The 50,471-nt window shown below is 39.1% G+C and carries 53 protein-coding genes; 3 read left to right on the top strand and 50 right to left on the bottom strand.

The window, feature by feature from the left end; genetic code table 11:
* Positions 1–510 precede the first annotated feature (510 nt).
* Positions 511–1,587, bottom strand: a complete 1,077-nt coding sequence (locus tag QTN47_RS21660) for a hypothetical protein (RefSeq protein WP_369331518.1) — start codon at positions 1,585–1,587, stop codon at positions 511–513.
* 497 nt (positions 1,588–2,084) lie between these two features.
* Here QTN47_RS21660 and thrS point away from each other — a divergent pair, with 497 nt between their 5' ends.
* Positions 2,085–4,019: a threonine--tRNA ligase gene (thrS, locus tag QTN47_RS21655; RefSeq protein WP_369331517.1), complete on the top strand. Its 1,935-nt coding sequence runs from the start codon at positions 2,085–2,087 to the stop codon at positions 4,017–4,019.
* A gap of 57 nt (positions 4,020–4,076) precedes the next feature.
* Positions 4,077–4,661, top strand: coding sequence for a translation initiation factor IF-3 (infC, locus tag QTN47_RS21650; protein ID WP_369331516.1), 585 nt, complete (start codon positions 4,077–4,079; stop codon positions 4,659–4,661).
* 235 nt (positions 4,662–4,896) lie between these two features.
* Here infC and QTN47_RS21645 read toward each other — a convergent pair whose 3' ends face one another.
* The 21 genes from QTN47_RS21645 to QTN47_RS21545 all read right to left on the bottom strand — a co-directional run bounded on the left by QTN47_RS21645 (position 4,897) and on the right by QTN47_RS21545 (position 21,951).
* On the bottom strand, positions 4,897–5,253 hold the full coding sequence (locus tag QTN47_RS21645) for a bleomycin resistance protein (RefSeq protein WP_369331515.1): 357 nt from the start codon (positions 5,251–5,253) through the stop codon (positions 4,897–4,899).
* Positions 5,254–5,627: 374 nt separating this feature from the next.
* Positions 5,628–6,044, bottom strand: a complete 417-nt coding sequence (locus tag QTN47_RS21640) for a VOC family protein (protein ID WP_369331514.1) — start codon at positions 6,042–6,044, stop codon at positions 5,628–5,630.
* Positions 6,045–6,079: 35 nt separating this feature from the next.
* On the bottom strand, positions 6,080–6,937 hold the full coding sequence (locus QTN47_RS21635; protein ID WP_369331513.1) for a DUF6438 domain-containing protein: 858 nt from the start codon (positions 6,935–6,937) through the stop codon (positions 6,080–6,082).
* A gap of 58 nt (positions 6,938–6,995) precedes the next feature.
* Complete coding sequence (locus QTN47_RS21630) at positions 6,996–7,352, bottom strand: hypothetical protein (RefSeq protein WP_369331512.1); 357 nt, start codon at positions 7,350–7,352, stop codon at positions 6,996–6,998.
* A gap of 564 nt (positions 7,353–7,916) precedes the next feature.
* Complete coding sequence (locus QTN47_RS21625) at positions 7,917–8,360, bottom strand: hypothetical protein (RefSeq protein WP_369331511.1); 444 nt, start codon at positions 8,358–8,360, stop codon at positions 7,917–7,919.
* Positions 8,361–8,543: 183 nt separating this feature from the next.
* Positions 8,544–9,362, bottom strand: coding sequence for a hypothetical protein (locus QTN47_RS21620; RefSeq protein WP_369331510.1), 819 nt, complete (start codon positions 9,360–9,362; stop codon positions 8,544–8,546).
* The gene (locus QTN47_RS21615; RefSeq protein WP_369331509.1) at positions 9,299–9,823 is read right to left on the bottom strand and encodes a hypothetical protein; all 525 of its coding nucleotides are present in this window, start codon (positions 9,821–9,823) and stop codon (positions 9,299–9,301) included. The genes QTN47_RS21620 and QTN47_RS21615 overlap by 64 nt, the downstream gene beginning before the upstream one ends.
* A gap of 164 nt (positions 9,824–9,987) precedes the next feature.
* Positions 9,988–10,497: a hypothetical protein gene (locus tag QTN47_RS21610; RefSeq protein ID WP_369331508.1), complete on the bottom strand. Its 510-nt coding sequence runs from the start codon at positions 10,495–10,497 to the stop codon at positions 9,988–9,990.
* A gap of 55 nt (positions 10,498–10,552) precedes the next feature.
* Entirely contained in the window at positions 10,553–10,918 is a 366-nt protein-coding gene (locus QTN47_RS21605) for a cupin domain-containing protein (protein WP_369331507.1), read from the bottom strand.
* A 53-nt stretch (positions 10,919–10,971) separates the two neighbouring features.
* Positions 10,972–11,367, bottom strand: a complete 396-nt coding sequence (locus tag QTN47_RS21600) for a c-type cytochrome (RefSeq protein WP_369331506.1) — start codon at positions 11,365–11,367, stop codon at positions 10,972–10,974.
* 185 nt (positions 11,368–11,552) lie between these two features.
* Positions 11,553–12,344: an NADPH-dependent F420 reductase gene (locus QTN47_RS21595; protein ID WP_369331522.1), complete on the bottom strand. Its 792-nt coding sequence runs from the start codon at positions 12,342–12,344 to the stop codon at positions 11,553–11,555.
* Positions 12,345–12,745: 401 nt separating this feature from the next.
* Positions 12,746–13,051, bottom strand: coding sequence for a hypothetical protein (locus tag QTN47_RS21590; RefSeq protein WP_369331505.1), 306 nt, complete (start codon positions 13,049–13,051; stop codon positions 12,746–12,748).
* A gap of 20 nt (positions 13,052–13,071) precedes the next feature.
* Positions 13,072–13,608 carry a hypothetical protein gene (locus QTN47_RS21585; RefSeq protein ID WP_369331504.1) on the bottom strand — a complete coding sequence of 179 codons (537 nt, stop codon included), beginning with the start codon at positions 13,606–13,608 and terminating at the stop codon, positions 13,072–13,074.
* Between the two features lie 162 nt (positions 13,609–13,770).
* Positions 13,771–14,364: a dihydrofolate reductase family protein gene (locus QTN47_RS21580; protein WP_369331503.1), complete on the bottom strand. Its 594-nt coding sequence runs from the start codon at positions 14,362–14,364 to the stop codon at positions 13,771–13,773.
* A 594-nt stretch (positions 14,365–14,958) separates the two neighbouring features.
* Positions 14,959–16,275 carry an IS4 family transposase gene (locus QTN47_RS21575; protein WP_369331521.1) on the bottom strand — a complete coding sequence of 439 codons (1,317 nt, stop codon included), beginning with the start codon at positions 16,273–16,275 and terminating at the stop codon, positions 14,959–14,961.
* Positions 16,276–16,601: 326 nt separating this feature from the next.
* A complete protein-coding gene (locus tag QTN47_RS21570; protein WP_369331502.1) occupies positions 16,602–16,988 on the bottom strand; it encodes a VOC family protein in 387 nt (128 codons plus the stop codon).
* Between the two features lie 342 nt (positions 16,989–17,330).
* On the bottom strand, positions 17,331–17,927 hold the full coding sequence (locus tag QTN47_RS21565; RefSeq protein ID WP_369331501.1) for a hypothetical protein: 597 nt from the start codon (positions 17,925–17,927) through the stop codon (positions 17,331–17,333).
* Positions 17,928–18,847: 920 nt separating this feature from the next.
* Positions 18,848–19,339, bottom strand: coding sequence for a hypothetical protein (locus QTN47_RS21560; RefSeq protein ID WP_369331500.1), 492 nt, complete (start codon positions 19,337–19,339; stop codon positions 18,848–18,850).
* A 171-nt stretch (positions 19,340–19,510) separates the two neighbouring features.
* Positions 19,511–20,149 carry a hypothetical protein gene (locus QTN47_RS21555; protein WP_369331499.1) on the bottom strand — a complete coding sequence of 213 codons (639 nt, stop codon included), beginning with the start codon at positions 20,147–20,149 and terminating at the stop codon, positions 19,511–19,513.
* 41 nt (positions 20,150–20,190) lie between these two features.
* Positions 20,191–20,670, bottom strand: coding sequence for a hypothetical protein (locus QTN47_RS21550; RefSeq protein ID WP_369331498.1), 480 nt, complete (start codon positions 20,668–20,670; stop codon positions 20,191–20,193).
* Between the two features lie 333 nt (positions 20,671–21,003).
* Complete coding sequence (locus QTN47_RS21545) at positions 21,004–21,951, bottom strand: hypothetical protein (RefSeq protein ID WP_369331497.1); 948 nt, start codon at positions 21,949–21,951, stop codon at positions 21,004–21,006.
* 290 nt (positions 21,952–22,241) lie between these two features.
* Between QTN47_RS21545 and QTN47_RS21540 the strand changes: the two genes are divergently transcribed.
* A complete protein-coding gene (locus QTN47_RS21540) occupies positions 22,242–22,694 on the top strand; it encodes a helix-turn-helix domain-containing protein (protein WP_369331496.1) in 453 nt (150 codons plus the stop codon).
* A 296-nt stretch (positions 22,695–22,990) separates the two neighbouring features.
* Here QTN47_RS21540 and QTN47_RS21535 read toward each other — a convergent pair whose 3' ends face one another.
* The 28 genes from QTN47_RS21535 to QTN47_RS21400 form a co-directional block, all read right to left on the bottom strand.
* Positions 22,991–23,416 (bottom strand): VOC family protein, encoded by a 426-nt coding sequence (locus QTN47_RS21535; RefSeq protein ID WP_369331495.1) that lies wholly within the window; start codon positions 23,414–23,416, stop codon positions 22,991–22,993.
* A 61-nt stretch (positions 23,417–23,477) separates the two neighbouring features.
* Complete coding sequence (locus QTN47_RS21530; protein ID WP_369331494.1) at positions 23,478–24,392, bottom strand: helix-turn-helix domain-containing protein; 915 nt, start codon at positions 24,390–24,392, stop codon at positions 23,478–23,480.
* A 16-nt stretch (positions 24,393–24,408) separates the two neighbouring features.
* Positions 24,409–25,173 carry an SDR family oxidoreductase gene (locus tag QTN47_RS21525; RefSeq protein ID WP_369331493.1) on the bottom strand — a complete coding sequence of 255 codons (765 nt, stop codon included), beginning with the start codon at positions 25,171–25,173 and terminating at the stop codon, positions 24,409–24,411.
* Positions 25,174–25,395: 222 nt separating this feature from the next.
* Complete coding sequence (locus tag QTN47_RS21520; RefSeq protein WP_369331492.1) at positions 25,396–26,394, bottom strand: TlpA disulfide reductase family protein; 999 nt, start codon at positions 26,392–26,394, stop codon at positions 25,396–25,398.
* Positions 26,395–26,579: 185 nt separating this feature from the next.
* Entirely contained in the window at positions 26,580–28,736 is a 2,157-nt protein-coding gene (locus tag QTN47_RS21515) for an ATP-dependent helicase (protein WP_369331491.1), read from the bottom strand.
* 1,114 nt (positions 28,737–29,850) lie between these two features.
* Positions 29,851–30,048: a hypothetical protein gene (locus QTN47_RS21510; protein WP_369331490.1), complete on the bottom strand. Its 198-nt coding sequence runs from the start codon at positions 30,046–30,048 to the stop codon at positions 29,851–29,853.
* 247 nt (positions 30,049–30,295) lie between these two features.
* Positions 30,296–30,841 (bottom strand): dihydrofolate reductase family protein, encoded by a 546-nt coding sequence (locus QTN47_RS21505; RefSeq protein WP_369331489.1) that lies wholly within the window; start codon positions 30,839–30,841, stop codon positions 30,296–30,298.
* A gap of 134 nt (positions 30,842–30,975) precedes the next feature.
* A complete protein-coding gene (locus tag QTN47_RS21500) occupies positions 30,976–31,548 on the bottom strand; it encodes a dihydrofolate reductase family protein (protein WP_369331488.1) in 573 nt (190 codons plus the stop codon).
* A gap of 257 nt (positions 31,549–31,805) precedes the next feature.
* On the bottom strand, positions 31,806–32,231 hold the full coding sequence (locus QTN47_RS21495; RefSeq protein ID WP_369331487.1) for a DUF1801 domain-containing protein: 426 nt from the start codon (positions 32,229–32,231) through the stop codon (positions 31,806–31,808).
* A 257-nt stretch (positions 32,232–32,488) separates the two neighbouring features.
* Positions 32,489–33,121 (bottom strand): hypothetical protein, encoded by a 633-nt coding sequence (locus QTN47_RS21490; RefSeq protein ID WP_369331486.1) that lies wholly within the window; start codon positions 33,119–33,121, stop codon positions 32,489–32,491.
* Positions 33,122–33,414: 293 nt separating this feature from the next.
* Positions 33,415–33,849 carry an EthD family reductase gene (locus QTN47_RS21485; protein WP_369331485.1) on the bottom strand — a complete coding sequence of 145 codons (435 nt, stop codon included), beginning with the start codon at positions 33,847–33,849 and terminating at the stop codon, positions 33,415–33,417.
* A 151-nt stretch (positions 33,850–34,000) separates the two neighbouring features.
* Positions 34,001–35,113 carry an acyltransferase family protein gene (locus QTN47_RS21480; protein WP_369331484.1) on the bottom strand — a complete coding sequence of 371 codons (1,113 nt, stop codon included), beginning with the start codon at positions 35,111–35,113 and terminating at the stop codon, positions 34,001–34,003.
* 406 nt (positions 35,114–35,519) lie between these two features.
* Positions 35,520–35,771, bottom strand: a complete 252-nt coding sequence (locus QTN47_RS21475) for a type II toxin-antitoxin system RelE/ParE family toxin (RefSeq protein ID WP_369331483.1) — start codon at positions 35,769–35,771, stop codon at positions 35,520–35,522.
* Between the two features lie 36 nt (positions 35,772–35,807).
* Positions 35,808–36,062: a type II toxin-antitoxin system ParD family antitoxin gene (locus QTN47_RS21470; RefSeq protein ID WP_369331482.1), complete on the bottom strand. Its 255-nt coding sequence runs from the start codon at positions 36,060–36,062 to the stop codon at positions 35,808–35,810.
* 180 nt (positions 36,063–36,242) lie between these two features.
* A complete protein-coding gene (locus QTN47_RS21465; protein ID WP_369331481.1) occupies positions 36,243–36,791 on the bottom strand; it encodes a hypothetical protein in 549 nt (182 codons plus the stop codon).
* A gap of 45 nt (positions 36,792–36,836) precedes the next feature.
* Entirely contained in the window at positions 36,837–37,064 is a 228-nt protein-coding gene (locus QTN47_RS21460; protein WP_369331480.1) for a helix-turn-helix domain-containing protein, read from the bottom strand.
* Positions 37,065–37,067: 3 nt separating this feature from the next.
* Positions 37,068–37,547, bottom strand: a complete 480-nt coding sequence (locus QTN47_RS21455; protein ID WP_369331479.1) for a DUF2975 domain-containing protein — start codon at positions 37,545–37,547, stop codon at positions 37,068–37,070.
* Positions 37,548–37,702: 155 nt separating this feature from the next.
* A complete protein-coding gene (locus QTN47_RS21450; RefSeq protein WP_369331478.1) occupies positions 37,703–38,008 on the bottom strand; it encodes a hypothetical protein in 306 nt (101 codons plus the stop codon).
* A gap of 249 nt (positions 38,009–38,257) precedes the next feature.
* Positions 38,258–39,445 carry a hypothetical protein gene (locus tag QTN47_RS21445; RefSeq protein ID WP_369331477.1) on the bottom strand — a complete coding sequence of 396 codons (1,188 nt, stop codon included), beginning with the start codon at positions 39,443–39,445 and terminating at the stop codon, positions 38,258–38,260.
* A gap of 273 nt (positions 39,446–39,718) precedes the next feature.
* Positions 39,719–40,225 (bottom strand): hypothetical protein, encoded by a 507-nt coding sequence (locus QTN47_RS21440; RefSeq protein WP_369331476.1) that lies wholly within the window; start codon positions 40,223–40,225, stop codon positions 39,719–39,721.
* A gap of 51 nt (positions 40,226–40,276) precedes the next feature.
* Positions 40,277–40,732 (bottom strand): hypothetical protein, encoded by a 456-nt coding sequence (locus QTN47_RS21435; RefSeq protein WP_369331475.1) that lies wholly within the window; start codon positions 40,730–40,732, stop codon positions 40,277–40,279.
* Positions 40,733–40,923: 191 nt separating this feature from the next.
* On the bottom strand, positions 40,924–41,535 hold the full coding sequence (locus QTN47_RS21430) for a hypothetical protein (protein ID WP_369331474.1): 612 nt from the start codon (positions 41,533–41,535) through the stop codon (positions 40,924–40,926).
* Positions 41,536–41,691: 156 nt separating this feature from the next.
* A complete protein-coding gene (locus tag QTN47_RS21425; RefSeq protein WP_369331473.1) occupies positions 41,692–42,198 on the bottom strand; it encodes a toxin-antitoxin system YwqK family antitoxin in 507 nt (168 codons plus the stop codon).
* A gap of 412 nt (positions 42,199–42,610) precedes the next feature.
* Complete coding sequence (locus QTN47_RS21420; RefSeq protein WP_369331472.1) at positions 42,611–43,129, bottom strand: hypothetical protein; 519 nt, start codon at positions 43,127–43,129, stop codon at positions 42,611–42,613.
* 136 nt (positions 43,130–43,265) lie between these two features.
* Positions 43,266–43,766 (bottom strand): hypothetical protein, encoded by a 501-nt coding sequence (locus QTN47_RS21415; RefSeq protein ID WP_369331471.1) that lies wholly within the window; start codon positions 43,764–43,766, stop codon positions 43,266–43,268.
* A gap of 577 nt (positions 43,767–44,343) precedes the next feature.
* On the bottom strand, positions 44,344–46,770 hold the full coding sequence (locus QTN47_RS21410; protein WP_369331470.1) for a bifunctional YncE family protein/alkaline phosphatase family protein: 2,427 nt from the start codon (positions 46,768–46,770) through the stop codon (positions 44,344–44,346).
* A gap of 837 nt (positions 46,771–47,607) precedes the next feature.
* Entirely contained in the window at positions 47,608–49,296 is a 1,689-nt protein-coding gene (locus tag QTN47_RS21405; protein WP_369331469.1) for an ATP-dependent DNA ligase, read from the bottom strand.
* On the bottom strand, positions 49,293–50,471 hold a 1,179-nt coding region (locus QTN47_RS21400; RefSeq protein ID WP_369331468.1), incomplete at its 5' end, for a ligase-associated DNA damage response exonuclease. The genes QTN47_RS21400 and QTN47_RS21405, both read right to left, overlap by 4 nt.

Below are 50,471 nucleotides of genomic sequence, written 5' to 3'. Positions count from 1 at the left end.
TCAAACTCTAAAGGGTAAAAAAGAGTGAGGTAATATCTCAGTGACAGTATGCTTTAGCTACTTAGGCACAATTTACTCTCACCCTTTTTCACTTTTGGGTATCAAATCTATTGGTATATTAAACAACTTTGAAAATCCTGTTTTTTGTATATGGCAAACATAGGAGGCACAGAAGCACTGAAACTAAACCAATCTCATTTTTCAGTGCTTCAGTGGCTATTGTATTTCTAACTGATCTTTAGGCCTCTGTCTGTCATTGATAAATTATGGTTACACAGAGTGAAAGGCAAGAGAAGACACGGAGGTCCACAGAGACGCTGAAACACAGAATTTTTTTAAATGATCTAAACCACAGAGTTAAAGGAGTTTTTTTCACAGAGTTAAAGGGGCTTTTTAAAATATAGACCATTATGGGATATCGTCTGTGGCTATCTGTGAAAACAACTCAGTGGCATCTGTGGTTAAATTACTTCCGCCTCAATCATTGTCAATTAGTCCTAAGCTCTAAGCTTAAATATCCTTTCCCTCAATCTTATACTTAATAATCACTTTCGCGTTTTTCTGTTCAGTAGAAGTTATGAACAGTTCATATCTTTTTCCGCCGGTGGTTATTACCATTAAAGCCGTATTCGGTGGAATTCTTCCAAGGTTATCTGCAACCATAATAAACTCATGCATTGAGTCATCTAAGGACGCTTTTATATTCAATGTAATCGGTTCATATGACAAACGCTTCTTAAATGCGATAATTTCATTGTTATGATAAACTGTTATGGTGTCGTCATCAATTTCACCATTGTCATATAACTGAATCTTTATGTCGGGAGATGTTGTGGTAATGGTTTTTACCAGCGCATTTTCACGCTCCTTTATTACATCAGGTATTGGTAGCTGCTTTGGCTGCGGTATGTTCTTAGGAACCTCGGATGGAGGCGTTTTTACTACAACATCAGTTGAATCTGTTTTGCGCGTGGCCGGCGGTATTGTCGTCTCCGGTTTTGGCTGAGTTTTAGGTTTGCTCCTTACAACAGGCGGAGCTTGCGGAGTTGTTTTTGGAGCCGCAGGTTTTGACTGTAGTTTAGCTTTTGGCGGCTGTTTGCTTTTTTCTCTTTTTACAAGAAAATCCTCTTTCTGAAAATCAGATTCAGGGACTTTTTCAAGATAAACGGTCCCAGCGCCACAATCCGCTTTATTGTTCACATTTACGCTGGTGAAATTGCCTTCCAAAACTTCCTGGTCACCATTTTTTGAATAATCGAGATAACAGGTCATAATGCAGGGGATAGACTGATCCGCAATCTTGACATCCAGCATTTTTGTCTCCTGTAAGATCACGTTCTGTGCCTTGCTCATGTAAATGCCGCGCATGGCAGCTTTGCCGTAAAAAACGGTTGTACGGTAGGAGTATGTAACGCCGTTCAGCGCACTATTTGGTAGCTGTTCAATTTGAATTTCATATTTATATCGCTGCCTGTAGAAACCCGTTCCCGACATAAAATATCCGCGCCAAATACCGGTTATATCCTGAGCCGTAACAGAGAATCCCGTCAAAATAATTAGGGCAAACGAAATCAGCAGCTTCATCATGTTACAAAAGTAGTTCTTGTAAATTCTTTTTGGAAATAGAAAAAACGTTAAGGTTTTTGGAAGACCGGAGGACCGTAAGATCGTAAGACCGTAAGACATGTAAGACCGTAAGAAAGATAGTAAGAGAGTAAGAGAGTAAGATAGTAAGAGGGCTGCTTCATTGAACCATCGCAATAAACGCGATGAATGCAAACTGATTACAAAACCTTATATGTCCTTATATGTCTTATATGGTTTAAATTAGCCGCTTTGAGGCGCCGCAGGCTTATTTTTTAAAAAAATCGCCGTTAGCGACCGGCCTGAATTTGCAACCCGGAAATTTCATAAAATGTTCGTTAAAACCGCTCACCTCATGCCTTAAACCTTAAAACTAAGGCTTGAAACCCTGCAACTTGTGTCTGCTCTAAGCTAATTGCTGAAAGCTGGTAGCTCATCGCTGAAAGCTGACAGCTTTTCGTTACTTTTGCAACCCAAATAGAAAGCCAGGGAAAGATTTTATGATTAACATTACATTTCCAGACGGAGCAGTAAGGCAATATGAACCGGGCGTTACTGCGTTAGACATCGCCAAATCAATAAGTGAGGGCCTTGCCAGGAAGGTATTGGCCGCCAGTGTTAACAACGAAGTGTGGGACGCTACCCGTCCTATAACGACGGATGCTAACCTGAAACTGTTGACGTGGGATGATACGGATGGAAAAAGCACTTTCTGGCACTCTTCTGCTCACCTGATGGCTGAGGCGGTTGAGAGCATTTTCCCCGGAGTGAAATTCTGGGTTGGACCGGCTATTGACAAGGGTTTTTATTACGATATGGACCTGGGCGACAGAAAGATCTCTGAAGAAGATCTGGTTGCGCTGGAAAAGAAGATGAATGAACTGGCTAAGCAGGGCAACATTTACATTCGTAAGGAAATCCCGAAATCTGAAGCTGTATCATACTTTGCAGAAAAAGGCGACGAGTATAAACTTGATTTATTACAGAATCTTGAAGACGGTAAGATCACTTTCTATACACAGGGCAATTTTACCGATCTGTGCCGTGGACCACATATTCCGAACACTGGCTTTATCAAGGCCATCAAACTGACCAATATTGCTGGTGCCTACTGGAAAGGTGATGAAAAGAATAAACAACTGACCCGTATATACGGTGTTACTTTCCCTAACCAGAAAGAGCTGGACGAATACCTCACCATGCTGGAGGAAGCGAAGAAAAGGGATCACCGCAAATTGGGTAAGGAATTAGGAATTTTCACTATGGATGATGATATCGGTCCGGGTTTGCCTTTGTGGATGCCTAACGGTACTATCATTATTGAAGAGTTGGAAAAACTGGCCAAGGAAACTGAGGAAGATGCTGGCTACAAGCGTGTTGTAACACCTCATATCGCAAAAGAGAACCTGTATTTAACCAGTGGTCACCTGCCTTATTACCAGGATAGTATGTATCCGCCAATGGAGTTGGACGGAACAAAATATTACCTGAAAGCAATGAACTGCCCGCACCACCATAAAATCTTCTCCGCAGAGCCGAAGAGCTATAAAGATCTTCCGCTGCGTTTGGCTGAATATGGTACCTGCTACCGTTACGAGCAGAGCGGTGAGTTATTCGGCTTAATGCGTGTGCGTTGTCTGCACATGAACGATGCCCACATCTATTGCAGCAAAGAACAATTTGCACAGGAGTTTAAGGCTGTGAATGATATGTATCTGAAATATTTCAAGATCTTCGGTATTGACAAATATGTGATGCGTTTGTCTTTGCACGATCCCGAAAAATTAGGTCAGAAATACATCAACGAGCCTGAGCTTTGGATAGAGACAGAAGAAATGGTGAGAAGCGTGCTGAAAGAAACAGGTACGCCGTTCGTAGAAGTTTCAGGTGAAGGTGCTTTCTATGGTCCGAAGATCGACGTACAGATCTGGAGTGCTATCGGACGTGAATTTACATTGGCAACCAACCAGGTGGATTTCGCCCAGGGCCGCAGATTCAATCTCGAATACACTACTAAAGACAATCAGTCTGACGTTCCTCTGATCATTCACAGAGCTCCTTTAGGAACACACGAACGCTTTATTGGTTTCTTGTTGGAACACTATGCTGGTAAATTCCCTGCATGGTTGGCTCCTTTACAGGTAAAAATTCTGCCAATAAGTGATAAATTTGCACCTTATGCCACTGAAGTAGCACAGAAACTTCGTAAAGCAAAGGTGAGAGTGGAAATAGACGAGCGCAATGAAAAGATCGGGAAGAAGATCCGCGAAGCAGAACTGAGCAAGGTTCCTTATATGTTGGTGATAGGCGAGAAGGAGGTAAACGAAGGGAAGGTTTCTATCCGCAGACAAGGTAAGGGCGATGCCGGAACCCAGCTGGTGGATGAGTTCATAAATAATTTAACAGACGAAATAACAAACAGGAAGGCTGAATAAAACATTTTTTTATCTTTATAAGCCTAAATAAAAAATCAATTAACCAAAAAACAATTAATGGCATTACCAAACAGAACAGGTGGGCGTTTTAACCCCAGGTTTAACAGACAACCCGAACCAGAACATCGCATAAATGAGAAAATACGTGTACCGCAGGTGCGATTGGTAGGGGAGAATGTAACAGTTGGTATTTATCCTACACAGGAAGCATTACGTATAGCACAGGACCAGGAGATGGATCTGGTGGAAATTTCTCCAAATGCAGATCCTCCGGTTTGTAAAGTGATCGATTATAAAAAATTCCTATACGAGAAAAAACGTAAGGAAAAAGAAATGAAAGCCAATGCCAAGCAAAGCGAGGTTAAAGAGATCCGCTTTACGCCGGGCACTGATGATCATGACTTTGATTTCAAAGCCAAGCACGCTGAGAAGTTTTTGAAAGACGGCAACAAAGTGAAAGCATATGTTCAGTTTAAAGGACGTGCGATCATGTTCCAGGACAGGGGCCAGCTTTTATTATTGAAATTTGCTGAGCGCCTGGCTGACGTAGGTGTGTTGGAAGGATTACCTAAAATGGAAGGCAAGAGAATGCTGGTTATGTTTGCGCCTAAGGGCTCGAAAAAAGCAGCAACAGCTAAGTAAGATTATTCTATCTTAATAGAAAAAGGTCGACGGTGAGTCGGCCTTTTTTGCGTCAATAGTGAATGGTGAATCGTGAAAATGGCAACAGGCTGCGTGTTGTGTTGCAGGCCTGTTACTTCAGATCTCTGTGAAGCTCAGTGTCTTCTCCGTGGATCTCCGTGTAACTGTATTTTTATTTTCAAAACGTGGCCTTGACTTTCCTCCTCATTTTCAATTGTCAATTTTCAACTGTCAATTAAATCGCTTGTCCAAAAGTCAACAAATTATTATCCGGATCAAGCATCGAAAATTCTCTTTGGCCCCATGGCTTTGTTTGCAAATGCCCGTTTGGATGGATGCTTAATTGCTTGTCAAGCATCCTCTGATATAACTGATCAATTTGATCTGTGCGGATGTAAACCTGTCCATAATTCTCTTTCGGATCGAGTTCTTTAAACTCAAAGAAGTGGAGCTGGATATTGTCTTTCTCGACCATTAAATAGCCATCATAATCTGCGCTCCCAAATTCACGGAACTCGAGCTTGTTTACATAAAAATCTCTTGTCGCAGCCTTGTCACGCATTGGCAGTTTGGGATTGATGTCTGTAAGCATGGTATTGATTTGAGATTTGAAATTTGGGATTTGAAATTATTCAATTTAATCCGGGTAACAAATCCCTGTTATTATGCTTAAGCCAAAGGGTAATACCATTTATCAGATCGTATCGCCCGCGCCGGATGTATAAGGAGTACACCATCAAAAATGAGACGACAGATTCAATTTGCCAGCCTCTGTGAAGCGCCGTGTTTACTTCGGCTTTTCCTCTGTGAAACAGAAAATATGGTCACACGGAGACCCACAGAGAAAATACTGAGCTTCACAGAGAATATATTCAAATCTTGCAAAACAAATTACGATCTGCTAATAACGTAATCCATAGATCTGTTATTGGCGGGGAACATTAACTAAAAAAATTGCCGCTAAACTTACGCACCCGGCGCTCCATCCACAAATGGCATATCATTATTCGGGTCAGTTCCAAATCGAAGAACATGTCCATCCGGATCTTCTACATGCATTTCCATTGCCCAGGAGAAATTGGTAGGCTTCATTCTGATTGTTACTCCTTTGGACTTAAGTGTTTCATAAAACGTGGAGATATCTCCATCAAAGCCAATCCAAATCCAGGTTCCCGGATTGCCTTGTGCTCCCTTGCATAGATAGATTCCCGCATTTTCGCGATTCATACTTGTAAAATCATCTGTTCCCCATTCTGCCTCTTCGAAACCAAGAATACCTTTGTAGAATGACCGGCTTGCGCTCATGTCTTTGACAGAAAGAATGGGTTGGATACCTTCGATTCGAATACCTGATTCGTCACGAACGTCTTTGATGGATTTCATGATTTGTTGATTTAGCAGGTGATGTGAATGCCAGGCTATTCTTCAAACATAAATTTCTTATTTGTTTTTGTGCCTCTGTTTTGTTTGCAAATTTCGTAAAGTGTATTAATTAGATTATTTGCCACTATTGGTGGTGACATAGATTTGAAATATTTCCGTTGACCGTTAAAATAAATAATCATCGTAATAATTGGTGCGTCACAACAAAATTCATTTTTCATTCTTAGCGTTTTAAGGTTAGATGTTTGTAAAGCTGCAATTAATTTATGGTAGAGTGTATCTGTAACTTTTCCCGTAAAATAACCTTGATCTAAGCTATCTGTTCTAAAAGAATCTTGATCGTAAACTGTCTCGGCATACAGTTTAAAATGCCTGGAATTGTTTAATTCCATATGATAGGCATTACACGTGCCATGACAGGTTGTTGTGTGAAATACAAGTTTTTGAAATTGAATGCTTTTGTCAACGGTTGTTTCCTGCTTCTTAAATGTAAGCACTTCCTTCCCCAAAAAGAAGTTCTTTGATGGTTCCGAAACGGGCCTTAGCACAAGGATTGAGTCAGACTGTTGATCAACTTTAAAATCATACCTATCCACATACTTAACTTTGAAATTCGTTTTAGATGACGTGTATCGTTGCTGAAAACTTAGCGTATCTTTTATGATAACAAGCTTAAAAGGTTCTTCCCGGAAATCAGCATTTGTAAGATAGTTTTCGTCCCTAACACTATCTATAAATATCGCCTCCATGTCATCGTTTATCCATGTTCCGACTGGCTTGTTGAGTTGCGCGAAAGCGCTCGTGCAAAATAGTATAGTGATAGCTGTGCCAAATAATTTTATGGAATGGCGCCAGCTGGCTTGCGCTTGCAAATGAAAAACAATAGTAAGCATGAGTAAGATGTAATTTATAAAGGTTAAACCAGTGCTCTAAGATCTTTAAAAATAAAAGCTAAGGTTCTTGTTTACGACCGAATGCACGGTCAGATATTCGAGCTACACGATCCATATCAGCCTTAGTAAATTCGAACGCGCCAATCCACGCGTTGTTCGTTGAAATGTTAAAGAGCATTGCCTGGATGACAGGTAGCGTTGTTATTATGCATCCCGATTGAAGGGATACTTCAGCCGTATCGTGAATGTGTTCTTCAAGAATGTCCACAAATTTGGGATATCCTGAATCCAATAAGAAATTAAATGCTGTTACCCTTATAAGAGCGTTCGGGTGATTGACCATTTCCTCTAATTCCGCTGTACTAACCTGCTTTTGCAAAAGCTTAAAATCATTATACAATTCGGATTGGTCCATAGTATGTCTTGGGTCGTTAACTATCCGGGAGATAGTGTTTCTGGCACATGTATTTAATTTAGTGGAGTCATAAGATTTTTGTGAAAACAATGGAAGGGTCAATGAAAAATAAATCAGTAGTAGTAAAAGCCCCATAAGTTTAAAGGTTGTCAACAAATGTAAATTATTTTGCCAAACGAACTTGTTTGCGTTGCGTTTCTGACAATTAAAAATTATTGCTAATCTATTTCAAACATGTCCCACTCGTTTCCCATCAATTCTGAACACATCAGCCAAAAGTAAATCACAAAGGAAATGCACACTACACGCAATGCTGCATCCAAATTCATACTTGAAATTTTTATTACAGAAATCTTTTCCCATCTGTAACTATAAAGTGACTTGATTAATACACTGGAACTGTGTTGGCGCTGGTACTGTTTATTATGACCCATAGAGGTTACAGGCCGCCTATGCACCGGTCTTTGGGTTGTCGAAAAGCAAGGCTGACAAAGGCTAAAAATGTGCTTAATTATGCCCAGTAGAAACTTAGCTTCTAGCGCATTTTTTTTGCTTGGTCTTAAATTATTTGGGGCAGGAACAACAGGTTTGCATGGCTTTTTCAGCCGCGTCTTTTATTTGATTAATTTTTCTAATGGTGATGGCCAGATCTGCAAAGCCATCAACTGCTAATACTATGGTTACTCCACCCGCAGTACTAATAGCGGCCTGTGCCGCATTTTTCGCAATCAACTTTTTCAAGATAAGACCTACAATCGCAGCCAACGTAAGACTTACAACTCCACCGGCATATTGATCAACAATGCCTCCGCCACAAAAATCAGCGATGTATTGCAGCATTTGCATCTTGATATTATCCTGGCATTTTTTTATTGTAACCGCTTCAAATTCAGTTCCACATGCAGTCTTGTCCATAGTACAGGTATAGTCTGCAACATTTCTCCCTTTAGGATCAGCCAACGCATGTTTAATTGTCGCAACGATCGGTATCCAGTCAGATAGTGCCATGACGAATTAAATTCAGGCTTTTGCCTCTATACAAATTAATAAAAAGAGAACAATATTGCAACATCTATTTATGTAAAGTAGCTAACAACTGTCAAGTTATTCAATGTGCATCGCGATTGAGTCATCATGTTAACATTCCTGATTCAGCATTGCATTTATACAGAAAGGTATCCTTTCATATTGCTAATACGCTTTCATCAAACTATAATAACAGCTCAGTCTGTGCAGCAGCTGAAGTACAGACAACCATACAATAATTTCTATTACGGCCGCAGGTTCCATATGCGCCAATGTTAATTCGATAACAGCATCGTTAATTTGTGCGGGACTATGTGATGCTGCTACGGCCAAAAGGAGCGTGGCGGCCTCTTTCTCAGTCAGTGAAAGCTGTTGCTGAAGCGACTGAATTGCAGTTTTACAAGCGGCAATATCAGCCGGAATTTCCATTTGAGCGATTTTATCCAGCAGCGTAAACTTTTCATCATTCAGCTCCGGAGTCCAATAGGCAGATAAACTTCTGATTTCTGCGGAAAGGATCTCGTTTCGTACCAGGGCGCTAAAAATATGCCCGGCGTACATTTTCATTTTCAGTCTGGTTACGGTTGCCTCCTTATCTAAATTATCACGCAGCGTAACGGTTAATGTGCGTATTACTCTCTTTTCTTTTACCGGTTTAAGAATGGGAAATGAATAACCTGTATGTTGTTTGAGGTATTCACCAGCTGCAGCGTAATCTGAAGGAACATTCCGGGTCCACTTTTTCTCCCAGCGCACAGCGCCCGGCGCATGCCTGACCACCCGCAGATAAGTAAACAGGTTATCCTTTGGAGGAAGGCTGGCATTAGTTACGGCATAACCGTTTGCTGCATGCAGTCCGGGTTTCCAGCCTGTTCCGGATAATAGATTAGCTGTATCATTTATGGCTTCCTGTTCCAGCTCTATCCCATTGCATTCATGAACTTGTTTAAGAAACCCATCATGCTTATGGAATACACCAACCATTCAGTTTCTGACGGAGAAAAATATTGCCGTACTGCTTCAACATCAGCTATTGTTAAGGAGGAAGGTATCTGAGCTAACTTTTCAGCCAGTGTTACCACGGCCTGCTCTTTTGCCGTTCTCAAACCTGCTATGGCTTCAGCGCGGGCTCCCCTGCGTAGTGCAAAGGAACAGGTATGCGCTGTACAGTAAGCGCACGCGGCTTTGCTGGATGCATACATGGCCAGGCCCATTGATGCCTTGAATGACTTGCTGCCAAAAAGCGTATTGGGCAGGTTAAACATGTTCGGCACAAGTAAATTATATGTTCGGAAGCCGGGTTGCCATATTTCCAGGATGGGGTCGCAGTTGGGAATAATTCCTATCAGTTCCCGTACGAGATTGAGTAACGGATTATATTTCGTGTGTAAGGTAGTCCAATCTACTGATGCAGATTTTAGACCCTCAGCCAGTGTTTTTGCCATAGTTAATTTTGGTTATTAGTGAGTTCCAACGGTACGGCATTTGTGCCAGCGTGACAATGGTGCAATATCAGTCAATGTTGCAAATGCTTAATGAAGACTCGCAATGAAAATACATACAAATCCTGAATAGGATAATGATGATTTGAATAAAAGATGATAAAGATTTATTGCCGGCCTGCTTCCTTGCTAAGGTTGAATCCTGTCTTTCTTTGCTTGAAAAAGACAAAAGCAAGCAAACAACCTGTTATCAATCCGGCTAGCATATAATAGATAAAATTTATCGGGTCGATTGGATATATGATGCTTGCCTTTCCATGGGTAAGTAAAGCTGGTTTCACCACAGTTGTAAAATAAGTTTTTACTTGTTGGTGTCTTGCGAAAATAGCCAAAACAATAAATGTCAGCATCAATAAGACCGAGGCTACTCTTTTGTTAAATGAATTAATTCGCGCAATTTGCCATGTCAGTAATATAAAAATAGGAATAGAAAAAAGTAATAATGAAAAAGCCGTAGAGGTGGTTATTGTTGATTTGTGTTCTATAATTTGAAAAGTAATTCCATCAATTTGCGGCTCAAAAAACATAAATGTTCTTAAGAACAGAAAATGCCCTGATACGAAAAGTAAAATGGATAGTCCCAATGCACGAATGTATATAGTTTTTGAGTTGTTCATCAAATATAAAGCGTCCCAACTTTTATAAGGCTTCTGTTAATTGCAGGCTTATAATTTAAAGATTCTTTTGTTCTACACTAATAATATGGAGATCCTGGACCCCTATGTTTTGTAAAGCATGCGGAGCAAACGATTCAGTCCAACGAGCCGATCCGGATTCAGGAGTTTGGGTAAGCGTTCTTGAATCGAAAATCACATTTCCCATGTCGTCAAATCTCAAAAAATCAGACCAGCTTAAAACATATAAAGAAGCAGGGTATCTATGCGTATGAATTGGAGTTGTTTCCCCTGGTCGAATGCAGGTGTCTAACACGCGTACAAAATCATTTTCAAATAAGAGTTTGTGATACTGTGGCGCTGCAATTAAAGCATCAAGATCATCCGGCCATGCCCAATCTTTTGAAGAACCAGTTATTTGCATACACTATATATTTTTTAGTCAGTTTGCAGTTTACATTCAAAGCGTGCCTGCCGCTAATTGTTTTTTAGAGACAGCACATAGCTAACCATCGTTTTTGCATCTTCAAAAGAAAGTTTGGGATGTGCGTCCATTACAGCAGAACCCCAGCCTCCGCTTCCTCCGACGATTACCTTTTGGGCAAGCATTTCAATAAAAACTTTATTTGCAGGGTATCTTTTTGCTACGTCAGTAAAAGCCGGGCCAACGGATCTTTCGTCTTTTTTGTGACATATATAGCAGTCCAAATAGCTGATAAGCACTTCGCCTTTTTGAGCAATTTTGACGGGTATGCTGTCGCTTATGCCGGGGATGGCCTTTATATAATCAACAGGTTTCCTGGTATTGTTCTGCTTGGGCTCATTATTACATCCGGGTAAATAGCATGCGGCAAATAATAAGCAGCCGGTCAAAATTGGATTTTTAATATTAAAGACACAGGTTCTGTTCCTCATTGTTGGTGGTTCGTTGTTTTCTGTGAATGATGCCTCAATAAGCTGAGGTCACCTGGCATGCCACTGGTTACTTTGACTACTGAATATTTGAAATGCATTTCACTGAAGGTCCGGATAATGGTCTTTCATGCCTGCATGAACAACTAAGTTAATTCACTTTCATAGATCACCCTGTTGTGTTCAGCGAAATCTTTCCACCAATCCATCCATTTGGCAGGATCGTGCTTCATAATGAAAGTTAATCCGAGTTCCCGTCTTTCAGGCAATAATTCCCTTTTGGCCTTTGTTATGGACTTTTCGAGTTGCGGTAAAGTCAGGTCGGTGCAATAAACAGGACTTCCCGGCTGCTGTCTCCATGAGTCTTGAAGCGATCCACAATCAAAAGGATCGAAGCCGCTGTCATTAATAAGCGTAGCTACCAAGTCTTTAGATTGTTTGCTGTCTCCCGAAACAGGAAGCGCTAAACGCGCAGGATCGCCTTTGGCACGACCAGAGCAGGCGAGAGAACCAGCAAGAATATTGTTGTAAGCTTTAATTACAGGTTGTTGAATTTGATTGGATACCCAAACACTTTCGGGCATTCCATTCTCGATATCTTCAATGCGGCCGTCCCTGATAGGGTAGTAGTTGCCAGTGTCAATTATAGCAGTGCCTGCTGAAATATTATTGAACAGTTCTTTCGATAACGTTGGAATAGCGATCAGCGGGATGGATATAACAATTACGTCAACATCAGTAACCACATCCGGCAGTGTAACTGCCGAAGCTCCTGTTTCCATTGCCAGATTTTTCAGCTTTTCGGTTCCGGTGGAGTTAGTCATTTTTACACTGTGGCCAGCCTTTGTATACTGTCGTATCAAGGTTCCACCAATCTGTCCGGCACCAATGACTCCGATTTTCATTGTTGAATTGGTTTTGTGGTAATTTTTGAGGATCTGGTTGGTCAGATGGGGTTAAGTTAATAAAAATTTTTACAACTAGTGAATAGTCAATGGTCAATGGTGAAGGTTCGATCTGGCTAAGTAAATGTATTGTCGTTTAAGTGTTATTATTATCCTGAGCAAAATTCTTATTGCTCTTATATTTCTTAAATGGTTTAAAAAAAATTGCTTCGGTCAGCTTTGGGCTAATGTCATTTAGTTAAGATGCTACCCTGGCACTGCTCCATATGAGCATCCTGTTTGTAGAAAGAACACATCGATCGCCTAAGCTCCGTTAGGAGCTACCGGTCAGGCATTACAGGAGGCTCCGCTGGAGACCGATGATAATTTGAAATCCTGATTTTCAGTTGTTTGCAAAGAGACGTTGGCGATGTCGACACTTTACTTATATGATATTAGGTTGAAGATTTTTGATAGTCAATTATTTGTTGTTTTAGTTCATCTGCAATGTTTGTCCATATGGTTTGATCGTTCAACAAAAGTTTGCAATTGCACTCCGTTTCAGCTACACCTGTAATATGTTTAAACCAGTCAAAATATGTCCATTCCCTGGGCTTGGGTGAATACAGAAAAAGATCGTTATTATCCCAGTGAACTTCCGTGGCGGTTCTATAGATGAGCGTAAAATGCTCTTTCCAGGGTTTTATGAAAAGGCGGCCACTGTTATCAATACCTATTTCTAAAATTTTGTCTGTAATCATTTGATGTCTTTGAATTGGACTTATTCTTCAAACTCAATAAATTTTTTGTCCATATAAACTGCTCCCTGAAACTCATTTTTTTTGAAAACGCTTGCTTTAATAAATATGCCTTCCGTGGAAACATACTTAATTTCCATGTCAGTCATATTGCTGGTTTGGTAATAAGAACCGAAAGGACACTTAAAAGGATTGCCTTCCACATCATTGGTAAAAATGGAAATCAAAATCATTTTTCTTGATGTTGTATCCGGCTTTTCATAGCCAAATATTCTGTGATCAAGCTTCATGTTCGCGGTTAACCAAATAGAACTATCAATTTTTGAAACTATCGCTTTCTGAATATACGCTTCGTCAAAGGCCACTGCGTTAGAACTTGTATTGTCTGTGCTGTCTGGCTTATTGGAACTGTTTGCCACTTCCTTTACAATATCACCTGTGTTGCCTTTTGATATCTTAGAAGAGTCATTGTGATTCGCTGCGTTTGTACTATCTGCACTTGAATTATTACAACCAATGAGAAACAGAAAAGCAAAATTGAAAAGATATGATCTGAGCATAATTTTACGGTGTACCAACGTGTATAGTTGCTGTTTTGAGTTGTGGATGTAGCGGTGGCATAAATGTCACCGCCTTTTTCTGACGTTTGTTAAACAAAATCTTTAAAAAGCATTTTTTCTGTCGAAGTTGGAGTGATCTATTTATTCTCATTGCATTTTTCCTTAAGCCCCTACGGTCCCGGTCTTAACTTCACCAGCCCGTTTGTAGTTGCCAATCATAACACCGCTTGGTGTAACTATACCTTCTACCAAAGTAAACGCTGCAGGAATGGTACCATCCTGGAACAATTTTTTTCCTTTCCCAAGCGTCAATGGGTGAATTTTGAGCCAGAGTTCGTCTGCAAGGTCATTCTTCAATAGTAACTGAATGAGCTTACTGCTGCCCCAAATCTGAATGTCAGAACCATTTGAATTTTTGAGCTTCTCAATATCCGCCAGGCTATTGAGGAAAACCGAGTTTTTCCACTCGGACTGCTTCCTGGTTGTAGACAGAACGTATTTCGTAACATCATTAATTCCCGGCCATCCACTTTCATGCTTGGGCCAGTAGTTCTCCCAAATGTCAAATGTCTTTCTGCCTAAAAGAACATCTGCGGGCTTCATAAGTCTTTCCATGACCTTACCATAGACTTCATCGCCATAAGGAGCAGTCCAACCGCCGTATTCGAAGCCGTCTGAGGTATCTTCTTCAGGTCCTCCCGGCGCTTGCATAACACCATCCAGTGTTATAAACGAAAGAACAATAAATCTTCTCATATTATTTTTCTCCTTTCATAATGTATGCTTTAAAAAACTTGTTCAAAAATCCGTTCCATTAAGATACAAATCTCGACAACAAAAATTGTGTTATCACGGTGTAAACGCGACAATCTTAGAGCCGGATGCGAAAAGCAATGATGATCCCTGTGTAGACGAGTAAGTTTGAAGGCACAGCATAAGAATAACATTCGGCGTATTGCTTGCAGCAATACTCATGTTGTGCTGTTTTTTTATTAAACACGAATTTTCATCATTATTGTCCGACAAAATCTCATCAAGTTGAGTTGCAGTCCTTATTGGATCATAGTTTCTGATGAACATCCGTCAAGCTAATCCCGAAGGGATGGAATTACTATAGCAAAGGCCAAAACAATGCCTTTAAACCCCGACGGGGTGACATAATAGAATGTCACCCCGTTGGGGCATAGCCGTCAGGTTAAGACATTATTGGTGTAAATAAAATACCATACCAGTTGAGGTATGGCTCAATTTTTTTATTCATCTTTATATCTCTTTTTTTAGTTGCCGGATGTTTTTTTATTTGTATTAGATGCATCCGGCTTCTTTTAATATTTTCTGGACTCAAAGTTATCATAATACTTCGCTTGTTTCAGGTATTAGCAACAATATTTCTTCAAATGAAAGATGATTTTTCCGTTTCTCCAGTACAAGGTTATTCCTGCACAGGTCATAAAGTGATTGCAGGTAGTTATGAAGATATTTTTTCATATTAAACAATGCTTCTCTTAGCTTGCCTGCCGATAACATGATTGCTTTAAAACACTTATAGATACTTAACAATCTTCCATTTTCTTTGAACCACAGGTTATTTAGGGATACTGCTATTTTCCAATTTATCAGTATATACAATAAGCGGGCATATAGATATGTTTCAAATCTGTCCTTCTTCATTTTCTTTATCTTTTGTATTTCGCACAAGCTCTTCCAGCATTTGAAACGCAATTCTATTTGCCAGCGTAATTGATATAACAAGTGCACCTGCTGCGTATTTAATATTTGTTCCGATACATTTGTTATAAACAGATTGAAAGAGGCATACATTATATATTCCTTGCTTAATTGACGACCTTTCTTTGTTGTTTCCCTGCTAGCTTTGCGGATCCTGTTTTCCACAACCGCTTCCGGCAACAATTCGATCACTATCCGGGTAAATAGTTTTGTCTTTCCGCCTATATATACCATTTTCTCCTGCCTTGGTATTTTACAGCGCTTCATTTTCCGATATTCCTTTTTTAAATCCAGCTCATGATACTCTGTGCCTTTCAATTCAAACATCTTTACTTTCGGTTGTAACCGACTTATATAATGAGCGTCTTTTTCTTCTATTGCCTGGAGTACCGCTGTTGAAAAATACCCGAGATCTCTTATTATTAACGAACCTCCCTGTATCTGTTCTATTGTTTGTTGCCCATTGGTTACATCTTGCTGTAATGCGTCGCCTACCTTTACTTCACTCACCTGGCCACTTTTTACATCAAATTCAAACTGTATATGCATGCCCGCCTCTGAAGCTCCGCCACCACATCCGGGATAGTCTTCTTTTAAATTAGGAGGTAATTGAAAACGTGTGGAATCCTTAATTTTTACACTTGTAAAGAGCTTAAGTATATCTACATCTATTGTTTCGTTCATTTGCATCTTTATCTGCTCGCTCAGCAGTGTCTTTATGAACTCTACTGAATTTGTATTGAACCTTTCATTGAGACTTTGTTTTCTTATAGATATCTTGTGCTCAAGATTCAATTTAATGCTATGGTCGTTTAGGCTTACCTCTGCATTATTAAAATCACTAAATAAGAGCATGTCTATGTATTGCCTTGGATTTATCTTCCTGGGCATTCGCTTCACAAACCCTGTTTGCTTGGCGACTGACATCAAATGGCTAATGTCAAATACTTCTCCTATTGTTTGTTCTTCTCCTGTTAGAATGTTTTGAATTAATCTGCTTTTTACCGCCGCAAGTTTCTTATTCCTTTGTACTGATTATCAATACAATAAACCTTAACCTGACGGCTATGCCCGTTGGGGTTTAAATATTCCCGTTTTTAGTCGGACAATAATGAATTTTCATCATTTCGTTCCAGGCCTTTAACAGGATTTGTAATGATATTCGTTCGCTGTATAATGGTGTAAGCTGAAGACGTTTCAACGTCCGGCCTCAATTGCACAATACGCTTTTTATGCGTTCTTGCATCGCCATCCGCCTGAAGCTGCTACATGTAAAATACATTGAACTTATGTCCGTCCGGGTCCGCGAAAATAAAACCGTAGTATCCTTTTCCAAATTCTTCAGGTTGGGAAATAATTTTTCCTCCGGCACGCTCAACCTCTTTGGCCCAGTTGTCCACCTCTTCTTTAGTTTCCGCAGAAAGTGTAAAAATGATTTCATTGCCCTTTTCCGGATCAACGAATTCTCCACCAACATTTGATTTAAGCACTTCCTTTAAAAAAAAGTGTATTATAAAATCGTCTTCGCCAACAAAAAAGCTTGTCAATTCATTATTTCTACCGTTAGGCTTAAACCCTAGTTCAGTATAAAATTTAGTTGTTCGCTCTAGATCGCTTACAGCTAAATTTGACCAGATCTTTTTGGGATTCATAACTGTTAATTTAAGTTGTTGTTAGCAAAAGTAGTCAACAGGCAAGTTTTAGTGCGTGTTAAATGCGGCTTTTCGAAGTGTTTTTGCGACAGCTTACAAACACAGGCTGGAACTGCGAGACGCACCCACGTCCAGCCAACCTTTTAGTAAGCTATTTATTGCATGCCAGGATGAGCAATAATATTATACAAAATTCATCTTATGAACCCCGATGCAATCGGGGGAGAATTAATAGACACGAGTGATCCTGCGGAACACTCGCGCCAGACAGGGAAGCCAAATAAAAGTTGAAGTTGCGATCCGTCAGTTATTTTTTGCTAATGCTCATATTACAAGCGGCCCTTACTTGTTTACTAATTGGCGTTCTGTTTTGTCAAGCAAGTTATAATAGACATAATAAAATGCATCATTTAAAGTCGTGTTTGTCCATCTGTGAACAAAATGGCTTCGTTCATAGTCGCCAGATTTTACATAGCCTATTACGGTCAGGTCATTGCCATCGCGACCGCGAGATTCTTTATCATTTATCAGTCCCCAAAAATCGGCCTGTGTGATTTTAGTTGTTAAATCATTCCATTGCGTTTCCGAAATACTCTTTTCAAATTCTCTTATTTTGTCGAATTTGGATAAATCTCTGTCATGTCTGTAAAATAAGTAGTGAAGCTTGAATGATGTGTCTTTTTGAGAGATTGTTATCGCTTCATAGGCCGGAGATCCCAAGATTGAAAATATAAATCTATATGCTTCATCTTTATTAAGCTGATTAAGCTTTGGCAATGGAATGTCACTTGTCCATAAATCCCAATCTGCCCTGTTGTTCATTTGGTTTGAGATGGAGCTGTCAAGTTTTTTTAATAATACAGAGTCATCGGTAATGTATGCTTTTAATGCTTTGTAGTGAATATCAAGAGTGTCGTACTTGCCTGAACTATCAACCATATTTAAATACCTTTCAATAACGGAGTCACGAAAGTTATGTTTCGTTTTCTCAGTTTGATTGCAACTAAAAATGAATGCTAAAACCAAAATGAAAACTATTTGTCGCATTTTAATTTGAATATGAGAGTAAATTTGGACTGGTTATAACGTTATCGGGCTTTATCTTTCTTGTCTTAATAGTATTCCGTCAGTCGAGGTTTGGTGCTAGTGTTTGTGCTAACATGTTATTTTATAAGCCTGATAATAGTTAGAATTACTATCCCAACTACAATCGATGTATAAATCTGTTTATTATACTTAGCTAACCAAACAGGCAAATAGATATCAAAATTTTCTTTGGTAGAATCAGAATATTTCCTTGCCCATATGGTTAAAGGGCAGTATAATTTGCAAATCAGCAATGTTAATCCTTCAAGTACAATTAATCCATAACCGATCCAAAGCCATGCATCTATTTTGTTTACCAATACAGCATATAACATATAGAAAATAATAACGTTAAAAAATATCCATACGAGTGTATGTAATATTTTAATGCTCCTGAGTTTATTGTCGTTTGTCATGTTAATCAAACAGCAACGGAAAAATATTCTCGTAAACTGGCGTGTCTCTTCTAAACTCTGCTAAATTCTTTTCAGCCGGTTCATTTAGTATACCTTTTCGTATTGCTTTGTCCATAGTAGGGTGCCAATATAATTGCCGCTAACGTTTAGGGCTTTGCGTTCGTGCCGATAATAGTATTCCGTCAGTCCAAATTTATTACCAAAGTTTATTAGAATTTCAAATGCTGAATTTTGTTCGTTAGCCGCCATGAAGCAAAACCCAGTGTTATGCTGATCTGTTTTTTTATTTCCCGGGTCCAAAAAACAGACAGTTTTTGTTAGTGAACCGCCATGAGGTAAAAACCTTGTTAAGCGTATTTAGACAAGCTCAATCGAATACAATTTATTGCACTTTGCTTTCTGCCTATACGAGTCTACCGTTGTGTCTTTATCTTCTTCAAAGAAGCTAACACTTGACAAGTCAGGTACTACCAGTATGTCGACGGCATTTAATAATGATGATATAGCTTTCGCTAAGCGATTAAATTCTTCTCGTACTGATTCATTTTTATTGTATACGTCCCAACGTATTGAATTGTCAAATGTCAAAAGCCGGGGAGAGAAAAAATGAAAAGTCATATCATGCATCTCTAAAAGGGCGAAATCTTGCTCACTCCATATGTTATTAATAAAATATTCAGTCTTTCGTGTCCATAAGTCAATTAGAATCTGCTTATTCATATTTGGTGTTGACCAATGCCATTGTCCCACTAAAATGTCGTTAGAGATATGACACAAAAGTTCGGGAAGTTGTAGAATTTCTTCCGGCGTCAACTTGTGTTCAATAAATGCATGTACAATCTGTCCCATAATTATCTCCCTCTCATAAATATAGGCAGGATTCCAATCCGTCTCCGTCTTACATCGATTTTGACCATTATCTGATTTTCAGAATAAGTATTTCAATTGAAGCAAATTTAGAACTGTCTGGCGCGAGTGTTCCCCAGGATCAATCGCGCCAGACCGTGGCTACCCATATTATCAATGCAGCGTTGGTTGCTCGGCCGTTGTATCTATCCTCTGCAATTCATTTTTTGTAATCCAAAGTTCGTGTCCAATTGTATCGGTAATGTCCTTGTATCTAATTAACTCGCCAAGTATTTTTGGGTTATCGAAACTTGATGGCCTGATAACTGCAAATTTGTAGAAATTATCTTCATATCTGCCGGGCTGAATATTGCTAAAATAGATCGTATCTTTTATAACTCTGAATGTTCCTTCAATTTCCGTCACTCCAAAGCAACCTATCCTTTCTCTAAAACTAAAGTCGTCTTTAAGTTTAAGCGTTGTCAAACAGTTTGCTGATCCTGTCCGTTCAGCAACTAATAAATCATCGCCTTCAAGTTTGTCAAAGTCAACAAGTCCTGACGGCTTGTAAAATGTCAATAATAAAACAGTTGTCAATAATCCAATTACTATAAACCTTTCTCTTTGTTTGAACTTTTCCTTAATTGTCAAATAGATCTGCCGCAGAAGAGCGATTGAAAGCCATAGATAAGCCATTGCCAGTAATAAAAAAAACGGGAAAGCAAAAAGTCCAAGTTTTCCTTCCCAGTAGTAAGATGTATTGAGTAAAAGAAAGAAAACAACTATGATTATGATTAGTCTTTTATTTTTCAATGCCATGCTTTTATTAATGCATTTGGTGGTTGCTGTATTTTTTATTCAGGTTCTTCGTCTCCTATTGTCCAGGGAATTGTGAATATGAAGTCTACTTGAACGACATTTTCTACTTTGTCAAAAAAACTGTCTAAGGGTAGATTGGCAGGCAAAAAAGCAACAGATAAGCTTGGCTTTAAATCATAATGCTCGATAGTAAATTTTTCGTCAGTCGTTTGAATTTTACAATTTGGTCCTTCTAATATTTTTCCTGCAAAGTCAAACCAAGTGCCATATAAGTGAAGCCCATTTGCGTCTTTCCCCATATGATAAACTTCATATTCTTTGTCAATGTCAACGCCTGCATCTCTAAAAAACTCAATCAGTGGCAATTCAAGCAAATTGTGTTTTCTTGCGATATAATTTTTGCACATCGAGCAGTTGCATTTGTCAGCACCACCTTTGTCAACAGATGAATAGATTTTTTCAGTAAGACTTTTGTCAACTAAAAAAGACCAGTCTAAAAATTGAACCTGTATCATTTTGTAATTATTGCTGCCAATCTATCTGGCGCGAGTGTTCCGCAGGATCACTCGTGTCTACTGGTTTCAAGCCGATTGTATCGGCGCATGGTTAAAAATATCAATAATAAATTTTTTGTCTTATAATTCGAAACCCTCCCACAATGAGGGCGAATGCAATATATCTATTGGCCCAATTTAAACTCTTTGTAATTTATTTTCAAATCGCTTTTTAAATATCGGTGCCAGGATGAGCTATGGTATTAAATAAAGATCATCTTATGAACGCCGAATCAATCGGGGGAGAATTAATAGACACACGAGTGATCCTGCGGAACGCTCGCGCCAGACAGGTCAGATGCACTCATTCCTGACTTTAATGTGATAGGTCTCCAATTTGTCCTTTAAAGCTAACCAGGTCTTATCACTAAGTGTCCCTGCTGGGTATAGCTTGTTTCTAAAGTCTTTGGTTATGATCCTTAAACAATTGGGCATTTTGCCCTGTGTTTCAAAAACTATTTCCTTTATCTCCGAAATTTTATATGCTTTTTTCTTCTTCCAAAAGAAATTATGATTGCGAATTAAGAAGTAGTTGTCCGATACTTGAAAAAAATGCATCTGATAAGAGAATGCAAAGAACCAAAAAAATGAAAGGCAGAATAAAAAAGTCGTTAGCCAAACTGTGGTTGATCTTTTATTCGTCAACAAAAGGAAGATAAAGAAGCCAATTAATCCCCAAAGTAAAATTCCTCTCAATGATGTAAATTGATTGCCTTTATATGTTTCGTAAAAATCCGCAGCAACTGAGTTTTCGTCAATTATTGAAGAGCTGATTTGGCAAAAGTTATTCTTGTCAACCACAACCTGCTTTAAGAAAGACTTAATTTCCCATGAGTTTGAATACATATCGTCAAAGATATATTTTGTCTCACCGTTCCTGAATGTTAGCATGGCAGCTTCCATGGGAAAGTTTATTGCATACTTGAACGGCCGTTTCCCGGTTAATTCAAGTTTGTCAATGTCGGCAATTGAAAAAGTCTTTTCGTTGAAACTAATAAAGTCTTTGTCTAGGCTGATTGTAGGGACGTTTTTTATATAGCGATACAAGCTATAACCTGCAAATCCATAACAAGCGATGCTAACTAACGGAATTAGTTTATCCTTAGCTTTTAATTGTTCCTTTTTCTCCGACTTGTTCGTAGTAAAAAGTAAAACTGTTGCTATCGTAATAAAAAAAAATGTTCCCAAAACAAGTGAGAGATAAAACTTATAGAAATGTCTTTTGGAAACGATGGTTGTCATAAAATTAGAGAAAATTTTTTTCGGGCTTTGCGTTCGTGGCGCAAAAGAATTTCGTGCCCAAATCTATTATAAAACTTTAATAGCATTTCAAATGATGCTTTTCGCAAATCTCCCTCTAACAAAGCTCCGCCACCTCGGCCACAGATGCAGGGCAAGGATTATTGAATAAAAAACGCTAAAAAAACAGAATCAACCAATTAAAAAAAGGTTTTATAATTAATGGGACTAAAAAACTTACCGGCAACCGAAAAACAGTAAATGTTATATTTGTTCAATCATATTTTACAATTATGGCAGAACATACAGTCCACCTCGGAGAAAAGGTTAAAAGAGTTCGCGAAATGCTGGGAGTGAAACAAGATGCACTGGCAATTGAACTTGGCGACGACTGGAATCAGAAAAAAGTATCGATGTTAGAGGCGAAAGCCGAAATAGAACCGGCTTTATTGGAGAAAGTTGCGAATGCATTAAAAGTGCCGAAAAAGGTAATTGAAAATTTCGACACCGAACAGGCCATCAATGTTTTTTCGGGTACGTTTACTTATCATGATAATGATAATGTTTCTTTAAATGGAACTGTTACCAATATCATATCCAACCCAATGGAAAAAATTTTAGAATTGCATAGAGAGAAAGAAGCGTTATTAGAAAGGAGTTTGAAAGAAAAGGAAGCATTGTATGAACGCATGCTGAAAGAAAAAGATGAAATGATCGCAAGGCTGGAAAGCTTGCTGAAAAAATAGTAAAATAATCAGGCTTACGATAAATCATAGGTGATAAAATCCCGGGCATTTGGCCTGGGATTTTTTTTGATAAGAACATTCTTGGCCTGTGGAACCGATTCCTTGCTTTAGCCTAAGCATTCAAGCATTGAGCTGAAACACCCAGGCTTCGAGATAGAAATTTCAGACTTTTAGCTTCATCACCCTCGCTCTAACGTGAAATTCCAGTCTTTTAGGTGGAATTACAAGCTTTGAGGTAGAACATCCTGGCTTTTAGGCAGTTTGATGGAGGTTTGTTGATAATGGATTAGTTTTGCCTAAGCCATTTCATGGCTCATCAACCCTTTGTTATTTTTGTTTGGTTCAATTAAGTCCCACAGATTTCCGTACAGATCTTCGAATACAGCAACTGTTCCATATTCAAAGTTTTGGGGTGGTCTTACAAAATTTATATCTCGATTTTTCAGTTTTTCGTAATCTCTCCAAAAATCGTCAGTGAAAAGAAACAAGAACACTCTTCCTCCGGTCTGATTTCCGATTCTTGATGTTTGTTGCTCATTTGCAGCCTTCGCTAATAATAAGCAGCATTCCTTAGCGCCTTTGGGTGCAACCATTACCCATCTTTTTTCATCACTTAGCTTAGTGTCTTCTAACAATTGGAATTCAAGTTTTTGGGTATAGAACTCTATAGCTTCATCATAATCGTCAACTACTAAGGCAATATGTGCTATTCTTTGATACATTTTTTTCTTTCGTTTATGTTGTTTTTTCGAGCTGTTTGAAAAAAGAGGGGAAGGAAAAAATTCAATTAAACGATTGCCTGAATTCCAAAGGCGAAATGTTAGTCTTTGTCTTGAATAATTTGCTGAATGATTGCGAATGTTCAAAGCCCAATTCATAGGCAATTTCGCTGACTGATAAGTTTGTTGTAGATAATTTTTCTTTGGCTTTTTCAATCAGCTTGTCGTGTATATGCTGCTGTGTGCTTTGTCCTGTCAGTACTTTTAGTAAGCTGCTTAAATATTTTGGCGATGTATTTAGTGTGTCTGCAATGTATTGAACTGTCGGCAAACCTTTAGAAACCAAATCATCGTTGTTAAAATAATCAGTCAACAGTTTTTCCAATTGTTCCAAAACCTGGTGATTGGTTTTTTCTCTTGTAATGAACTGACGATTGTAAAAACGATCTGAATAATTAAGCAGACTTTCAATTTGTGAAACGATGATCTGTTTACTGAACTTATCAATATTATTGCGATATTCCTGTTGAATGTTTTGCATAATGCCAATGATAATGGCTTCTTCTTTTTCTGAAAGCCACAATGCCTCGTTTACGGCATAGCCAAAATATTCGTATTGATGTATTGTTTTGGCAAGTGGCGTATTCCAAAAGAAGTCGGGGTGAATGAGCAACATACTACCTGTTTGTTTGGGTTCGTCGGGGCTGTGCTCCACACTAAAAACCTGATTGGGTGCAATGAAATACATTACACCCGCATCAAAATCATATTGTTGTTGCCCATAGCGAATTTTACCACAGTTCCGTTTCAAAGAAACTGAATAAAAATCCATTATCGTTTTCATATTCATCGTTTCTTCGGAATATGAAAAGTCCGCCACATTTACCACGCTGATAAGCGGGTGCTCTGGTGCAGGCAAATTTCTCAGCCGATGAAACCCGCTAATGGATTTTATTCGTGTCGGTTTCGTATTCGTCATTGTGCAAAGATAATTATTACAAGGCTTGTCCACCCGAAACTTCAAGGCGTTGTCCGTTAATCCAATAAGCATCATCTGTACACAAAAACGCTACCACACCGCCAATGTCGCTTGGTAAACCTACACGCCCTAATGCTGTAAGACTTGCAATATGAGCGTTGATTTCTTTGTTGTCGCGTGTGCGTCCACCACCAAAATCAGTTTCAATGGCTCCGGGTGCAACAACATTAGCGCGGATTTTTCTCGCACTCAATTCTTTCGCCAAATAACGTGTAAGTGTTTCTACCGCGGTTTTTGCCGAAGCATAAACTGAAGAACCCGGGTAGGTAATTCGTGTGAGGCCCGATGAGATATTTATGATTGCACCACCATCATTAAGGAAAGGCAATGCTTTTTGCGTTAGAAAAAAAACACCTTTATAGTGAATGTTAAAAATGTCATCAAGCTTTTCTTCGGTAACGTCCTGTACCAGTGCATACAAAGCTGTTCCTGCATTGTTAACCAGGAAATCAAAATTCGGACTTCCTGTTTCTTGCTGTAAATATTCGGTTACTTGTTTAATGAAACTGTCGAACTGATGTACATTTCTTGTGTCCAACTGAAAAGCGGCTGCCTTTTGTCCAAGCGATTGAATTTCTGTAACAACTTCGGTGGCTGCTTCTTTATTTGAACTGTAGGTAAAAACCACGTTAATTCCTTTTTTGGCAAGGGCCAACGCCATATCTCTGCCAAGACCGCGGCTACCGCCTGTAACCAGGGCGATTTTTGTTTTTGTGCTCATTTTATTTCTCTTTTTTGATGATACAAAGGTCAGCACAATTCAAAAAGCAGCTGTAGCCAAATGTCAGAATGTTGTAGTCAAAAAGGAAGGGTCAGTGGATTATTTAGGGTAGGAGATGGGGCGTAATGCCGGCTTGAACAACGGATGATAAGAATTACCGCTACACAAGAGCTGGTGGGTAAGCTGTACTTTTATAAATACAGTTATTGCGCGCAGGCTGATTTAATTTAACATTTTACGAAGCTTATTTATCAATTCGTTGCCTTGCAGATCCGTTGCAACAATTATTCCATTTCTGTCAATGAGATAATTTGTAGGATATTTATAAATACCATAAATGATAGCTGCTTTATTATTCCAGCCCTGAAGATCGGTCACATTTTGCCAGGTCAGGCCGTCTTTCTTAATTGCAGCAATCCAGGATTCTTTATCAAGGTCAGCCGCAACACCAAATATTTCAAATCCCTTACTTTTAAATTCATTGTACACCTTAACAAGTTCAGGATTATTTGCTCTACACGGACCACACCAGGAGCCCCAAAAATCAAGTAGGACTACTTTGTTTTTAAAATCTGAAAGATGAACAATTTTGTCGTCAATATCCGGCTCTCCGAAATCAACGTATTTGTCTCCTACTTTAGGGTTTTTATTAAGAGAAATAAAATTCAACACATTTTGTCCGAACGATGTTTTTTTTATTGTTTCGGTCAAGGCATTATACAACATTGTCGAGGTGTCTTTTCCCCAAGTAGAAGAATAGATACTTAAAACAGAAGCACTAACTGTCGAGCCTGGGTTATTACGGATATACGAAATCATTTTTAATTTATCACCCCCGGTAATAATATCAAATTTCTCCGCTTCTTCTTGTGTTTTTGAACCTGTAATAACCGCTTCTTTAAACTTACCCTTTTCTGCCGTGAAAATAATTGTCGAATTTTCAAGCCAAAAGAATTTATAGTTATCAGAGCCTTTTGTCTGCAGCAGAACCTGAATAGCATTCTCCTGGAATGAGCCAGTAAAATGAAATTGCCCACTGATTAAAAATGTAGAGTCAATTAAGTCTGCCTGGTGAGTATTATTCTCATACAAATAAATTACTGTGCTGTCTGGGAAGCCTGATAATTTACCTGTTATTTCAAATTTTTTCTTTTCTGTTTGTGAGAAAGAAAATGTAGTAATAACAACTGTCATTGCTAATAAGAAAAAAGTTTTATTCATGATTATAAATTAGGGTGTATTCAAACAGATTACTCACAACGTTTTGGGGCTTTGCGTGTTTGGCGGCATTATTATCCCGTAAGCTTAAATTTATTACTAAAGTTTAATAGCATTTCAAATGATGGGTTTTGTTCGACAGTCGTCATGATGCAAAAACATGTTCTGGTTGTTTGGCGGCTGAAATTCTATTCAGCATCTACTTTTTGCCCGCAGTAAGGGCACACAACCCATAGTTTTTCCAATTGACTAAAACACTTTTTGCAAGTGATTATTTTTTCAACAACGGATTTTATAGGGTTGCTTGTCCGTACGGTAAAGGTTTCAGGAATTTCTTTAAGAAAACTGGATTCGCTTCCTTTTTCGGTTATTAGAAACAGCTTGTCTTTTGCTCTTGTTATGGCAACATAGAAAAGTCGTCTTTCTTCTTCCATCAAGAGATCGTGATTGGCTTTTTTAATAACCTGGAAAATTCTGTCTTCGAGCCATATATCAGGAAAGCCTCCGTTTCCTTCTGTCAAACCGATGATGAAAACTATTTTAGCTTCCAGCCCCTTAGCAGCGTGAATGGTTTTTCCCTGAATGCGTATTGCTTCATCTCTAAAACGATAAAAGTAGGGTGTAAACATTTTACTCCTTCTGTATAAAAACAGAATTTCGTCATTGGTTATTCCATCATTTAAAAACTCTTTTACTTTATCAACGCAGAACTGAATATTTTCCTCTTGACTATTTCCCGAGTAAACAACAATTTTATGTTCGGATTTTTTGGAAGCCTGAACATCTTTGTCAACCTTAAATTTGTTGTGCTTTATTACTTCATTACTTGCTCCAACTATGTTTTGTGTACTCCGGTAATTCAGGTTGAGTTTTATGGTCCCTGCTTTTTCAAAATGCTTTTCAAATTCAACTATATAATTTACGTTTGAACCTCTGAAACCGTAAATACTTTGCCAATCATCACCCACACAAAATAGTTGTGTTTTGTCAGTCAACAAAAGTTTGATGAGTTCTACCTGAAGATTATTTACGTCTTGAAACTCGTCAACTAAAATATAGTCGAACTTAGTCTTATATTTATTAGCAATGTCTTGCTGGTTCCGAAAGAGGGAAGTGCTTTTAGAAATTAAATCGTTGAAGTCCAGGTACGATTTGTTGGTGCAATAGCAGATATATTCTTTTACAATCGGGATTGCTGATTCGTAAAAATTGCGAACTCTTTCGTGTTGATCTTTTCTGGCATTTTCCAATACTGTATTAATCTGAATATTTTCAACCTTGATCATGTCGGTTATCCGCATAACCTGTTGTACAAAATCTTTTACATAGTCGTGATAGCCGTTAAATTCTTCTCTGAAACTTAATGAAACTGTTTTATGATAATTTGCAGGCAGTCTGTTTTTGACAATTTTATCTAAAGTATGATTGAATAGTGCAGAGTCTTTAGTCATACTGTCAAAAGTCTTAACTAAAAGCAAATTTCCTTTTTGAAATTGTTCTTCTTTGTCTTTAGTTGAAAAGCTTTTATCGCTAATATGTTCAATATATAGATTTGCTTCGGGAACATAAAAGTCAGGATGAAACGAGAAATCTTTTACATTCAGCAATGGTTCATATTCGTATTTGATGCTATGCCTGTAAAACCAATCCGCGATAAACTGTTCTGATTTTGAACGAACTTTAGTTCCGTCTAAAGTTGTAAAATATTTTCCATCTTTATGTGAGTATCTGAGGTCGTCTTTCTTTAAGTGAATTTTGTCTACGACATAATCAAGAATATATCGTTTGAGTTGAAGCAAATAGTCTGTATCCTCACAATGTTCGATTAAGATTTTATGAAAAACTTCAAAAACGGTTTCTGGTGCAACGTGTTTTGCTAGTTCATCTTCTTCGTCTTTTTTCTCATCTCCGATGATGCGAAATTTATTATCAAATTCATTCACTCCATCGTTTCGTAAAATGCTGTAACAAAAGGAATGGAATGTTCTAACAGTCAATCCGTCAATCCATTTATATTTCTTTTGCTGGTATAAACGTTCCCTGTCCTTATCTGCTTTACTGCGTTTTTTATCAAAAAGTTGTTTTTCGTATTCTCCTGAAGTATCTGCTGAAATAATAAGGCGGTCTATCATTTCATTAGTCGCGTTCCTGGTAAAAGTGATTGCAAGAATATTAGCAGGACTAACTCCTTTTTCTTCTATCAGATAAATGAGTTTTTGTAAAAGTGTTTTGGTTTTTCCTGAACCCGCACCTGCCAATACCAAAAGCCTGTTGGTTTCACTCACAACAGCTTTCCGTTGTTGTTCGTTTAATGCGCTTAAATCGGTTTTCGTGATTGTTTCCAAAGTTCAATCAAATGGTTGTTGACAAATATCCTAAATTATTTTCTTCCAAAATCGGCAGGGTTTTCACCCCAGACTCTTGTTTCCCATTTTAGAATTTCATTGTCATATTCGTTTTCTTCAATCTCAATTTCTGGTTGCTCTGAATTGAGTTGTTCTAGGCATCATAAGATTCGCTCGCAATCTTTTGGTCAGGTTTTGAGGGCTTTTTTATTTGCTCTAACACTTTCATGACTGTAAATTTTTGTGATTCAAGTCAAGGTTAAACGAAATAAACAAAATAAACGAAATGGCATTGGGATGAAGTAAACAGCTATTAGTGTTTTAACGACCATTAAAATTATTGATTGTCAAGTCAATGTCGTTTAATTAGGCAGGCATTGTCAACTTTGGGAGATGTCTCCTATCGTCGACATGACGATCCGGGCTTATCAGAAAAAGTGATCACAACAGCGCTGGTAACAAATACATGATAAGATTCAAGGCTTGAACCGCATCGTCGCCTCGACTGGGGGATTAGGATAGCCACAATCAAAATTATAAAGACAGGTCATTACATTAAGAGCTGATTGCCTTGATTCATTGCCGTCTGCTTTAGCTGACGGACAGTGGTTGATCTTTTAAAATCGGGCTTTAGCCCAAAAAATGGATTGTGAGGCTAAAGCCATATTCAATTAGTTTTGTTTTCCGTCAGCTAAAGCCCGCCTGACTGCATTCGGGCAGGCAGACGGCAATGAAAAAACAGCCTTAATCTGTCATTGGCACGAGACGAGAGGTCTCCCGGATATTGATCTGCTCGTGATACTTTATGCGTGTTAAATACTGCATTGAAATTTGTCCATTTGTCTAGGTAATACGATTTGTTTTTTTGAAAGAATGTTTCATAAAGTTGGATGTCCTCTGTCATTAGTTAAAGGTTGTTTGAAAGGTGTGATAAATGGTAGTTAAAGTTCCAGGATTGGGTAAGAACTGGAATTTGAAATTCGTCCGACTTTGATCGCTGTTCAATTATAATTAAAAGGGCATTGTTGTTTTGATGCCGCAAAATTTATGGCTTTCAGCATACAATTAATGAATCGCCAGGCAAAAGTTGATGCTGCGTTGAGTCAGCAAATATTTAGTCCACCAGGGTGTCTTTAAGTGTTCGCAACAACCTGGTCACTAAAATGTCGTCTAGATTATTCACAATGTATTTTCTGTAAACTTTGTCACCATCACGAAATGTTACCTCAAACTTACTTTCATAAGCGTCAATCTTAATATACTTTTGATCAGCGCGAAGTGTGTGGTTGACAGAGCGAGATATAACTAGCATATGAATGGATGTTCCAAGGCGGAAAAACTTGTCCTCACCATTTTGCTTTAAAGTCTTAATGAAATGTCTAACAGGTTTGAGTCGCTCAAACCCAGTATAGTTGTCAATAAGGTTATTATAAAAATTCTCAGTTACCGTCCACGAGTCCCTAAATCGCCTTAGAATCTCTGTTGTTCGTTCGTTCATTTTATACTTGATGTGCCGACTATTTGGGCATTACTTTTACAAATTGCCAGCTTGATATATACTATCTTGAATAACTTAAAACCACTCCGCCTGTCATAAGTGGTTGTGTTGAAACGAGAGATAATTTTTTAGAAGCAATGCCTTGTCTGAATAGTGGTCGTCCGCTACCTAAGATAACCGGAGCAATACCAATGCGGTATTCGTCAAAAAGATCGTCGTTTACAAAAGTCTCTGAAAGATTTGCGCTGCCAAAAACATACATATCCCTTCCACCTTGTTCTTTCAATTTTTTAATTTCAGCAGAAGCATTTTGGCTGATCAGTGTCGTGTTGTTCCATTCGGCAGATTTCAATGTCTTAGAGAAAACAAGCTTTGGTATTGCATTCATCAAATCAGCAATTTCGCCTTCTTCCTTAGTCCAATATTCGGCCATACCTTCATAAGTCACACGTCCGAATACGAGGTAGTCCGCGGCATTTAATTGCTCAATACTTAATTTTTCAAGTTCTTGTCCCCAAACAATATTAAGAAAGGATAGATCCCAATTTTGGTTTCCTTCAAAGTATCCGTCAAGGGTTATTACGTTCCACATTATGAGTTTTCTCATTTTGCTTCATTTTTAGTCATTTGTTATCGTTTTTTAAGCGGCCATAAAGGCGGGGCATTGGCAAAGCCAGACGCTTCATTGCTTGTCCAATCCGGGTGTCAGGTTTTTGTCAATACTTTGTTAGCGGTTCGTTGTTATTGCCTGTCTACTATATAATTCAGTTCAGTTACCCCGCCGGCAAATTGCCGGGTTGTCAATAGCTGTAGTTTTATTTTGTCTTTGATGTCTACAAACAATGGAATGCCTTGCCCAAGGATAATTGGATTAACAAATAGCCAGTAGCCGTCAATTAAGTTCTGCTGAATAAGTGAATGGGTCGCAGCCGGACTGCCAAAAACCAGGATTTCTTTTCCAGGCTGTTGTTTTATCTCATTTATTCTGTCCGCAAGGTTGTCGCTAATAATTGTTGTGTTGGTTAAACCCGTGTCTTTCATTGTTTTTGATAAGACGACTTTGTGTACTTTTTTATACCACTTTGAATGTTCAATATCATGCTTGCTTGCTGTTGGCTTGTCTCCTGCAGTAGGCCAGTAATTTTCCATCATCTCATAAGTTACTCGTCCGTATAATGCAGTGTCGCCTTCGCTTATCCGCTTACCAACATGATCAAAAATTTCTTCATCAACTTTAATCCAGTTCATTTCTTTGTTCGGGCCTGCTACAAATCCGTCAAGCGATATGTGCATAAATGAAATTACTTTTCTCATATGGTTCTATTTTTTATTGTTGTCAAGGTTTGTTACTGTGTTTTTCAATGACCACTAGCTGGCAGGGTTTTCAGTTGTGCTGAGACTGCGCGATTCGCAAGCCTGAACTGTCGCAGAATAAACTTAATACAGTTGATGTTATATTCTGTCATTTGAGTTTATCCGCTAAGCCGGGCTGCAGTGATAAATGAACGGACGACCGGGATATATCAGCCGGCAGCATAACAGAAAATCCCATGCTGGCTGTAGCACTACTCTCAGTGTGAAGCCTCGAACCCATATCGTATTGCCGCTTCAAGTATATCAATGTTTATATCTTTCAGCGTTTTGAACTTAATGCAATATCCGCTCACGCTTGCCTTGCCAAGTTTTTTTCCATATGTCTCGGCCAGGTATTTCTTGTCCTCGATACCAAGTATGTAGACAGAAATTCCGGTTGTGTTTGCACTGATACCAATTTGATAAAACTCTTTGGTTTTTCCATCAGCATATTTTATAGTATGAAGTCCATATCCAATATTAGGATTGGACACAGTTTTGTTTTCGCTGTTTTTGCCATCCAGGAACCATAAATTGCATGCTGGCTTTATCTCCAGAATTATACGGTGCAGCGCTTGCATGTCTGCGCGTTTCGACTCTGGTTGACTGGTAATATACGTTTTGATTTGTTCCTGTATGCTCATGAGAATACAATTTACTGGTTTCTTAGCCAGGTAAGCTTGCCAGCGTTTATGTCCAAATTACTATTGCCTGGTGAGAAATGCAACACGAGTGCCGCTGGTTACCTGGTTCGCCAGCATTGCAGTAAACTTTTCGTGATCTGCAGGCATTTTATTAACCATTAATTTGTTTGCGATTTTTCATAATAAAGTGCAATTACGGGTGCAAAAGCTTTGCGAATTTGCGGTTTCGTCGGTACCAACATTCCGTCACAGAATTATTATTCCGGTAATTCAAGCAAAAAGAACTCAACCGTATCATTCGTAGTGTTTTTAATTGAAAATGAGTGTCTTCTTTTAATTTCAAAAAAGGTTCCTGGTTGTGCAGTTTGTCTCTCAAATCTTCCATTTTGTTCAGTTTGCATTTCAGCGTTATTAAGAGACACTAAAATGAAAGATTGAGCTTTATTCTTAAGTATGAATTCCTTTCCCGTTGACATTGAAAGCCGGTATGCCCTTATCCATGCTGTATCAATCTCTAATTTCAAGTCAGGCAAAGACAAAGGTTGCTGAAGAAAGCCAGTGTCTTTAGACAATACCTCTACGTCCATAACATGAAAGGTGTCTTTGTCAGCATTCCAGACACGGTGAACACGGATATTAGGTGACGCGAGATTTTCAAACAGGATCCGGCCCGCGGCAGATTTACCGGAAGTAGCTGTCTTTCCTTGCAATTGCGAGCCGGTGTTGGTACTTGTAAAAAAGATAAATACAGATGGCGTTTTGTGAATATGGTATTGAGATGTGTCACCCGGAGGTATGAGGACATTCAGCATTCGTATTTCTGTATTTTGAAAAACCAGGTGGTGCCTTGGTTCTTCATGTACAGGCACCTGGGCCTGTAATACGTTCATCTTATATGTGAAGACTAGTAAGAATAGGCAGATGCGGTAATTTGATAATAGATGATTCATGTGCTAATAATTGTAAGAGGTTTCTGCTAGCGGTCAGGGCTTTCTGCTGTGCGCGTATTTGGTGATTAGCCTGATCCGTTACTGAGTAAAGCTGATGCCGTGGATATTGTATTCTGTCGATGAACCTGGTCTGGATTGCACCGACAAGTTAATGGATGACGCGTGCATATTATTCAGCCACCATAGCAGAAAACCTCATGTGGTGGCAGTTTATTTTCATGCAAATTGATTTTTTACTTTGCGGCAGGGTGTTCGACCTGTTTAATTTCGCTAATTTGTATAACAGGCTGAATGTTCGTATAATTTTTAATGTCGCTGATTACTGCGTCCCTGTTTTGGGCTATTGCTTTATTATATTCAGCAACATCGGTAATGTAGAAATAACCTACAGCCACAAATGGTGCTTTGTCATTTGGTGCTCTGCCAGCTATGCCCTTATCAATTTCATAAAATTTTAAATTTTTGCCTAAAAATCCGGCTACCATTGGCATGTGTTTTTTTTCATAATAGTCCATGTCAAAGGTTTTATCTTCCCCGCCCGGATAAAGTATTTCCACTTTAAACATTCCAATTTCGGATGTAGATGACTGTTTCTGTTGGCTGGTTTTGCAACTTATCAAAGCGGTAAGGGCGAAGGTGAGCAGAAAGAAATTTATTTTGGTTGCCATAAAAATTGGGTTTAAATATGGTTTGATTCACCAGTAAGTTAGTAGAAATATAATGATTCTCCGAATCCATTTAACTCACAGCTATGCTAATATCCTCAAAGACAGAGGTGAACGCGACCGGAAAAAGTAAATAATATTCTTACCCTATTCGTTACTTCAGCTTTTTTCGCAACCATGCTCTTGCCGGCTCATCGTACAGCTTTAAACTTGCATAAGCCAACACGATAGTTCCTGAAAATGTGAGTAGTGCATATGGCCAGGCCTGCCATAATGTAATGCCACCGTGATTACTTAGCCATGCCACATAAAAATAGACAAGCACATAATGCGTCATGTATAGGGGGTAGGAGAGCCTGCCGAGGAACGTACAAATTTTATCTTCCCTTTGACTATGCATCACACCACTGGCACCAATATATACAATTACGGGAAAGACAATAATGATGCAAAGAGCTTCGTACAAACCATTCAACCAGAGATGTTCTGCACCGCCTATTCTTGGCATCAACAAAACAGCCGCAAGCAGCACGCTACACCATAAGAACGCATTTTTGATGTAGACCGGCCGGGCCACCCGCGATAAAAGCAGACCGGCAAAAAATGGAAATATTGTACGCGTTATTCCAACGCGCATATGTTCGGCATTAAGCGTCCAGCCGCCAGTAACGTCTCCGTTAGGGTTAGTAACGGCAAAATGCAAAAGCACTGCACCTGCCAGTACTACAAAACAAGCCAAAGCTTTGTTAGACAGTTTCCTTAGCCCGAGCGCGTAAAGAATATTGGCGATATACTCGAAAAATAATGACCAGCCAACACTGTTGAGCGGATGCATTTCTTCCCAGCCACGTATATCCATAGAAAGCGGGATGGGAATAAGCGTATAACCTATCAGCATAACTACGATCAGCTTCCATACAGGAACTGAATGAATGTGCGGCCATATAGTTGAATCGGTAAAGTAAAAACCTACAGCGCCGAGCGTCATGCCCAATACAACAAGTGGTTGCAATCGCTCGAACCGGCGGCGAAGAAAAGTACTGAAGGTTAATTTGTTCCATCTGTCATCATACGCATAGCCAATTACAAAGCCGGAGAGGAGAAAGAAAAAATCAACTGCCAGGTAACCATGGTTTACAACATTGTTGAGGTGGCTGCTGGAAAGCGGCTCAGCAAGGTGAAAGAATACCACGATAATAGCTGCAACACCCCGAAGTCCATCTAAAATTTGATAATGCGGCTTTGTGCCAAGTTTGTTATTGTCCATTGCTATAGTTCATTAAATCAGGCACTTACTACTTTTAAATCCTCTTCGTACTTAGCGTTGAAAGGATTATGTCTCTACGTAATTAAAATTTTGGATTGCAAATGTGATGCCGTTTAGTTAACAGTTTGTAGTATTTAACACGCATAAAGTACACGATCAGATCAATATTCGGGAGACCTCTCCTGTCGTCGAGGTGACGATGCGGTTCAAGACTTGAACATTATCATGTACTTGTTACCAGTGCTGTTGTGATTACTTTTTCTGATAAGGCCGGATCGTCATGTCGACGATAGGAGACATCTCCCAAAGTTGACGATGCCTGCTTAACTAAACGGCATTAGATTGCAAAAGTAATTTATTGATGATATATATCATCAGGCAAACCGATGTTGTATGCTGCCAGATTTTACTCATTTAAACGATTCTCAATGTCCATTCTTTGATGTAAAACTCGTATCACTTCAATGTCATTCTGCTTGTCAACGATTCGGTAAAAAATTAGATGCGACTTTACCTGGGAACAACGATAGTTTTTCCGGATGTGACTGAAATCCTTTCCCGATGCAGGATTGTCGGCTAAATATTCAATTTCGTCAAGAATTAAATTAATGTATCTGTCAGCCTGCTCTACTGACCAATTCTCAAAAGTGTAAGCCAAATATTTTCAATGTCCTCCGATGCTTTGACCGTAATTTTATAACTCATTGGTCAAATATTTGCCGTGCATATTTTTGCCGAATTTTTTACGGTCAAATTTCTCTACAAACCCGGATTTTTCTCCTTTCCTGAGTTCTTTTATGAGTTCGTTCTTTTGATTTTCTTCCTGCTCCAAAAGTCGCAAAGCAGCCCTCATAACCTCGCTGGCAGATGAGAAGCGTCCGCTTTGTATTTGAGCGTTAATGAATTTGTCAAAGTGATCTCCTAATAAAACTGAAGTACTTTTTGCCATTACTACATAATTTTTCTAAGGTACGTTGAAGCATTGGAGATGTGGTGGTATTCGACTTTCTTTTTCCATTGTCATAATGAAAATCTAAAAGTCAATCCGACTATATTATCCTTGTTCGAGATTGCGAAGGCCCTTGAAGTTTCGTTGTCGGAAATTGTTGCTATTTAATTTTTTCGCTTTTCAGCGGCGAAAACCTGTGTTCTGAGTAATGAGCCCAAACGTTTCTATAAACTTGTTTACGTTTTGCCTATTCTTTCCGAATGTGAACATAATTTGATTCATGGCGTCCAAATTGCAAATGCTGTTAAGTAAAATCTGACTGTCCAATATCACAACTGAAACCATTTCGTTTCCCCAAGTTCTTATATCTCGATGAGGATTGTAGGCTTCAATGAAGTTGGAAGTGTCTTGAGCCATTGTCCACTGCAATGCGTAGAGTGTCTTCTTTACAAACGCATAGTTGTCACTCTGCGACATGCTTGTATCAAAAGAAATAAGTTTTAGTTTAGTTTGTTGGCGCCAATATATAAGATAGCTCGCTAACAAAAAAGATAGTGTCATAACTGTACATACAATTACCAATGTGCCCAGCCGGGTTATGCCGCCTTTGAGAATAAAAACAAGAAATAAAACAGCAGGAATAAGAGCTGTCAGCTTTATGGTATTGGCTGCGTCGAAATGGCTTTTTCTTCGCTTTTTGTCAAGGAAAAGCATTCCGCTTTGTGTCATATAGTCTATTTGTTCTGAAGTCATTTGCATTGCGACAATGTCTTGTCAGCGGTTCGTAGTTCCTTTTTTGTCACTTACATATTCCAGGATGTCACCCGGCTGGCAGTCCAATGCTTTACAGATAGCTTCTAAAGTGCTGAAACGGATTGCTTTTGCCTTCCCGGTCTTTAAGATAGAAAGGTTAGATAATGTCAGATCAACTCTTTCAGAAAGTTCATTAAGAGAGATTTTTCGCTTTGCCATCATCACGTCTAAGTTTACAATAATTGCCATAGCTTAAATTGTCAGGTCATTTTCAGATTTAATATTCACGGCGTTTTGCAGGATCTTTTCAAATATTGCCGCAGCGGTCGCAACTACGATAGAAACAAAAGTCGTGAGGATGCAAATGGCAAGAAAACCCGCAGGGTCGTCTTCTTTACTATGAAAGATCCTTATATAAACTCCTGCCAGTACAATTAAAATACTTAGTACGATGGCACAATACTTTATGCTTTTTAAGGCGTTAACAGAGCTGGCTGAGAACACTTTATTTTGCCCGATGTAGCCAAGTAATCTGAACGCCTTGTACAGCGCAACAAAAAAAGCGACTGACGCTGCGTATCCGTACAAAATGAATGGGTCAGCGTAAATGCCGACCAGGTCAAGATTTTTGGCTCTTCCCTCGGTCAGGGGAAGCCGAATCATAATGACAAGTGCTATAATGCCAATAAGCACGACGACGGCCTGAAGAAATATTGTTGAACTTCTTTTCATAATGAGTTTGTGAATTTTTAAAAACACTATAAATGTAATAAATATTTATTGATAAACAATAAATATTTAGTGTTTTTTTAAAAAATTCAGAACTAAAGGTCTCTATCTTGTAAAACCTGTTTACAAGCAGAATTTGAATTGTTAGATTCTCAGGATTAATTGACTCGTCCGGTATAACGACCGTTAACGCTGTGGGTATTGCTGAAGCGTGGCATTAGAAATCCGTCAGCACAATACTTCATAGCTGATAGAAGCACAAATGTTTGATCTACTTCAATCCGCCCCATTTGAATACCTTGTAGAAGTGCATCCGCAATTTTGTAAAAAACTACTTTTATTTTAGCCCGCGAGTTATTAAAGAAGCCTTTTTCGTTTACTTCGTAGTCTGCTGAGGATACATTTTTTACAAAGGGTCTGCTTACCACATCTTTTAACAGGTCAGAGTTCATAAACTCTTCCATTGCAGCTTTGCTTTCCCATAAATAAAATCCTCAATAAAGGCAATGATGATTAAAGGCCGAAGTTGTTTCATTTTAGCGAAGAACTGATAATACCATTTTCCTGTCAGCATGAACGGCTGCTAAATTTATAATTAAACGTGCATGTTAGTGATGCCGCCAAACTTATATCGTCAGGCTGAAAACAAAAGCTGACAAGCATAACGAAAGTTGATCGTTAGCCTGTCAGCTTTTGTCAGTCTGTTGTTATGATTAAATATAATGTTTAGATATTACGAGTATTTTACCGTTTACTCCCAGGATGTAAATGTAGTTATCGTCGGGATCAGTTGATGTTTCAAGATATCCTGTTTTGAAAAAGTTTGTTTTTTCAACATAGTCAAGCAGAATTTCCTGATTTGATGTATTTGGTTGTTGCGGAATTATATTAACTTCTTTGTAGGAACCCGCTAATTCCTTTCTTGTTCCGTCTGTAGCAAAAAGATAATCATTGTCTACGCAAAAATCGCCCAATTGTTCGCCACCACCTACATATTGAATCGTATAAAATAAAGTAAGGTTTTCATCATTAACCAATTTTAAAACTTTATTTTGAAATTGAAAATATACCCCGGTATTAGAAAACCTGAATTTATTTTTAAAATCGTAGATCGACAAACTACTATTATAATAAGGACTTAAATCTTTTGTGATTACCTGTCCATTGGTTTTTATGATATAAAGTTTCTTTTCCTGGTAGGAGAGCGCATACAGATTCGATGATGATGCGGATGTTGAATAAAGCAATTCGCCTTCAGCTGTAATGGAACATACCTTATTAAACGGAAGATTTCCATACCTGAGTTTTACAACATGTAAATTGTTATTACTAACTGTTCCTCCTCTAAAAACTGCCCAATCCTGTCCGAAATCATCTTTTAATATTGTTCCATAACTGTGCATGTCAGCGGGGTCGAAATCGTGAGTAGGAGCATTCACCTGGCTAACGATATTGCCACTTGCCATGTTTACAGTTTTGAAAACAGGTGTTTCAAAGGCGTAAAAAGTGGGAGTGATGAAGATTTCGTGTTCGCTTACCAATTCAGATTTGAAATGTAGCGGCGTTTTATTATCAAGATAATCATTGTCAGGAGTGGGATTGTACTGAACTTTTTGCCAGGTGCCCTTTAAAATGTCGTTCTGATCCAAATTGTACCGATAAATCCAATCGTCACCATCATTGTTATTGCCAACCGTCATATATAGTCCATTGTCGGTAGCAAGTAGTTGTGAAGAAATATTTGCGCTTTGATTAAAATCAGGAATTTCAACAAATTCTCCGAAATGGCTACTGATCGGGTCGTTGTCTTTTACTTCGTCCTCTTTGGAACAACCACCGATAACCAGTACACTGCCTAGCATTAGTGCTTTAAATGCAGTTGTAAAAAATGCAGATCTCATAAGATATTAGATTTGGCGTTAAATATACAGTGTTTAGAGTAAAAATAAGTTTGTAAGAACATTTTTACATCGAATGGCAACTTTAGCCTTTGTTGTTTGCCCGGTTGTGTTTTAATGGGTTTGCGTTATTATTGTCTACAACTGGAAAGTGTTGCTGTTAGTGCAGGCATTCGGAGCTCAGTAGCTTAGCCTTGTCCTGGTGATTAGTATTAGCTTATAGCCTAAAGGTCGCACTTAGCATGCATTGTTTCAAAATCCTGTTATACGTCTTAATCAGCTTGGGCTTAGCACAGCCAATAACTTGTTTAGCTTTGTCTCCCGTTTATCCTTATGTTCTTCCCACAGGCTTAAAATATCGGGTAATAACTGTCTTCTCACAGCTGTAATGGCAAGTGAGCGTAGATTTAAGTCCATAAATCCTTGTAAATAAAGCTGCCCGAAAGCAGTTGCTACAATAGCTTGGTCAATGCCTGACATGAAACGACTCCCTAACTCACTGTTTTTAAGGTATCCTTCTAATTCAACAATGTCAATGCTTTGAAGATTGAAGGTCGGGTAGCCCCAATATTCGATCTGCTCATTGATAAAATCAACCTTATTCCGTTTGTTGTTAACCTGAAGCCAGTCCCTGAAAGCATAGAAGGTCTCCCAACCATCATCACTGCCAAAGGGAGCCGTTTCTTCTATTGGACTATAAAAGAAATCGTCTTGCATTAGCTTCTGCGCGTTCGGATGCGCATTCTCGAAAGATATTTCGTCTTTGGGATTTGAGTTTTTCATAAAGTTAGTCTTGGTTAATTGTCACTTTAAGAGTGACGCCATTATTGTGAATTATATTTTTTTCAAGTCATCAGGAATATTATCATTGTTTGTAGATTTTCGAAATCCACTAATCAAGTGATATTTTTCATAATCTCCATCTAATTTCTTTTCGTTCATTATTTTTAATAGTTGTCTTTCCTCTTCCGTCAACATAAACTCTGGTTGAGCATCAATTACAGAAACAAAGAACTCTTTTTTATTAATCTTCTTTCTATCATCATAACTGAATAAAATTTTAATTGGGGGCAGTGACTTGTCTGTATAGTAGATAATCTCTTCTTGTATTTTTTCTTGTCTCTTGATAGCACCTGTATATACAGTTCGATGTCGTCCAATAAATTCGAATTTGGTAAAGAGGTATTTTGTATCATTAGTTAAATATCCTTTATCAATAATACGATATTCTATGCAAGAGTTCATTAATGAAAAACCAATCATCATACACAGACATCGAAATAATTTCATAGTATCAATTTATATTCTACAAAAAAATCTACTTAAATTAATCTTAAGCCACACCTCTAACGAATAGGGCTTGCTGAGGTGTGGCATTAGCATTCCGTCTGCGTGGATTAAAGTTGGTATAGCGAATTGTCGCTGATGCTGCCAGCGTCCGGCCGCACTTGCAACCAATCCCTGCTGGCTGCTGTTATTTGTCAGAGAATAAGCCAATCCTTTTTCGCAATTCGTTTCCAGCTATTTCCTTGCTTTTGAAAAACAATACTGATTGTTCCAAAATATGTTTCATTTAACGGCTGCTTATAAGTTTCCTTACAAAATACTGTCAGGTCAATGAAAGCAAATTTTTTGTCGTCAGAAATAATAGGTTCGCTTGTCACGAAATAAAATCCTTTTGTATTTTTTGAGGATGATATTGTCTTGTAGTTTGAAGCGTTTAAATTAACGGGTTTGGATTTAAGTGCTTTTGATCTCTTAAATAGTTTTTGTTTTTCCTTATCCGAAAATAGCTTATTTAAAACTGTATCCGAAAATAGATAACGATGGAAGTACGGATGATGCTCGTCATTCTGAATACGCTTGATTACTTGCTCCTTGTTTCTGTTGTCAAAATCAGGCAACCAAAATCTGTTTGAGTCCCAGGTTTCAGTTGTGTCAATTATAAATAAGGTTTTGGGTAACTTATGGTTAAGAAGAGTTGTCAATGTGAAGTTGCTCTTGTCGCCAAAGGTTAAGCGATAAATCTCTTCGGTTTGTCCGAAAGTTTTATTCGAAAATAAAATAGTAATAATTACAAAAAACTGTTTCATTTTAGAGTAATTATAGTAGCAGCAAATGTTTGAGGCTTGGTGATGTGGCGAAATTTTATATTCTGTCCTGCCCAAACTACAGCTAAAGCATGATTTACAAACGATGCCCTTTCCGGCCGCCGCCATATTCGCCAATGCAATATTGTGTGATGTATATTACTCACTAATCAATGTATCATTGCGATAAATTTGTTGTTTCTTAATCTGCCAATTCTTTGAAAAGATCTTCCAAACGCTATCTCTTTTATTGTTCTTCCAGATGCTAATACTTCTTACAGTTTTGAATTCGTCATAATACTCGATTGTTGTTTTTATTTCGGCACCATTAACAGCGGTATTCGTCTCTGAAGTATTGTAATACGTTTTGAAGTATCTGTCCCAGACATCTATTGCAACGGGAATTAGAATAAATAGAATTACAAAAACAAAATACCAATTCTTTTTAAACCACAGTTTAAAAACAAAAGGTGTCAATAATGAAAATATAGCTGCTCCATACACTGTCACTTCAATCATTGTCGCCAATGTTACAAGTGGCTTTTGTTCACCCCCGGATGCACCAATATTAGAGATGTACATGAAGACTGGCGTCAACATAATCATTAGGACTGTCCACGCAGTAATAATCGTAATTGGATTAATTCTTCTTTTAAGTGCTTGCATTATAAATAGGTGTTAAACAGCATGGCACAGAATGCAATGCATTGTGCGTATGCTTTGTTTAATCTGTAAGTTCCTTGTCCATAATAAACGGTTTCTCATAGTCAAGAAAAATTAGTTTTCTATTAACTATCTTAATTTGTGTCGGTCGTAAAGGGCGAATAAAGTTAATATCCGAATAAGCCAATCCAAGTCTGTGTATATTTAACCTAAACAAAATTGACTTTCCAACTAAACTTTTTTTGGGAAAAACAGGATTGCAAGTTAAAAAAGGTCGAAATTTATCAAACCTCATACTGTCATAATTGTTTAATGCAAGCTTTATCTCTCCAAAGTCTTAGTTTTAAATACTTTTCCTGTGTCCATATAAAATACTAGCTAACCTAATGTTGTAGGCATGTGCTTCAATGTCTCACTAAAGTTGTTTTAAAATTTGTTCAGCTATCTCAGCGGTATCGTTAAAGAACTGCACGTCTTTTTGAATTTCTGAAAAATGTTTTCCGATAACTTCTCTTTTGTTTGTTCTGTCAGTAAGGTGGCCGTTTAGAATAATAGTTTTAATATTCTTCTTTTCTGCGGCGTCAAGTTGTGAAATGTCAATTTTTTTTAAACGTTCAATAAGTGCAGGTCTAAATTCTATTTTTTCATCTTCTTCTTCTATAAAAAGCCTATGGACCGCACCTTCAACTTCGTCATTGTCTGAAGATGTGAAAGCGATGTCAATCATTTCTTCCGTTGTTGGCTTTGGTGTGAGTAGCATTAAATTAAAATATCGTCCACTGTCCCTGTCAATCATATATTTTAACCAATGTTGTCCTGTGTTAAAGTCTAAATATTTTTCTGTCCACCCATGATTGGATGAGTCAAGTAGAGTAAGGCTTTTGAGAAAGTTCGAAGCATTTCCCATAAGCCCAAAAAACTTCTTATTTGTCATGATTAATCTAAGTGAACTGATAAATTAGTATCGCCTGCAACGTTCAAGGCTTGGTGAAGTGCGGATATTTACATTCCTGTCAACCCGAACCACAGCACATAGATAAGATATTTACTATTTTATTTTGCGCAGAGAATTATATTTTTAAATAACTCTCTAATTTCCCTTGCTCGTCAGCTTCAATCATCTTTTTTAATTCACTATTTATTTTGAGATTGTTTTTGGAGTCTTTTGCATACGTTATTATTGATCTTGTGGCATTTAATTTTATTTTATTTTGGTCGGTTGACTCTTTTTTATTTTCTAAAACATATTTTGTCATCGCAGCCATGTATAGGACTAAAAGGTCGTCATCCTTTTTTGCGAATTTTACAGCTTGTTCGTCCAACACAAAATGATAATCCGGCGTCCCTGTCATCCATTTGATTAGATATTGCGTGGATTTTAATCTGTCTATGTTTTTATTGTCAAATGGCGTTGAAAGCAAATAGTTCGAAGCTTTTAGAGCAGCACTGTTTGCCGATGAATCGTAGTCTTCTTTTACATCCAGCTTTATTGTTTCGAATGCAGGTAAGTTTTGAGCAAAGGAAAATTTGCATAATAATCCAAATAAGAGTCCTAGAATTAAAGTTTTCATTTTTGGGATTTTGTTTTTTGTTTTTGACGTTGGTGTGTTTGTGGTTATTGAAGAATTTGAAATTTGGATAGCCAGAAATTCATTGGTATCTCCAAATATTATGGATTGTTAGTCTTTGAAACCTGCATAGATTTTGAAAAGTAAACCGGTAGAGGTAATAAAGGGTTTAAAAATTCCACTATGTATTGCTAGCTAAAGTTTTTGAGATTTTGGACTTTCCAATGCTCCGCCATCTCACTCACATACAGCAGCGGGCAAGGATTGAAAATTGACAGAAATAAAAATGCAGAAAATTTTGATACCGGAAAAATAAATAGCGGATTTTTTGGATTAAAATGTAAGGTGTAAGGTGTAAGGTATCAGGTATCAGGTGTCAGGTATCAGGAGTAAGGTTTAAGGTGCAAGGTGTAAGAGGCGATGTAATATCTACAGTATACGAATGTGGTCCAAGCAATACTGTAAACCTGTTCTTATCACAGGAATAGGTTTACAGTATTTGAGCTAATAGCTAATAGCTGGATGAATTCAAACACCTGATACCTGACACCTGAAACCTGATACCCATAACTGCCAGCCCCTAATCATCATCTTCCTCTTCCTTAGCCACTTTCACAAAAGCCGATCTGCTTGGGCCGGGAACCTGTGCGTTCAAACCTTTTACTGTTTTCCAAAGAACCCTGGTAAATTCAAGATCGGGGATATTGTCTTCTTTGCTGAAGTCGAATTTTTCGCTTGCATGTGAAAGTGCGTTGGGCGACCGGTTCTTATCATTTAAATCAACATTTGCTGGCAGATGTGTAAAAGCAGTTGTGTTCGGCTGATTCGTAAAACAACGCCAAAGTGGTGTTGCTGCAGCATCATACTGTGTCATGGGAGGCATACCGAGGATCAGTTCCATCGTTCTTAAAATGCCGGTGGTAGAATACATGGTGTGGTCCACAAAGTTCCGTTTTACGTAAGGGCCAACCACGTAGGCCGGACTACGGTGTGCGTCAACATGGTCGGGGCCGTTCTGTGCATCGTCCTCCAAAATAAACACAACACTTTCTTTCCAAACAGGGCTTTTACTCAGGTGTTCAATAAACAGGCCCACTGCAAGATCATTGTCCGCCACATGTGCAAAGGGTGTTGGTCTGCCTATCCTGGCGCCCTCTGTATGGTCATTGCCAAAACGCATTGTACTTAGCTGAGGCAGTGCATTGGCTGCAACCAATGAATCAAAATCTTTTACCCACTGGTTGAAACGTACAGTGTCTCTTACTGAAAGATCCCAGCCAATATAGGGCGCAACATGCCCTTTCAGTACAGGTATGTTGGGTTTACCATCGTCGGCAAATTCGCCGTAAGTCCTAAAACTTACATTGTTCCTTTTGCAGTGGTCCCATATAAATCCGCCTTTGTTGTTGGCTATTTCCCTTTGGCCTTCGCCGGGATAGGTGCCGCCTCTTCCTCCATAGCTTGTTGGCCAGTTCTTTTCCAGGAAGTCCGTGGCATAACCGCCCATGCTCCAGTTGTGGCCGTCGGCACTTACTTCTGCGTCCACATAAAAATTGTCGAGTAAAACAAACTCGTCTACCAGTTTGTGCTGGTTAGGTGTTATCTCTTTACCAAACAATACAAGGCTGGTATCTCCATTGCCTTTTGCCACATCACCAAGTACCTGGTCGTATGTTCTGTTCTCTTTAATAATATAGAACACGTGTTTTATTGGAGAAGGTTTGCCCGCCTGCATCGGAATCGGATTGCCTTCTTCGCCCTGGGCAGTCATTTCTTTCTCTTTTGTGTATGGCGTGTTGGAATATACAAGCTGGGAGTATGTGCTTAGTTGTTTTTCATTTGGTCTGCCAATGATACTTAAAGAGCCTTTGAACAATCCCGCTATATATTGCACTACCTCGGGTTTTTGGTTATCACTTTGCTGATAACTTACGCTCTGTTTTTTTCCTACAGGATTGGGACCTTTCGGATTGGCCATCGACGTCAAGCCCTTACCGTTAGTAACATATATTTTTTGACCAATCACCTTCACATTGGTCGGATACCATCCAACAGGAATAAAACCTTCGGATTTGCTTTTCCCCGGGGTGCTTACATCAAAAACTGCCAGGCAGTTGTTATCGGCATTCGCAATATATAATTTGCGGTCATCTTCCGATAAGGCTACTCCGTTACTGGTAGATCCGCTGGGTGCGTTGGGATATAAAGCTGCATTCAAAGTTTCGATTACCCGTTTTGAAGCAACATCTATTATAGAAACTGAGTTGTCATTTGCATTGGCAACATACAGATAAGTGCCTTTGCGTGAAAGTGTCAGTTCATTTGGATTATCTCCCACAGCAATGGAATCAGTAAGCTGATTTGTTGCAGTATTAAAATACAGAACTTTATCTCCGCCCCACAGGCTGATGAATAAGGTCTTTTTATCATTGCTTAACAGGCAGGTATAGGCTTCAGCACCCAATGCCAGTTTATGAATCGTCTTTTTTGTCGAAAGATCAACTACATACAAACTGTTGTCTTCCTTTGTTACTATGAACATTTTTTTAGCGGCGTCATCTACGGCAAGGCCGGCCGGTGAGATCTTGTTCGGCCATTTTTTTCCAAGGATAATAGAATCTGCGAGAGATAATTTTCCGTTTAATACATTGTACCTCAGGATCCAGTTATCATTACCTCCTGATGCATAGAGGCTCTGTCCGTTAGCGCTGAATGACAGACCATACCATGATTTTGGAATGATCATGCTATCCACAACCATTTCCTTGCGCACGTCTACCAACTGGATCATTTGTGTGCTTTGGCCGTTGTTGGTTACAGCTATGTATTTTTTATCTCTTGAAACAACCATGTTCAGCGGAAGGTCTCCTAAAGTTATATTCTTACCGGCAGGAGTAAGGTGCCAACCATTGGGTAGTTGAACCCTGTTTTGTTCCAATGTTTCTAAAGACTGTGCGTTAAGGCCGAGAGCCGTAGCCAGGCAAACAAATAAAAAGCCGAGTCGCATATATGGATTTTTGCTAAAGGTAAAACCTTGGGTTATATGGTCATATTAAATGTTTGTGAGGAGGGGAAAGTCAAAATTTAAAAGCCAAAAGTCAAAATGACCGGAGCGAAGGGGTTGCGTGCGGATGGTTTCAAGCGAAGGGTTTCACGCAGAGGATGCAAAGGAGCGGCCGCGCAAAGAAAAACATCTCGCGCGAAGAAAAGCTAATAGCTGATAGCTGATAGCTGATTTCACGCAAAGGGCGCAAAGGAGCAGCGGCGCAAAGGAAAACTTTGGAGTGCGCACTTCTTTGAAAATCATCTTCAAATCACTAAAGACAGCGAAAGGAAAAACATCTCGTGCGAAGAAAAGCTAATAGCTGATCGCTGATAGCTGATTTCACGCAAAGGACGCAAAGGAGCAGCGGCGCAAAGGAAAACTTTGGAGTGTGTTCTTTTGCAAAATCATCTTCTAACCAAAAACACAGCCGAAAGGAAAAACTCCGGGCGCGACGAGAAAGCTGACTGCTGATAGCTGACAGCTGATTTCACGCAAAGGGCGCAAAGGAGCAGCGGCGCAAAGGAAAACTTTGGAGTGCGTTCTTTTGCAAAATCATCTTCTAACCAAAAACACAGCCGAAAGGAAAAACTCCGGGCGCGACGAAAAAGCTGACTGCTGATAGCTGACAGCTGATTTCACGCAAAGGGCGCAAAGGAGCAGCGGCGCAAAGGAAAACTTTGGAGTGTGTTCTTTTGCAAAATCATCTTCTAACCAAAAACACAGCCGAAAGGAAAAACTCCGGGCGCGACGAAAAAGCTGACTGCTGATAGCTGATAGCTGATTGCTGATTGCTGATAGCTATTCCAACGAACTCGTGCCGTACATTTTGAGCATTTGTTTTAAATCCTGTAACGTATTTATCTCATCGGGTGTTTTATCCTTCCGCCATCTGTTAATGCGCGGAAAACGCAGCGCCACACCGCTTTTGTGCCGATTGCTGGCTGCAATTCCTTCAAATGCTATCTCAAAGACAAGTTCTGGTTTTACCGTTCTTACCGGGCCGAACTTTTCCAGGGAATTTCTTTTTACAAAAGCATCTACCTGGGCAAATTCTTTGTCAGTTAACCCGGAATAGGCTTTGGTAAACGGAACCAGTCTTTCTTCATCCTTTACGGCGAATGTGTAGTCTGTATACAGGTTGCTTCTCCGGCCGTGACCCTTTTGCGCATATATCATAACGGCATCAATTGTGAAGGGATCAATCTTCCATTTCCACCAGTCGCCCACTTTACGGCCAACCTGGTAGGGAGACGATTTCCTTTTCAACATTAACCCTTCAGCGTAGTTGTCGCGTGACTGTTGTCGTATTTCAATTAATCCGGGCCAAGATTCATAAGTTATCACAGGCGACAATTGCAGGTTAACGTGGCTGGCTTTATGTATTATCTCTTCGAGTTTTATCCGGCGTTCGGCTAACGGCTTGGTGCGCCAGTCTTCATAATTATATTCCAACAAATCATAGGCAAAAAAAGCTATTGGCGCTTCCAATAACTGTTTTTTAGTAACATTCTTTCTTCCGATCCTTGTTTGAAGCAACGCAAAGGGAAGCGGGCTAACAGCAGTTGTCCCTTCAGCCGATGTTGTTACCTGGAATGGAATGATTTCACCATCAATCACCAGTCCGTCGGGTAATAATTCTTTCAGCAACTGGTATTCAGGAAACTTATCCGTCATCAGCTCCTCGCCACGGCTCCAGACGAACAATTCGTTGTTGCGTTTTATGATCTGGCCGCGTATGCCATCCCATTTCCATTCGGCCTGCCACTCTTCCGGTGAACCAAGTGTTTCCGGTTCGGCATCGAGGGCATAGGCAAGAAAGAACGGATATGGCTTTGAGAAATCTGCAGTCGTTGCATGTTCGCTTAACAGATCGCTGAAAGTAGTAGTAACAGGATCCCAGTTGCCGCTGATGCGATGCGCAATAACAGCTGCATCCAGCTCTACTGTCTTTGCCAGGGCATTAACGATCATCTTTTGAGAAACACCGATCCTGAAGCCTCCGGTAAGCAGCTTGTTGAATACAAAACGCTCGTCTTTATTCATCGTTAGCCAGCTATCTGTTATAAACTTCTTCCGGACATTCTCATCACTTTTATTTAAGGTAATAAACTGCTCTAGATAGTAGGAGAGGCTCCGGTCATCTGTTGACGTCAATTCCGTATCGGGCAACAGTAACGCAATTGTCTCTCCAAGATCACCAACTGTATGGTAACTTTCTTCAAACAGCCAGTAGGGCAGATGTGTGATCTCCACGCACCATTCCTGCAGTAGCGTTGAACTTACAATTCTTTTTGGTCTTCTGCCACTGAACAAAGCAATCACCCATACCTTGTCTTTGCTGTCGGCATGGGTAAAATAATCGATCAGTGCCCGCAGCTTGTCATTGGTCTTTGTGCTTGTGCCGAGAATGCTTACCAGTTCCGCAAAAGCGCTAAAACCTTTCTGGCTATTTGCTGTTGTTTGTGGTATGATTTCAGTGTCACTCATGTTGCCGAACCGGTATTGGTTTCTTCAATAATTTTTTCTTCTTCTTCATCCCCATATTCGGTCTTGACCTCAGCGCTCCAGATTCCGTTTTCATTCAGGTACCTGCTAAAGGCAGATTGAAATCCATGTGTTACATAAACTCTTTCAGCGCCTGTCGCCTTTACGGCGGACAATAGTCCGTCCCAGTCAGCATGGTCACTTAAAACAAATCCGGCATCTGCATTCCGTCGCCTTACATTTCCGCGAACCTGCATCCATCCACTGCAAATGCCTGTTTCATAAGGGAGGAAGCGCCGCATCCAGCTTGAGCCATCAGCCCCCGGAGGCGCTATGATAATGGATGCTTTGTAATCATTTTTATTTGATTCTGTGTTGACCCGCATCACCGGCGGTAGTTGAATACCTGTTGAGAGTATCGCCTGGTGCATATTGTAAACGGCCCCATGCAGGTAAACAGTTTCGTTAAAGGGAGCAACAGCCTGCAATAGACGTTGTGCCTTACCAAGACTATATGCAATCAATACGCTGTTCTTTTGTTCCTCTTTGTTCTTGCTGATCCATGCACGGATCTTTTGAAAAATACTTTCCTGGGGTTGCCACTGGTAGATAGGAAGGCCAAATGTTGATTCGGTGATGAATACATTGCATTTAACGGGTTCGAAAGCGCCGCTTATCCCATCGTTCTCTGTTTTGTAATCGCCGCTGAAAACCCATACTTCACCATTGTATTCCAGTTTTACCTGGGACGAGCCAATGATGTGTCCGGCAGGATAAAGTGTCACTTGCACGCCGTTCATTGTTATTGTCTCGCGCCATTCGATTGATTGATAATTATTGTCTCCTAAACGGGCTTGCAGGAGCGGCTTCGTGAAAGTATGACAGAGATAGTATTTGTGACCCCATTTGGCGTGATCGCTGTGGGCATGTGTGATGACTGCTTTGTCTACAGGTTTCCACGGATCGATGTAAAAATCGCCCTGCCGGCAATAGAGCCCTTTCTCTGTAAATTCTATCAAAGGCATATGGTGAATATACAAAAGGCTTGCCGAACGAGAGGGCACGCAAAAGGGTTTCACGCGGAGGGTTTCACGCAAAGTGCGCAAAGGGGCGGCGGCGCAAAGAAAAACCGCCGGTGTGAAGAAAAAGCTGATAGCTGATGGCTCACAGCTTATTTC

It is taken from the genome of Danxiaibacter flavus, assembly GCF_041060425.1.
GTDB lineage: Bacteria > Bacteroidota > Bacteroidia > Chitinophagales > Chitinophagaceae > Danxiaibacter > Danxiaibacter flavus.
This window is presented reverse-complemented; position numbering and strand designations above follow the sequence as displayed.

Bases quoted from the DNA above. Each gene is read 5' to 3' on its own strand.
- QTN47_RS21660 (WP_369331518.1), bottom strand. From the start codon at position 1,587: ATGATGAAGCTGCTGATTTCGTTTGCCCTAATTATTTTGACGGGATTC.
- thrS (WP_369331517.1), top strand. From the start codon at position 2,085: ATGATTAACATTACATTTCCAGACGGAGCAGTAAGGCAATATGAACCG.
- infC (WP_369331516.1), top strand. From the start codon at position 4,077: ATGGCATTACCAAACAGAACAGGTGGGCGTTTTAACCCCAGGTTTAAC.
- QTN47_RS21645 (WP_369331515.1), bottom strand. From the start codon at position 5,253: ATGCTTACAGACATCAATCCCAAACTGCCAATGCGTGACAAGGCTGCG.
- QTN47_RS21640 (WP_369331514.1), bottom strand. From the start codon at position 6,044: ATGAAATCCATCAAAGACGTTCGTGACGAATCAGGTATTCGAATCGAA.
- QTN47_RS21635 (WP_369331513.1), bottom strand. From the start codon at position 6,937: ATGCTTACTATTGTTTTTCATTTGCAAGCGCAAGCCAGCTGGCGCCAT.
- QTN47_RS21630 (WP_369331512.1), bottom strand. From the start codon at position 7,352: ATGGACCAATCCGAATTGTATAATGATTTTAAGCTTTTGCAAAAGCAG.
- QTN47_RS21625 (WP_369331511.1), bottom strand. From the start codon at position 8,360: ATGGCACTATCTGACTGGATACCGATCGTTGCGACAATTAAACATGCG.
- QTN47_RS21620 (WP_369331510.1), bottom strand. From the start codon at position 9,362: ATGGTTGGTGTATTCCATAAGCATGATGGGTTTCTTAAACAAGTTCAT.
- QTN47_RS21615 (WP_369331509.1), bottom strand. From the start codon at position 9,823: ATGGCAAAAACACTGGCTGAGGGTCTAAAATCTGCATCAGTAGATTGG.
- QTN47_RS21610 (WP_369331508.1), bottom strand. From the start codon at position 10,497: ATGAACAACTCAAAAACTATATACATTCGTGCATTGGGACTATCCATT.
- QTN47_RS21605 (WP_369331507.1), bottom strand. From the start codon at position 10,918: ATGCAAATAACTGGTTCTTCAAAAGATTGGGCATGGCCGGATGATCTT.
- QTN47_RS21590 (WP_369331505.1), bottom strand. From the start codon at position 13,051: ATGATTACAGACAAAATTTTAGAAATAGGTATTGATAACAGTGGCCGC.
- QTN47_RS21585 (WP_369331504.1), bottom strand. From the start codon at position 13,608: ATGCTCAGATCATATCTTTTCAATTTTGCTTTTCTGTTTCTCATTGGT.
- QTN47_RS21580 (WP_369331503.1), bottom strand. From the start codon at position 14,364: ATGAGAAGATTTATTGTTCTTTCGTTTATAACACTGGATGGTGTTATG.
- QTN47_RS21570 (WP_369331502.1), bottom strand. From the start codon at position 16,988: ATGAATCCCAAAAAGATCTGGTCAAATTTAGCTGTAAGCGATCTAGAG.
- QTN47_RS21565 (WP_369331501.1), bottom strand. From the start codon at position 17,927: ATGGTTGATAGTTCAGGCAAGTACGACACTCTTGATATTCACTACAAA.
- QTN47_RS21560 (WP_369331500.1), bottom strand. From the start codon at position 19,339: ATGGGACAGATTGTACATGCATTTATTGAACACAAGTTGACGCCGGAA.
- QTN47_RS21550 (WP_369331498.1), bottom strand. From the start codon at position 20,670: ATGATACAGGTTCAATTTTTAGACTGGTCTTTTTTAGTTGACAAAAGT.
- QTN47_RS21545 (WP_369331497.1), bottom strand. From the start codon at position 21,951: ATGACAACCATCGTTTCCAAAAGACATTTCTATAAGTTTTATCTCTCA.
- QTN47_RS21540 (WP_369331496.1), top strand. From the start codon at position 22,242: ATGGCAGAACATACAGTCCACCTCGGAGAAAAGGTTAAAAGAGTTCGC.
- QTN47_RS21535 (WP_369331495.1), bottom strand. From the start codon at position 23,416: ATGTATCAAAGAATAGCACATATTGCCTTAGTAGTTGACGATTATGAT.
- QTN47_RS21530 (WP_369331494.1), bottom strand. From the start codon at position 24,392: ATGACGAATACGAAACCGACACGAATAAAATCCATTAGCGGGTTTCAT.
- QTN47_RS21525 (WP_369331493.1), bottom strand. From the start codon at position 25,173: ATGAGCACAAAAACAAAAATCGCCCTGGTTACAGGCGGTAGCCGCGGT.
- QTN47_RS21520 (WP_369331492.1), bottom strand. From the start codon at position 26,394: ATGAATAAAACTTTTTTCTTATTAGCAATGACAGTTGTTATTACTACA.
- QTN47_RS21510 (WP_369331490.1), bottom strand. From the start codon at position 30,048: ATGCTAGTTATATCTCGCTCTGTCAACCACACACTTCGCGCTGATCAA.
- QTN47_RS21505 (WP_369331489.1), bottom strand. From the start codon at position 30,841: ATGAGAAAACTCATAATGTGGAACGTAATAACCCTTGACGGATACTTT.
- QTN47_RS21500 (WP_369331488.1), bottom strand. From the start codon at position 31,548: ATGAGAAAAGTAATTTCATTTATGCACATATCGCTTGACGGATTTGTA.
- QTN47_RS21495 (WP_369331487.1), bottom strand. From the start codon at position 32,231: ATGAGCATACAGGAACAAATCAAAACGTATATTACCAGTCAACCAGAG.
- QTN47_RS21490 (WP_369331486.1), bottom strand. From the start codon at position 33,121: ATGAACGTATTACAGGCCCAGGTGCCTGTACATGAAGAACCAAGGCAC.
- QTN47_RS21485 (WP_369331485.1), bottom strand. From the start codon at position 33,849: ATGGCAACCAAAATAAATTTCTTTCTGCTCACCTTCGCCCTTACCGCT.
- QTN47_RS21480 (WP_369331484.1), bottom strand. From the start codon at position 35,113: ATGGACAATAACAAACTTGGCACAAAGCCGCATTATCAAATTTTAGAT.
- QTN47_RS21470 (WP_369331482.1), bottom strand. From the start codon at position 36,062: ATGGCAAAAAGTACTTCAGTTTTATTAGGAGATCACTTTGACAAATTC.
- QTN47_RS21465 (WP_369331481.1), bottom strand. From the start codon at position 36,791: ATGACACAAAGCGGAATGCTTTTCCTTGACAAAAAGCGAAGAAAAAGC.
- QTN47_RS21460 (WP_369331480.1), bottom strand. From the start codon at position 37,064: ATGGCAATTATTGTAAACTTAGACGTGATGATGGCAAAGCGAAAAATC.
- QTN47_RS21455 (WP_369331479.1), bottom strand. From the start codon at position 37,547: ATGAAAAGAAGTTCAACAATATTTCTTCAGGCCGTCGTCGTGCTTATT.
- QTN47_RS21450 (WP_369331478.1), bottom strand. From the start codon at position 38,008: ATGGAAGAGTTTATGAACTCTGACCTGTTAAAAGATGTGGTAAGCAGA.
- QTN47_RS21445 (WP_369331477.1), bottom strand. From the start codon at position 39,445: ATGAGATCTGCATTTTTTACAACTGCATTTAAAGCACTAATGCTAGGC.
- QTN47_RS21440 (WP_369331476.1), bottom strand. From the start codon at position 40,225: ATGAAAAACTCAAATCCCAAAGACGAAATATCTTTCGAGAATGCGCAT.
- QTN47_RS21435 (WP_369331475.1), bottom strand. From the start codon at position 40,732: ATGAAATTATTTCGATGTCTGTGTATGATGATTGGTTTTTCATTAATG.
- QTN47_RS21430 (WP_369331474.1), bottom strand. From the start codon at position 41,535: ATGAAACAGTTTTTTGTAATTATTACTATTTTATTTTCGAATAAAACT.
- QTN47_RS21425 (WP_369331473.1), bottom strand. From the start codon at position 42,198: ATGCAAGCACTTAAAAGAAGAATTAATCCAATTACGATTATTACTGCG.
- QTN47_RS21420 (WP_369331472.1), bottom strand. From the start codon at position 43,129: ATGACAAATAAGAAGTTTTTTGGGCTTATGGGAAATGCTTCGAACTTT.
- QTN47_RS21415 (WP_369331471.1), bottom strand. From the start codon at position 43,766: ATGAAAACTTTAATTCTAGGACTCTTATTTGGATTATTATGCAAATTT.
- QTN47_RS21410 (WP_369331470.1), bottom strand. From the start codon at position 46,770: ATGCGACTCGGCTTTTTATTTGTTTGCCTGGCTACGGCTCTCGGCCTT.
- QTN47_RS21405 (WP_369331469.1), bottom strand. From the start codon at position 49,296: ATGAGTGACACTGAAATCATACCACAAACAACAGCAAATAGCCAGAAA.